We start from the raw sequence: 52,950 nt of genomic DNA, 5'->3' as shown, positions 1-52,950 counted from the left end.
CTTGAGCGATTAGATTGCTCCGCGCAGCTTATGGAGTGAACGCCGAAAGCAAAATCCTGGAGAATCAGCTTTCGATTCTTCTTCAGAACCCGACTCAACTACCCCGCTTACAGCTTAATATCCCGATTGCAATCCTTAGTATAGATATACGTAAAAGGAGTACGCCCAACACCATAGCAAGCTTGAGGAACATAAGGACCAAACCAAATGAAGTCTTCCTTCTTCACCGGAATCCACTGGTCATCGATAAGATAGACCCCTTCCCCTTCCAACAGGTAAAGTCCATGCTCCTGGACATGAGTCTCAATAAAGGGATGACATCCCCCCGGCAAAAAGCTTAAGACGTGGAAGTTGACATCAAAACCTAAATCGGTAGGGAGTAAATCCTTAATCCGTACATTCTCCATCCCGTCATAAGGTGCATAAGGCATATCGTTGAGACGTCCCACGACAATCCTCGCTGAATATCCTTCTACAGGACGGTAACGCTGTTTATAAAGAAGCAGTTTCCAGGATGCATCCGAATCATTGCGAAGTTCCATCCCCAGGGATGCCGGAGCGAAGACATAACCGCTTTCATCAATGCTATACTCTTTTCCTTCCACCAAGACCTTGCCTTGGCCGCTCAAGCAGTAGACAAAGGTCTCGATTCCCTCTTCCATAAAGGGCTTCACTGTGCCGCCGCCAGGCAACACCTCCACAGTATACATAGCGAACTGTGGGCCATAATGAGGAGAGGCAATAATACTTACATGACATTGCTCAAGATTGGGAAGCACATTTTTCACCCGCCCCTCAGGAGGGATCAAGGCATACCTTCCATGTTCGACTACAGCTCGTGTGGATAAGAGATCATTAGGATAACCCATTTTAAATTCTCCCTTCTATTTTAGCATAAGAAGTTTTCAAATTGATATTATATTCTTAATGTTCGCCATAAAGTTAAGTTCCCCTTTATCCTAAGATGATAAAGCGATTCCCTATATTACGAAGTTATCTTGCCCTCATTTCCTAAAAAAGATGAAAAACTTAAGAAATTCAGCTTCTTTCTTTATCTTAAAATGATAAAGGAAGATGAGAGCCCATCACGAATATTCAAAAAACAATGAGTCATTTGCTGAATAATGAACTCAATTACCCTGCAAAGGAGATGACCTGCCCATGAGCCGACTGCTTAAAGTTGAAACCTTGACCAAAGAAGCCTTTAGTCCCTTTGGTTATCTACTCTGTCCTAACCCCGGCATCCCCCCTTTCAAAAATACCCCTCCGGTCTTTACCGATCGGATGCCTTTTGAGGTGGATGAAGGCCAGTCTGAATTTGTCTATGCTTTGCTGGATCGCAAAGAATTTACGTTTTCCAATCTGGAGCGCCATCTTAAAATGACCCAAGGCTTCTTTATGATGACCGGGGGACCGGCCATTATTACTGTAGCGCCTGCTACGGATCCCCATGACCCCGAGTCTTTGCCCTCTTTGGACTCGGTACGTGCCTTCCTTTGGGAGCGGGATATGTGCTTTGTTCTCCATCGGGGAGTATGGCATGGTCGAATCCTTCCACTTGAGCCGAAATTTGCCTATATCCTGGCTACCCGCAAGGAGACTTCAGACGAATCCATCGCCCCTCTCTATGATGGTGATGTCCAAATCCGCGAATTAGGAGAAACTTTTGAATTGCAGCTTTAATTTCGCCTCTAAAGACAACTGTTCACTTTCGAACAGTTGTTTTTTTTTATAAAATGAGCATGAGACAATCCGCATCCGGATCATCTCACGCTCTACTTTATTTTATCCTTTTCCTAATCCCTAGACTTCAACCACGCACATGATTTCGACTGCAGCTCCCCCTGGGAGTTGGTTCGTGCCCAAAGCCATGCGGGTATGCCGTCCCTTTTCCCCAAAACAGGTGAGAAGCAGTTCGGAAGCCCCATTCATCACTAAAGGCTGCTGGGTAAAGTGTTCCGCACTGCGGACATACCCAATAACCTGAACAAATTGCTTAATAAGGCTCAAATCCCCCAGATACTCCTTCAATGCCGCCAGACAGTTGGTCATGGCAATCCGGGCTGCTTCCTGCCCCTGCTCAACTGAAAAATCCTCGCCGACTTTACCTAAGAAAACATACTCTCCTTGGCGTTTCGGGGTATGACCGCAGACATAAAGCAAATTCCCCGTGCGAATGACCCTGCTATAATAGCCATCCGGTTCGGAAGGAACAGGTAACTCCAAACCATACCTTAGCATTAAGATCTCTTCAATCTCAAGCATGAAGCTTTCACCCTTTCATGGTTTATACCTTTACTGCCGTATCCAACAGAATATGATACAGTACATTAACCCCATCGGCGCAGTCTTCCATGCTGCTCCATTCGGCAGGATTATGACTGATCCCATCCTTAGAACGAATGAAAATCATGCCGATAGGACAGATATTGACCATTTGCATGGCATCATGGCCGGCACCGCTGGGAAGGCAAAAATACTCCAAACCGATTTTTTTACAAGCTTCTTTAGCTGCCATTTGGAATTCCTTTGAACAAGGAGCCGGCGGAATCCGTTGCAGGATTTCTGTCTCCAACTGAACTCCTCTTTCCTGACAAATCCTGGCCAATTCCTTAAATAGTGCAGCCTCCACTTCATCACTGACCTCTTGTGAGGTATCCCGAAGATCCAGAGTAAATTCGACACGGCCAGGAATAATATTAATTCCTCCAGGAAAAACATTAAGCCGACCGACCGTAGCTACGGTACTTCCTGTTTTTTTGGCTTCTCTCTCAATAACCTGAATCATTTCCGCTGCAGCCACTAAAGCATCCTGGCGGAGATTCATGGGAGTAGCCCCCGCGTGACCCGCTTCCCCTTTAACGATAAGTTTCATCCATAACTCATTCACAATCCCCGTAACGATCCCCACGGAAAGATTATTGCATTCCAAAACCTTACCCTGCTCAATATGGAGCTCAATAAAAGCCTTAAGTTCTTCCGGATTGCGAATGGCGTCTTTTATTTTATTGGGGTCATAGCCCTGATTGCTCATAGCCTGCGCCACTGTCATTCCGTTTTTATCTTTCATTTCCAAATCTTTTTGGGTAAGGTCTCCAATCACGCCGCGGCTTCCGAACATACTGAAGCTAAACCGGGATCCCTCTTCATCATTGAAGGCGTAGACTTCAATGGGATGCTCCGTCCTAATTCCCTGCTCACTGAAAGACTGCAGTACTTCGATGGCTCCAATGATGCCAAGACCCCCATCAAAGATTCCTCCATCACAGACCGTATCAATATGAGAGCCTGTAAGAACCACCGGTGCACTGGGATTCCGGCCTTCCCAACGGCCAATCAGATTACCCACAGCATCTTCCCTTACAATCAATCCGGCTTCTTTCATATAGGTTGTGACTAAATCTTTAGCAGCTCGATCTTCGGGGGTAAAGGCATGCCGAGTCACTCCACCCGATTCTCTGCGACCTATTTTTCCTAATTCCTGTAAGCGATGATTAACCCGTTCACTACTAATCATAAAATGCCACCTCTTCACAGCTGATAAACATTGAATTGTCTTAATATTCTTATCCCTATTTTTTATTAATTCGGGCTTATTGTCTTTGGCAACTTTGGATAATTATCTCCTTGCAATTCTATCCTTTTACTATTCACCCTTGTTCAATTCAAGGCAGACACTTCCCAGGATCCTTATCACACCTAGTTAAAATTTCTCTCTCACAGCTTGGACGCCTTATCCAAACTCACTAAAAAATTTGAAGGCATTATCTTTTAGAAACTTATGCCATACTGAGTCTTGATGCTCTAAAGCCGTCAACCGCAAGGAATTTACGAAATCTAAGTACGTAAAAATACTTGTTTTAGTCTGATTGGATAAACTTCACCTTGATAGATTGTCTCGAAATGATAAAGCCAAATGAAAATATTCAGTATATTCTTAATGTAAATTGGCCAATTAAACAAACCCTATGGTACCTTGCACATAGTCAGATTAGTTAGGGGGCATGAATGTGTTTAATCTCGTCATTAAAAACGGAAAGATTGTGACCGCGGACAAAATTATTGAAGCCAGTTTAGGTATCAATAATGGAAAAATCGCCGCAATCATCACAGCAGGAACAGAGATCCCAGCCGAAAAAGTCATCGATGCCAAAGGTAACTATGTCTTTCCAGGAGCTATCGATACTCATGCACATTTAAATGATCCTGGTTATCTCTGGAGAGAAGATTACGCTCACGGTACAGCAGCTGCAGGAATCGGAGGATTTACCACCATTATTGACATGCCGTTGCAAAATGAACCGGCCATGACCGATGGAAAAATTCTCGATAAAAAGCTGGACATCGTTTCTCCTAATGCCTATGTAGATTTTTGTTTCTGGGGTGGTTTAGTCGATTATAACCTTAACCAGCTGAAAGAATTGGACGAAAAAGGCTGTGTCGCTTTTAAATCTTTCATCGGGCCTGTTTCTCCGGATTATGTGTCCCTCTCCATCGGTCAAGCCAAAGAGGCTATGGAGATTTGTAAAGAGTTCGATGGCCGGGCAGGTTTCCATTGCGAAGATTATTCCATTATTAAATGGGAAGAAGAACGGGCAAAACGCAAAGATCATAACGATTGGCAGGACTTTCTGGACTCCCGTCCCCTGATCGCGGAACTTATCGCCACTCAAAATATTATCGATGTCGCCAAAGAAGTGGGAGCTAAAGTGCATATCTGCCATGTCAGCCATCCCCGTGTGGCAGAAATGATCCGCCAAGCCCAAATCGAAGGCGTGGATGTTACCGCTGAGACCTGTGGGCACTACCTCACCTTTACGGATCAGGATGTGGTTAAAAACGGCAGTCTCTTCAAATGTGCTCCCCCTTTACGTGATGCCGCAGCCGTGGAAGGTATGTGGGAATACGTCAATAACGGAACTCTGTCCGCCATTGCTTCCGACCACTCCCCCTGTGAGCTCAGTGAAAAAAGTGAAGAAAAGCACGGTGTCTTTGGGGCCTGGGGCGGAATCAGCGGAATCCAAAACGTCATGCAGGTAGTCTTTAGTGAAGGGGTCGTTAAGAGAGGCTATTCCCCCACCCTGCTGGCCCGCTCCTTAAGCGAAGGTCCCGCTAAAGCTTTCGGAATCTTCGGCAAAAAAGGTGCCATTCAAGTAGGCTTTGACGCGGATCTCGTGATCCTCGATCCGGAAAAAGAATGGGAGATCACACCCGAATCCTTACACTATGTCAATCAAATATCAGCTTTTGTGGGCTTAAAAGGCAAGGGACTTCCTGTCTGCACTCTCGTTCGCGGTGAAGTCGTTGCCCAGGACGGACAATTAGTAGGACAAAAAGGCCATGGTATGTACGTGAGAAAAATCAAGTAAGGAAAGCACAAAAAGGAGGTCTAACCATGAGTCATTATAATTTAATCCTTCGCAACGGAAATGTGGTGTTTCCAGATGGTGTAAAAAAGGCCGATATAGCCGTCAGTGATGGCAAAATTGTGCTCATTGCTGAAGAAATTCTCGGAGGTGCTAAAGAAACCATCGATGCCGCCGGAAAGCATGTTTTTCCCGGTATCACCGATGGCCATGTACACTTTAATGATCCCGGCAGAACTCATTGGGAAACCATGTCCACAGGTTCCAGCGCCATAGCTGCCGGAGGCGGAGTTGCCTTCTTTGATATGCCCCTTAACTGTGACCCGTGCACCCTGGATGCGGTGAACTTTAACAATAAGCTGGCTGTTGCCCAAAAAGATTCTTTAGTGGATTACGGTTTCTGGGGTGGTTTAACCCCCAATAATTTAGACAAACTAGAGGAACTGGCCGAATGCGGCGTCATTGGCTTTAAGGCCTTCTCCTGCCATAGCGGTATCGATGAATTTCCACGCATGGATGACTATACTGCTTTAGTAGGTATGGAGAAGTTGGCCAAACTGAACCTTCCTCTCATGGTCCATTGTGAAAACGCTGAGATTACCAAGGAGCTTACCGAATTATCCCTGGCTCAACATCGTGCCGGAGTACGGGATTATTTCGCAGCCCGTCCGCCTATTACGGAGATCGAAAATGTTTCCCGGATGATTACCTTTGCAGAAGAAACAGGCTGTCAATTGATTATCGCTCACATCAGCACTGCCAAAGCCGTGGAACTTGTCGCTGAAGCCCGAAGCAGAGGGGTCGATGTCTGCTGTGAAACCATCGGTCATTATCTGTACCTCACCGGGGACGATGTGGAACGCTTGGGCACTGTAGCCAAATGCTCCCCTCCCATCCGGGATGGAGAAAACCAAATTCAAATGTGGGGACATCTCTTTAATGATAAGATCGCTTTCGTTTCTTCCGACCACTCCCCCTGTGATCCCAAGCTGAAAAACGGTGAATTTATGCGTGTCTGGGGCGGAATCTCAGCTTGCCAAACCACCTTGCAAGGTTTGCTCACCCATGCTTATCATGACCGGAAATTCCCCTTGGTCAAGATTGCTCAGTTAACCGCCCAAAACGTCAATGAAATCTTTAATATCAAGGGCAAGGGTAAAATCGAAGTGGGTTATGATGCTGATTTTGCCTTGGTCGATCTGAATCATGAATTTACCTTACAGGCAGAGGATCTCTTCTACAAACATCAGGTCAGTCCTTATGTGGGGGATCGTTTCCGCGGCACCGTCGCCCAGACCATTCTCAGAGGGACTACAATTTATAAGGACGGAAAAATTGTCTCCAAACCCGTGGGTAAGCATTTAAAGCCCAATCAATGATTAAAAGCAGAACCTGCCAAGGAAAAACCAAAAGAAGGAAGTGAAGGCTATGTCCTTAAACACTGACACTCATACCGATGTGCATATTGAACATGCCCCCGGTGTAGAAGAAACACTCTATCCTAAAAAAGCCAAAGACCGCACTATGGGACCTATCCCCTACATGTTTATGTGGATTGGGGATGGAGTTAACCTGGGTAATATGACCCTCGGAGGCAGCATGATTATTGCCGGAGTGGCTACCTTGAATATCTTCCAAACCTTTGCTGCAGCCATCATAGCCATTGGAATCATTTCCCTTGTTTTTACTTTAAATGACAGACTGGGTTATCGAACCGGTGTTCCTTATGTTATGCAGCTACGGATGTCTTTCGGGGAGAAAGGTTCTATTATATCCTCTCTCTTACGCGGTATACCGGCGATTGTCTGGTATGGATTCCAAAGCTGGGTTGGTGCTACTGCTTTAAATGAAATTCTCAAAGTCTTTACCAGCGGGTCCTTTGATAGCATTCCGATCTGCTTCGTCGTCCTTCAGTTGGTGCAGATTGTCCTTTCCATGTATGGCTTCCATGCCATCAAATGGGTAGAAACTCTTATCTCGGTAGTCCTCATGGCCGCCTTTGTATATGTATTTGGTCTTCTTATCGCGAATTATAGTGATGTTATTGCTCAAAAGTGGATCTATACTCAAGGCACTTGGGGCCTCGAATTCTGGGCTTTCATTATGGTCTTGATGGGTAATTACGCCGCCATATTCCTCAGCGCAGCCGATTACTCTCGTGAGCTTAAACCGGGATATGGCGATGTAAAACGTGGCTTTCTCTACTTCTCCCCCATCGTCATCGCCTATGGTGCAGTCATTGTCATTGGTGCTATGCTTGCTTCCGCTACCGGCAACTCCAACCCCGTCAAAGCCTTAGCTATTGTTTTTAATAATGACTTTATCACCGTCTTTGTCTCCGCCTTTATCGTCATGGGTGCCATCGCGGTTAACATGGTTGCCAACATTATTGCACCAACCTATGTCATTCAATTGCTCACTAAAATCAAATACAAGCCGGCCGTCGTTATCACAGGTCTCCTTGGCCTTTGCTCCTTCCCTTGGGTACTGGTTCAAGATTCCTCTTCCGCAGGTCTGGCCACGTTTATTCTTATCTACTCGGCTTTCTTAGGACCCATCGTTGCTATACTTTTAGTTGAATACTATATTCTAAGAAAACAAAAAGTGAATGTGGTAGACCTCTACAGAGCAGATGGTCCTTTCGCAGGATATAATCCGGCTGCCATTACAGCTATGCTCCTCGGTGCCGCGGCAGCCTTTATGCTGGTAGACCTGGCTTGGATTATTGGTCTCGTCGTTGGGGGCGTATCCTACTACCTCCTCACCAAATACGCTTTTAAAGACTCCAAGTTCAAAGAGGGCACTATCTTTGAAAAATAAATAAGTTCCGCCTCTTAATTTGAATGAAACTGCTTTCGGCAAGATTGCCGGAAGCAGTTTTTTTAATACTGTCAGAAAGTATAACTTCGTTGTATACTTTCCTCCAGCATAAGTGCAACCAACGACTTCGCCTTTCTGGATGCATGTTTAAAAAGCACGGCGAAGCCGGGTTTTCTTTATGTATTGTTTTACCCTGTAATAGTACAGCCTGTAAAAACTGCTGACGTTTTAAGTTCAACCAGTGACCCCTTTATTTCGACTATTGAAAGAAAAATCATAGACCCTAAAGGGCAGATAGGGCATAATTATATCAAACAATGAAACCGAGTTTCATATAATGGAACAAATTCATATCGCTCTTATGAATCCGCGGTTAGGCAAACCGCCTTTTCAATACCCATTCTGTGAAACGACGTTTTATAATACGAAACAAGGAGGATGCAACTATGGCACTATGGGGAAACGAAACCAATGACACAGCATCAACTGCACCTTTGGAGTCCGGTCGAGTAAGAATGACCGGGGCTCAATTCCTGGCTGCCTTTTTAGAAAAGAAGGGGATTGCACACATCTATGGGATTCCTGGTGCGGCTATTCTGCCTTTCTACGACGCCATTCGTGAGCGTAACATTCAATCCTATAACGTCCGCCATGAACAGACAGCTATCTTTATGGCCGACGGTTATGCCCGGGCCACAGGTCAGGTTGGAGTCTGTGCCGCTACCTCCGGCCCAGGAGCTACTAATTTTCTAACGGGCTTATACAGTGCTTACAGTGATTCTGTCCCTCTTCTGGCTTTGACCGGCCAGGTCCCCACTTCCCTGATTGGCAAAGACGCCTTCCAGGAGGCCCCTATCGTTGAAATGGCAGGACCGGTGACGAAGGCCGCTTATCTTGTAAAACATGCAGGGGATCTTCCCCAGATCCTCAAAGAAGGGTGGGAGTTAGCTACTACAGGAAAAAAAGGACCCATTTTACTAGATCTCCCCTTGGATGTTCAAAAGGGCCTTTTAGAAGTGGATTGGAATGAATTCAATTTTGTCCAACAGCCCTCAAACAAGCAGGAAATTTCGAAAGATGAATTGAATACTATATTTTCAATGTTCTGTGAAGCCAAGGCCCCTACTTTGCTGGTCGGCGGCGGAGTCGTTCACAGCAACGCAACCGAACTGTTGCGGGAGGCAGCTGAACTCCTTCACATTCCCGTAGTATCCACCTTGATGGGTAAGGACGCCTTTCCTAATGATCATCCCCTCTATGGGGGATTAATGGGCACTATGTGTCAAACCCCTCTTGGCAATAGAACCATCCTGGAGTCCGATCTTATTATCAATTTGGGCGGCCGGTTCGATGGCCGAGGGACAGGTGATATCCAACAGTTCAAATCGGGACGAAAAATCATCCATGTGAATCTGGATGAAAAAGAGCTTTCACGCCATGTTCCTACCGAGCTTGCTCTGGCGGCGGATATCAGAGAATTCCTGGAACACTTTATTTTGTTTCTACGGGATAAAGATTTCACCCCCTCCCCTCATGCTCAAACCCGGATTCACGCCTTGCAGGAGAATCGAATCCGCTTGGCTCGCCGCAAAAAGTTCGATACCAATCCCCTTAAACCTCAGCAAGCCATTGCTGAAGTGCGGGAGGCCCTTAAGCGGGATGCGATTCTAACCTTGGATTGCGGGATAAGCCAGATCTGGACTACCCAGCTTTTTGAAGCCTATGTTCCCCGTTCCTTCTTAATTACCGGGCGGGCGGGAACTATGGGGTGGGGATTGGGAGCGGCGCTTGGGGCCAAGCTTGCCTATCCCAATCGTCAAGTGGTTAATCTCTTAGGAGATGCCAGCCTGGGGATGTCTTTGCAGGAATTGGCTACTGCCGCCAAACACACTATTCCCGTAGTGGTGGTGGTCCTCAACAACTCCTTATTCGGACTGATCCGCCAGCAGCAAAATCTCCTCTTTGATCATCGTTGGATTTCCACAGACCTTGAATATGAAAACCACATACAAGGTCACTCCCGTGGCTTGGACTTTGTTGCCACGGCACGAGGAATGGGGGTGGAAGCAGAATTAATTGATGGACCGGATCAAATTCAGGGAGCCCTGGAGCGTGCTTTTAGCCAAAATCGCCCTTATTTAATTGAAGTTCTCGTCGATCCCCAAGCTCAATGCTCTGTTTCTCTCGATGGAACACTAACCGGTGTCCTGGAACTTGAATAATACGTTGGGAGGAATTTTAGATGGTTATAAAAAAGGACCGGCTTGTTGCCAATTTATCCTTTCTCTTTAGTGACCTGCCTATGATGGAGCGTTTTAACGCAGCCAGGAAAGCTGGACTTAATCGGGTCGAGTTTATGTTCCCTTACGATTTGGACCTTACCGAGTTGAAACAAGAGTTGGAGACCCATGGATTAGAGTTGGTTCTCTTTAACCTCCCTGCCGGAGATTGGGGAGCCGGTGAGCGAGGTATCGCCCTTGACCCCAGCCGACAGGAGGAATTTAAAGCAGGGGTGGCGAAAGCCGTTAAGATCGCCCAAGCCCTTCATGTTAAGCAAATCAATTGCCTTGTAGGAAAAATTCGTGAGGATCAGTCCCAAGAAGAACAGCGGGCTACTCTGATCTCCAATATCCGCTATGCTGCCGATCAACTGCAGCAGGTTGGGGTTAAGCTGCTCCTCGAGCCTCTGAATCATTTTGATGCTCCAGGATTCTATCTTAATACCACCGAAGATGTCCTGAAGGTCATTACCGAAGCAGGCAGTGAGAATATTTTCCTCCAATACGATACCTATCATGCCGCCCGGGAAGGAGAAGATCTCCTGAAGATCCTGCAGGAAAAACTCCCCCATATCGCCCACATACAAGTAGCCGATAACCCCGGACGTCATCAGCCAGGTACAGGTGAGATTGATTACCACGCTTTCTTTAAGACCTTAACAGAAGTCGGCTATCCCTATGCCGTTTCTATGGAATATGTCCCTCAGCCTGATACTGTTGCTTCATTAGAATGGATTAAGGCTTTTGAGTAGGACCTGAAAGCTAATTCTCCAGGATTTTGCTTTCGGCGTTCACTCTATAAGCTGCGCGGAGCAATCTAATCGCTTAAGACCTCCGCTGCGTCGGGTGCCCGGCTAAATCGGCTCCTCGAAAGCACTGCTTTCGCACTTGTTCTCATAGCCGGTTGGAAACGTCCTGTTTCCAACCCGACTCCGCTGCAGTCTTTTCGCGAAGATTGCTTCCCTGCTCGCTTAAATTCGTTCTCTGCCTTAAAGCAAAATCCTAGGCTGTTTTTCGGGGCTGAGCAGTGCGAATGTAGGATAAAGCCACACGTCCCGGACTACACTTTTCGTCTCTTCTGGTGCCGCCCCGCGGCATGACCGGCTACCCTGGAAAAGACCCAAAAGAGAGCCGAAAAAGACCTGCAAGCGTAGCTTTACGCACAGGAGCGAACGGCTTTAGCGGAGGGGTGGTCGGGTCTACAAAGCTTTCTTAACGTAGCGGAGCCGCCGGTTCACATCAGGTATTACCCGGAGGTTTGGCGTCGAAAGTGTCCGGTGGACAGTTTCGCTCAAGGCGGCACTCCCCAAAGGGTACTTATCCGCTGCAGATGCTGTTAAGAAAGCGAGTTGACCAGCCCTGGAGCTATGGAGTGAGTTTGTGCGTAAAGCTACACGACCCAGACAAGCTTTTTCATCCTCTGCTGATGCTATTGCTGCGGCGCGGCATGACCGTCTACCCTAAAAAGAATGACCCAAAAACTCTATACAGGAGGTATTCACATGAAAATTGGATTCATCGGACTCGGTATTATGGGGAAACCCATGAGCTTGAATCTGCTTAAGGCAGGTCATGAAGTGGTGGTTTATAATCGCAGTCAAAAATCCGTCCAGGAATGCGTTCAAGCCGGCGCTGAAGCCGGAGCATCTCCTAAAGATGTAGCCGAGCGCTGCTCACTGATCATCACCATGCTGCCCAACTCTCCTCAGGTGAAGGAAGTCGTCCTGGGACCTAACGGAGTTCTGGAAGGCGCTCAGCCTGGCGCTATGGTCATCGATATGAGTTCTATTGCTCCCGGTGCCAGTCAGGAAGTGGCCCAAAAGCTTGCCGAAAAAAAGGTCCGCTTCATGGATGCACCGGTGAGCGGTGGGGAGCCTAAAGCCATCGATGGAACCCTTTCCATTATGGTTGGGGGAAAATCCGAGGACTTTGAGGAATTTCTTCCTATATTAAAAGCCATGGGTTCTTCAGCCGTCCTCTGCGGGGGCGTGGGTGCCGGCAATGTTACGAAGTTGGCCAATCAGATTATCGTTGCCGTAAATATCGCTGCTGTGTCTGAGGCATTAACCATAGCTACCAAAGCCGGAGCTAATCCGGAGACGGTCTACAAAGCCATTCGGGGTGGATTGGCGGGAAGCACGGTGCTGGATGCCAAAGGACCCATGATGTTTGAGCGCCGCTTTGATCCAGGTTTCCGCATTAATCTCCACATCAAGGACCTTAACAATGTCATGGAGACCGGCCATGATATTGGCTCGCCCCTACCGCTGACGGCGACCGTCATGGAAATGATGCAGACTTTAAAAAGCTACGAACTGGATCACCAGGATCATAGCGCCTTAGTTCAATATTATGAAAAACTTGCTGGAATTGAAGTGAGAAACGCGGATTAAATTAGTATAAAGTATGCTTATCCGGAGGTATCGCAAAACTACTTTATTTAAAGCAGCCAGTGCTGCTCCCTCCATGCCCCCCAACAACTTATGCTTTCTGATTAGTGAAAAGGCCCCTTTATCCGAACAGTATACCATTCGGATAAAGGGGCTTTCATTTTGTTCTATCATATTACTAATTACATTTTTATTTTTAAGCCCTCAGCCAAAAAATTAACGTTCTTATCTTTATAGACTTTATATGTCCGGCTCTTGCTTGATTCAGCTCTCCCACTTTGGTTATCAGGTTGTCCCGTTCTTCCGCAGCCCGGTTCCGCTCTTGAACCGCCTTTTGCAATTCCCGGGTCGATAGACTTTCCGGATCCAGCTCTTCGATAAACTAAGCCCGTTCCTCCTCCGGGACGCCCAGTAGAATAATCCCTTGGGTGTAGCTCAGTTTGGCAAGCGCTTGCCAATCTGGTAAGGTGGGCTGTGGGGGCCCATACTCCTCAAACAGGCGGATCAGCCTCCAGCACAATGACCTCGGCATCCTCCCGCTTTTTCCGGCTTACAGGATCGGAGGCTTCCGGGGTTTCCCCCTGGCAGATGGGGTCCGGCAGATCTGGGAAAATAACGATATACCGGCCCGACAGGGTATTGCGCTCCATGATGGCCGGAAAAACATAGTTCATGATCATGATGACCCGTCCTTTTCGGTTGATTTACTCATAGGATATGGGGTCAAGGTCTAAAACGTTACCCATCCAACAAGGCATTTCCAAAAAATTCCCTTTTTAAATTATTTCGAATGTCTGCCCGAAGATTTTCACATACTATTATGGAAGGTAATTTCTATCCCTTTATCCTTTATCATCAATCAGGAGGTATACCATGAAACGATCGGGCGAGATTCAAAAACATACCGAAGGACGAAACAGTGCCAAATATGAATCCCTTAGCGCTAGTGACAAGCAAAAAGAGAAAAAGGAAAAAGATCCCACCGTCTTGGAGCAATCCTAAGTCCCTATAGAAAAACGCCAGCTTTGAAGTGACCCCATAAAGTTAGACAGGTTTATTATTAGGCAACCTGTTGGGCATGAGTTCGGTATTGTACCGGACTCATGCCTTTTAATTTTGACTTAATTCGTTTGTTGTTGTAGTAATCTATATAGTTAGCAAGTTCTTGCTTAAAGTGTTCAACACTTTTAAACTCTTTTAAATAAAGAAGTTCCGATTTCATAATACCAAAGAAATTTTCAATAATAGCGTTATCGTAGCAGTTGCCTTTACGAGACATACTCTGTGTAATACCACGTTCTTGAAGGGCATGGCTATATTGCTTCATTTGATAGTGCCACCCTTGATCAGAGTGAATCAAGAGCCCGTTCCTATCCGTTAACCGTTCAAATGCTTGATCTAGCATCGTAGAAACGAGGGTATAGACTGGCCTCGAACCGATTGTATAAGTAATAACTTCACCATTAAATAGATCCAGCATCGGGGACAAATATAATTTATCTCCAAATAATTTAAACTCCGTTATATCCGTAACCCATTTCTCATTTGGCCTTTCAGCATTAAAGTTGCGTTCTAAAATATTAGGTGCAATCTTACCCACTGTCCCTTTGTACGAGCGATATTTCTTCATACGAACAAGGCATTTTAAGCCTAATTCATTCATGATACGTTGAATTTTTTTATGATTGACCTTTTGTCCTTGGTTCTCTAATTCATCTTTAATTCGACGGTACCCATAACGGCCTTCATGATCGTCATAAATTGTTTGAATCAATACTTTCAGTTCTGCATCTGGATTAGAACGATCCAGATTTTTGACCCAATAATAATATGTGCTACGCGCAATATCCGCAAGCTGGAGAAGTGCTTTCACCGAAAATTCTTGCCTTAATTCATAGACTACTTGAACTTTGTCTTGTTTGGTGATTTTTTCTTGTTTTGAACTAAGGCATTCAACTTTTTTAGATAGGCGTTCTCCATACGTAAACGTTCATTTTCCAGCTGTAATGCCTTTATTGATCCTTCGGCCGGAGTCTCATTTTTTTCTATATTATTATTTCTTTTTTTCATGGGTGGACGCCCCTTTTTCTTTAGTTCAAGGGCGTCTAATCCCTGCGTTTCTAGTTGTCGCTTCCATTTTAATATCGTGGAAGGTGCAGGGATGTTAAAGATTGCAGCCGTTTGTTTGATAGACGTCCCTTGTTTGTTCATATAGTTAAGTACGTCTAGTTTATATTCTAAAGTATACGATGTATAGTTCTTTTCAAAAGCTTTTTCTCCATGAAATTGATACTGTTTAATCCATGTCTGAAGATTGGAATTATGCACCCCGATAGATGCTGAGATTTCTCGTTGACTTTCTTTACCATATAAATAGCGTTTTACAGCTTTTAATTTCTCTTCAACTGTAAATTTGGCCATAAAGAAAAGCACCTCCAACTGTTAGTGGATGTCTAACAATTGGGGTGCAGTTCAATTTGAATCTCTGGCGTTTTTCCTACTTAGCTATCATATTCTACTTTGCCATAGCCTTCATTGCTTTTTGAACAATGGTTTTTTCCCGGCGCTCCAATAATTTCATCAATAAGGTGAACATCAACGTTGACACCCCCAAGGCCAGCCACCCTGTTTCCATACTGATATAGGTCAAAGCTATCCCCATCCCCAGAGGGCCTAAGGTATATCCGGAATCCGCAATAATAGCCATGGTCGAAGTCATCCGCCCCCTGTGGGACGCAGGAGTGTTATCCGCAATAAAGGGAGCAACCGTAATGGCCAGAATGACCTCGCCGAGGGTAAATATAAAGGCCCACAGGAATAAAAATTCCAGAGAGTTCAGCGCTCCAATCATACCAAAGCCAACAGCATAGAGAATTCCACCTATTACTCCCCGGCGCAGATAGGATAGATGCCCGGCGAACCGAGTGACAATCGGGGTAAAGATGATGACTATCAAACCATTAAAGGCAGCTAGAAACCCAAAGTACTGTGAGCCTATGCCGGGGTAATTCTTCATGATCTGCATGGGCAGCATAAACGACCATTGGGAATAGGTGAAATTATAACCGAACATAATCAAGGCAAAGAAAATGAGCAAAGGCCGCAGCCTAATAACCTTGAAAATGGATCCTTCCACCCTGCGCTCCAGATAACGCTCTTCATCCTGAATCTCTTCATGAGCCTTATTCAGAGTCTCTTTAATAAAGGTAGCAATAAGGACCAGAGACATAAAAATCGCCATACTCTCTCCCCTAAAGACCCAGTGCAGGTGGTGCCGGTAAAGAAATCCTCCTAACACAGGCCCAATGGCGAAACCTATATTCCAGCCCATATAAGACAGGGCATAGGCTCCGCTCCGATTGGCGGGAGTCGTAAGGTCGGCAATCAATGAATCGTAAGCAGGTTTTGTGGTCGAGTTTAATGCACCTGCTAATATAATAAGATGAATCATATCCAAAGAAGGCTCCATGAACCCGATCCGAAAAAAAACCAAAACAGCCGAACCTGAAAATAGAAGAATGATTCTTTTTCTTCCGAAGCGATCCACAAGCTTCCCTCCGCAAAGAGCGGCCATTAGACTGACTCCCCCGGAGAGGCTGAGATAAAAACCAGCTTTACCCTCGGGTAAACCAATGCTTTGAGTCATGATAATAGTCATGAGCGGGCCTACAAAAGCCCCGATAGCATTGATAATCCGGGCAATAAAAATGACATAGATTTCTTTGGGCATTCCTCGATAAGGATTAAGCATCGTTCGTAATACTGACATCTTCCTTCTCTCTCTTCCATCAAATACGCAAAGCCACGGACTCCTCCTGATAGAGGATACCGTGGCTTTCTGAATACAGTAAAAGTAAAGTCACGGATCTAGCCCGTGACTCCATTAATCCGTTTTCAATTTTCATGAGAAACAATGATCAAATGGGTAGTCTCAGGCCGCAGGATGAAGTTACAGGATTTTTAACATAAGCATTCGCTGGGATGATTGATACAGTCATAGTCACGGCCTCCTTTCTGACAGTGCAAATAGTCAAGTTTTCCTATGTAGGCGAAACTGTATTCAGTATACAATTCGCAAAATCCGCTGTCAACCACAATTTCAACACTTATTTTCGACTTCCAGATTCATTGGATTACATCATTTCTTCTAAATCTCTTAGCCTGTTTATAATAATGCGTTTATTTCCTACGAGTTCCAGGATTCCTTCATCCTGCATACCGGATAGCTTACGACTCATGGTCTCTCGGGTCACTCCGATAAAATTAGCCATCTCCTCACGAGTCAAGACCATATTGAGTATTACTTTGCCGTCTTTGTGTTCGCCAAAATTCTTAGAGAAATTAAATAACAGGCCGGCGATTCTTGCCTCCACATCCTTGGTGCTTAAGGTCTGGACTAAGTTCTCAAGATCCACAAGGCGATCATGGACACTTTCTAAGATTCTTAAACAAATCTCTGGATTTTCTTTTAAGATTTTATCCAGATCATCTTTGGATAGAGTACAGACACCGACATCCTCCAGTGCCTCCGCATTATATTGAAATGCGCTCTTCTTCAGGAGGCTCAAGTCGCCAATAAAATCGCCTTCAGTAAGAATATAGAGGATTTGTTCCTTACCCTCCCTGGTATGCTTAAAGGTCTTAATTTTCCCGTGATTAATGATGTAGAACTTATCCGATACATCCCCTTCGAAAAAAAGGACCTGACCCTTTTTATAACGTCGCCGTGTGATCAAGCCGGTAATCACCGCAAGCTGTTCATCAGCAAGCATGGAAAATATAGGAACCTTTGAAGCGCAGAATCGCCCTTCTGAATGGCATCCACAACTATGGCAAGCAGTACAAGAATTCATGGACATACTCCTTAACTTCCTATTTAGATTCAAAGCTATACTTCCTCAGGTGATTTTAATTATTCGAGAAAGTCATTCGACTCTCCTTTGCTGTTGATTAAGCAACCTAAAAAAACTTAAAAAAGAAGCGCCGGTCCTTTTGGCCGGCGTCTCCTAACCCTTCTTCCTAATGCAAACCTAACCCTTTTCGTTTCGCCATAATATGAGCTTCAATACCCTGGGCTACTTCCACGGGATCGTCCCCTACAGCCACTTTTCCGCCGGTCAATCCTTCTACATCCTCGGTCAAGAGCTTAATTAATTGAGGAGCACCCGTTATAAATGGTGTGGGAGAAAGATGAGTATAGGCTCCATAAGCTACGGCAAAGACACCATCGATGGTAGCCTTTTGCTCCATCCACTCCGGAGCCGTGACAGCGATAGGAAGCTGGGGGATATCCACATCCAGGTGATCCGCCAGAGCGGTAACCAACATGCTGATTCGTCCTGTATCGGTACAAGTTCCAAAGCTTAGAACCGGAGGAATCTTTAAAGCAGTGCAAATCTCTTGCAGCCCAGGACCAGCTTCCTTAATAGAGTCCAAATTGCAAAGCCCGGCTACTTCCAAAGCGTGGTTTCCACATCCACCGGCTACTACAAGGATATCCTTCTTGATCAGCTGTTTCGTCAGGTTAACCGTATTCCAGTCTTGGGGACCATTCCTTAAGGTAGAGCAGTTGGCCAAAGCCACAACTCCTTTGATCTTACCGGCAGCGATAACTTCTACCAAGGGGTCCAGCTTGTTCCCCAAGGCACCGAGGACAGCTTCTGTGGAGAATCCGGCAATGGCTTTCGTCTTATACTGAGGAACCTTAGGGGTGACTTTACCTTTTCTTTTCTTGAAGTTATCGATAGCTAAATCGATCAAGGTTTCCACAATTTTATCCGTTTCGGACGGATCATAAGGAAGTTTATGCTGCAAGCCGGGAATATCGATGATGGTGCTGATGGAGACCAGGGTGGCCTGGTATTTCTCTGCATACATATCGATAGCCGGAGGGGAGCAGTTTTCTTCCATTGCTAAGACATCCACTGTTCCTGTGGCCAGCAGAGGCTCAATAGTCAACCAGTTGCCCATCAGGCCCACGAAAACATCATCCATCTCAAAGCGTTGCAGGAGCTCTTGTCCGGTTTCGATGGAGCCCACCACACGCAGGCCTTTAGCTCCCGCTGCCCTGGCCTTTTCCTGCACATCAGAGGAGCGGGCTCTTTCAATCATTGCCGCGCCAATCCAAGGTTGATGTCCGTTAAAGACAATATTAATATGTTCCGGACACATGATTCCTAGGTCCACATCCACTTCATGAGGTTGAGGAGTGCCAAAGAGAATGTCTTGAACCATCTCCAGCCCAATTTGTGAGTTATAAATAGTAGCCAGACCTAAGCGCAGTGCTTTTAAAGCAAGGGAGGCATAGTTTCCGTCCACATTGGTGAGACAGCTTGCCACACAGTTTTGCTCTTCATGAACGGTTCCCGCGGGGTAAATATTTAAATCCCGCCATACTTGTTTCCTTTTTTTCGGCGCAAAAGCTTCCACCATAAGGTTTTTTTCTTCTACTCCGATCTGTTGTTGATGTTCCAATAAATCAGCCAATTGAATGGCCATCTTATTAATATCTTGATTGGTATCAATCCCTAATTTTTCACACATCCATTTAAGCTTCTCCGGCTCTTTAATCTTAAAGGGTGTTTTTCCTTCCCCGGTAGCTTTCAAAGTACGAAAAGCTTCATAGGCATGATGACTGTATGTACCTGCTCCCATAATATTTTGCAAGAGCAGCTTCCGCATCGCCATGGCATCAGGACCAATCCCGCAAACCCCGCGATCTTGTTCCCCCTTTTCATTGATCCGGCAAGGACCTTGAGAGCATTGCTGGCAACTTAGACCCTGCAAACAAAATTTACAGCGGATTTTTTCCTGGGCTTCATAGCGGTCAAAGACATTGGACATTCCGTCTTCGCGAATTCTGACCAGCATCTCCTCTACCGAATCGTGATAACTCACTCGGCCTTCGATTTTCTCGAGAACCGCTTCACTCATTGGCTTCACTCCTTATCGATGGGATGATCCATTCTCCATCGGCATAATCCTTCAACAAAGAGTTTGCTCTATTTCCCCTTTTTCTATGTACTTGGTATGATTTGTGTTTGTAATGTTACTCAAATTTTGCTAAAATGTGATTATGTCACATTAAGGAGGGTCCAATGTGGAATACGTTGATCCCATTAAAGATGTGGAGAGCATTAACGCGATTAAGAAATTATTGAGCAATCACTCTCAACGGGATCTTTTACTTTTTGTCTTCGGTATTAATACCGGGTTGAGAATCAGTGACTTACTGACTCTTAAGCTCAATGACGTGTGGGAGGATGGCAGGATCAAAGAATTCCTACTCATTCATGATGAAAAAAGCAAAGAAGAAAGGGCCTACTACATTAATAACAGGATTCAAGAAGAGTTAATTAAATACTTAACCCTTGCCCGTTTGCGTGATAGCGATTATCTCTTTAAATCCAAAAAAGACAACCTTCCTATTACCCGCCAACAAGCCTACCGAATCATTAATGATGCTGCACGAAAGGTGGGCATTCCCGGGAAGATAGGCACCCATACTTTGAGAAAAACTTTCGGCTACCATGCTTTCAGAGCCGGTATAGCAATTTCTATTTTGATGAAAACCTTTCACCATCATTCTCCTTCGGAAACCTTAAAATATATCGGTATTGATAAAGAAGAAACTCGATTCATAAAAGTTAATGTCAATTTATAAAACAAAAGCTCCACTGTCTTCAGTGGAGCGTGTAGAAAGTCTCAGTCTTCATCATTCTCATTGGGTTCCATGTCCACATTGGTCAACTCCGTAACCCTATCTTCAATGACCTGGACCTGTAATGTTTCGCCATCCTTAATGAACTTAAAAATCCCGTTATTAAAGTCGGTACCATATTCTTTGAAAAAAATACCTTCATAAACGATTTCTTTTGAATGTTTAAAGACCAGCCGGAAGTTTTCCCCGTCCGTCATTAGATAAGCCCGGACACCTTTTTCATAATTGCTGTCCGGATCTCTAAGGTAACGGGCCACTGATATGATGTGAAGGTCCACGAAAGGGATTTCCCTTAAAAGTAAATTAACAATGGATTCCTTGGTAATCTGTTCCCAGCGGCTTTGGACCGTTTGACCTATGATAATCTGGGTAGCTCTTTTTTCCCGGGCTGTTTCAGCAATCACTTTGTAGACAGGACGCTGCTCATTATCCTTCAAAATAAACCCGTCTGCATCAAGCTCGTTAGCTAATTTTTTCCATTTGGTAATATAGATGGATTTTTCCGCATCCAACTCATCAAAAGGTTTGGAATCCACGGTCAATATATAGAGTGGGCAGCCAAACATTTTCGCAATCTTGCTGCCACGCCGTATGAGTCGCTCACCGTTAGGGCCATAATAAATACAAACAAGAAGCCCTTCGTCCATATGCTTTTTCTTTTTAAACATTTTGTCCCACCTCAGAATCTTGTACAGGTGTATTTTGCTTAAACACCGACTAACTTAAATATGACTATAGCTCATGAATCTTTATCAGTCAACTATTAAAGAATAGAACAGAAAAGGAGGAGGATAGATGGTTTGGCTCTATCTTGTTTTAGGGATACCTTTCCTATTTTCTCCCATAGTTCCCCTTTTACATAAGAAATTTACTCCTAAGATTCATACAGGCTGGTTCGTCCTCTGGATCCCTTTGTTGATCTTTTTCGTTTTTTTATCCACGATTCCCACCCTATCTTCAGGAGAAATCATTGCCCTAAGCCTTCCTTGGATTCCTTCCTATGATATTAATATCACCCTTCTTATAGATGGTTTATCCTTGATCTTCGGCCTGCTCATCAGCGGAGTAGGATTTCTGGTCATTCTCTATTCTATCTATTATCTTTCCAAGCACAAAGAAGCTTTACACAATTTTTATATCTATTTGCTCTTATTTATGGGAGCCATGCTGGGGGTTGTGCTTTCCGATAATATTTTTACCTTATATGTTTTTTGGGAAATGACCAGCATTTCTTCTTTTTTATTGATAGCCTACTGGTTTGAACGGGAGAAGTCCCGCTCCGGTGCCCGCAAATCCTTGCTGATTACGGTTTTTGGCGGGTTAGCTATGCTGGCAGGATTCATCCTCCTTGCCATGATGACCGATACCCATAGCATTCGTGAGATGATCCATAGTCTGGGGGAGATTCACTCTCATTCCTTATTCCTGCCGGCGATGGTATTGATCTTGATCGGCGCCTTCACCAAATCTGCTCAATTTCCCTTTAGTATATGGCTGCCTGATGCCATGGAGGCCCCAACCCCTGTGAGCGCCTATCTGCATTCGGCCACGATGGTGAAAGCAGGCATTTATTTAGTTGCCCGCCTTACTCCTGTCTTTGGCGGGGGAGAGGTCTGGTTCTGGCTGGTTTCAGGTATTGGCCTTGTTACCCTGCTTTACGGTTCTTTCAACGCTATAAGGCAGACGGATTTAAAAGCTTTATTAGCTTACTCTACCATTAGCCAGTTGGGGCTTATCATGAGCTTATTAGGGCTGGGCTCTGCTGCGTTGGCACTTGACGCTGGAAATGCCAAAACTGCCTATGCTCTCGCTATCTTTACAGCACTCTTTCATTTAGTCAATCATTCCACCTTTAAGGGCTGCCTCTTTATGGTGGTGGGGATCATCGACCATGAAACTGGCACCCGGGATATCAGGAAACTGGGCGGATTAATGCATATCATGCCTATTTCTTTTACCCTGGCTCTCATCGGAAGTTTATCTATGGCGGGGCTGCCTCCTTTTAACGGGTTTTTAAGCAAAGAGCTCTTCTTTACCGCCGTATTAAACGCTTCGGAAATATCACTTCTCATTCCTGTCCTTGCCTGGATCGCCAGCATCTTAACCTTTGTCTACTGCATGATCATGGTCTTCAGGACCTTTACAGGTCAACCGAAACACAAGCTGGGGAAACAAGCCCACGAAGCGCCTCTGGGAATGTTGATCCCCCCTATAGTGTTGGCGGCTTTAGTGGTGATCCTATTTTTCTTCCCCAATGTCCTGGTCCAGTATGTATTGGCCCCTGCCTGGGCCGCGGTCCTGCCCCCTCTTGCTCAGGAAGGACTTTTAACAGTTCATGTCAGTCCATGGCATGGGGTTACTCCCGAACTTCTGATGACCCTTGGAGTGATCGTCTTTGGGCTTATTCTGTACAAGACCTTGAAAAAGTGGCAGAAGCTCTACCGCACTTACCCTCAGGCTTTAACCTTGAACCATATCTATGAGACCTCTCTGGAAAGGATGGAGTCCCTTTCCCTGTCTCTAACTAAACGGTATATGACAGGCTCCCTTCGGGATTATCTTATCTATATCTTAACCTTTATTATTGTGGCTGTAGGAGGGGCAATGGTCTTTTCAAAAGGGATCGTTTTTGACCCTTCTCTGGATGCTTCCTTCAGCATCTATGAGCTTGCTTTGCTGGCAGCCATGGTCATTTCCGCCGTCACCGTTCTCCTGGCCCAAACACGCCTGACCTCCGTTGTTGCGGTAGGATCCTTAGGCTTTCTTGTGGTCTTCTTCTTTGTTCTCTTCCGCGCTCCGGATTTAGCCCTCACCCAACTCGTGGTAGAGACCATCACCACAGTATTATTTTTACTTTGCTTTTACCATTTACCCAAGTTAAAAAAAGAGAACACTCCCCTTCCCACTAAAGTGGTCAATGGCTTGGTCTCCCTGGCCATTGGTATCGTTATGACTATGGTTGCTCTGTCTGCAAACGGGAATCCCCTCCCTGAGTCTATTTCCGGTTATTACGAAAATGCCTATGAGCTTGCCGGCGCGAAAAATATCGTCAACGCCATTCTGGTGGATTTTCGGGGATTTGATACTATGTTGGAAATTCTGGTCCTGTCTATGGCGGGGTTAGGAGTATATACATTGATAAAGCTGCGTATGGCAGGAGGGAAAGAGAATGAAAGATCCTAATGATGTCATACTGCGGACAGTAACTAAAGTGGCCGTTGTCATTATCCTGACCTTCGCCGTCAATCTTTTTGTTTCCGGTCATCACAACCCAGGGGGCGGATTTATCGGCGGACTGGCATTTGTCGCGGCCATCGTCCTTCTCTTTTTAGTCTATGGGATTGAAAAAGTCCGCAAAAATTTCCCTGTGGATTTTAAAGCCCTTGCCGGGGCCGGGGTGCTGATTTCTGTCTTTACAGGGGCACGGGGAATGCTTATAGGAGAGCCTTTTTTAACTCAAGCCTTCGGTTATGTTCATCTTCCGCTGTTCGGAAGGACGGAGATGGCCACCGCCGTATTGTTCGATGTAGGGGTTGCCTTAGCTGTTATTGGAACGTCTTTAACCATTATTATGAGTATAGGTGATGATCGATAAATGGAAACATTGATGGCAATAGTGATCGGAATTTTATTTACCATAGGCACATACTTGATCCTCTCTAAAACTTTGCTCCGGGTTATTTTAGGAACCTCCATTATCGGGCACGGGGTCAATCTGCTGATCCTAACCATGGGAGGATTAAAAAAGGGCGGACCACCTCTTCTGGGCCTAAAGGAGAGCTTTTTCACGGATCCCCTTCCCCAGGCTCTTTTACTTACGGCTATTGTTATTAACTTCGCCACCACGGCCCTCTTCTTAGTATTGAGCTATCGAACCTATAACGTCCTGGGGACTGACGATTTGGAAGAATTAAGGGGGTATCATGATGAATAATTTAGTGATACTCCCGATCATCCTCCCGATTATTGCCGGAATGATCATGGTTATTTTGCGCAATCATATCCGTCTCCATCGGCTCCTAAGCCTCCTCACCACCACCCTGGTGGGAATCGCGGCTCTTTTTATCATGAGGGAAATCCAAGAAACAGGAATTCAAACCCTTCAACTGGGAGGGTGGGAAGCTCCCTTCGGCATAAGTTTAGTAGCTGATATGCTTTCGATTTTGCTGGTCTTAGTCACTGCAGTCGTCACTTTTTGTTGCGTGTATTATGCTTTCTCCTCCATCGGTATAGAGCGAGAGCGGCATTATTTTTATCCCTTAACCTTATTCTTAATCGCAGGTGTAAACGGTTCCTTCCTTACCGGGGATATTTTTAACCTATTCGTGTGCTTTGAGGTCATGTTGGTTGCCTCCTATGTGCTGATCACTTTAGGGGGAACCAAGATACAGCTAAAGGAATCCATTCACTATATTCTGATTAATATGGTGTCATCTTTCCTCTTCCTGATTGCCCTGGCCTTTCTTTATCGAATGACCGGAACGTTGAACTTAGCCCATTTATCTGTTCGGGTGGCGGAGATCGGACAGGATGGACTGATGACTGCGGTAGCCTTTTTGTTCTTAATCGTATTTAGTCTGAAAGCCGGCCTGTTTCTCTTCTTCTGGCTTCCAGGTTCTTATAGTACCCCCCCTACAGCTATAGCCGCTCTGTTTGCGGCCTTGCTAACCAAGGTTGGGATCTACTCCATTATTCGTTTGTTTTCTCTTGTTTTTTACCATGAACCGGAAGTCACCCATCTTCTCATCGGTGTTCTCGCTGCCGTGACCATGCTTTTAGGAGCCATGGGAGCAGTTGCTTTCGGGGATATCAAGAGTATCCTGACCTATAATGTGGTAGTTGGGGTCGGCTTTATTTTGGCAGGCTTTGCCTCCTTCACTGAAACAGGCCTGCGGGGATCCATCTATTATCTGGTCCATGACATGATTGTCAAAGCTCTCCTTTTCCTTTTAGGAGGAACAATCCTTCATTTGACAGGTACAGGCAAACTTAAGGAAATGAGCGGACTGATTCGCTTACATCCTCAATTAGGCTGGATGTTCTTTATTGCGGCCTTATCCCTATCCGGCATCCCTCCCTTGAGTGGTTTCGTCGGCAAAATCTTTGTCACTGAAGGGACCTTTCGCGCCGATTACTTTTGGCTCGGCGGCATCGGTCTGTTCACCAGCCTGATGGTCTTGTATTCTATGTTAAAGCTGTTCATGAATGTGTTCTGGGGATACACAAACTTTACGGAAGAAACGGAAAAAGGAACCACAAAAGGACTGCTGCTCCCCATCGCCCTACTTACAGCCTGTACTGTCGCCTTGGGCATAGGGGCAGAAGGACTCCATGGAGTCATAGATTTAGCGGTGGCGGGATTGCTGGAGCCCCAGATCTATATTGATGCCGTTCTCCAGGAGAGATTCCAGTAAGTGCACATGAGGGAAAGAGGTGATTCGATGCCAATGCAGGTGTTAATCAATTTATTTATCGGAGTTTTATGGATGTTTTTTCAGGATGATTGGAGCATCTTAACCTTTTCAAGCGGATATCTGTTTGGCATCCTGGTTCTCTTCATTTTACGGCGTTTTCTGAACAGCAAATTCTACCTTTTCACTTTACAAGCTGTTGCGGAGCTCTTTTTTCTCTTTATTTATGAACTTTTTACATCCAGCATCATGGTGATTCGGGAAATCATCAAGCCGAAGATTGATATTAAGCCGGGGATTTTTTCCTTGGAAACCAGTTTGGAATCCGATGTGGAAGTGACTCTTCTGGCACTTCTCATTACTTTGACCCCAGGATCCGTAGTGATGGAGATCTCTCCGGACAAGAGGATGTTCTATATCCACGCTATGGATATTCCCGAACTGAGCGATTCAGTCATCCGCTCTAAAGAAAAGTTTGAAGATGCTATTAAGAAGGTGACAAGGCTATGATAGAGGGAATCTTATTTTGGGTCATATTTTTATCCTTATGCTTTTCAACTCTTTCCATCTTGGCAACGATTTACCGTTGTGTCAAAGGGCCCACGGCCTCTGAACGTGTTCAAGCCCTGGATGCCCTCGGCATTAATATTATTGCCGCGGTAGCCATCTTTTCCGTATTTCTCAGAACTACAGCTTTTTTTGAAGTGATTCTATTGATTGGGATTCTCTCCTTTATCGGAACCATCGCTTTTGCACGATTTATCGAGAGGGGGATTGTCATTGAACGCGAACACGCTGATTGAGTTAGGTATAGGGATCATTATCTTAATCGGAACTATATTGGGTTTCCTCAGTGCCATTGGCTTTATTCGGCTCCCGGATGTCTATAATCGCGCCCATGCTCTTTCCAAAAGCTCTACATTAGGAGTATTATTTGTCCTGCTGGGGACCTTCCTCTTTTTCCTGTTTGTGGAGGATTATTTCAGTATCAAGTTATTCCTTGGCATTTTCTTTGTGTTTCTTACCTCTCCTGTTTCATCCCATGTTATCTGTCGTTCTGCCTATCGCGCACAAGTCCCCTTGGCTAAGGAAAGCGTACGTGACGATTTAAAAGAAGTATTGGAGAAGGCTTAAGCTTTTTCACATCTGAAAAACAACCTCGGACCAGATAATTTTAATGGTCTGAGGTTGCTTTTTCTTTTTCAAGCAGTTTAATGCAAGCAATTAATGAAATGAAAGAATATTAAAAAATAATGTATACTTATTCATTTCCCACTTATAAATCTATAGGTCTTATGATATTATTATGTGTACTATAATAGATACTTTTATATATAAAAACTTCAAAAAAGAAGGAGAGTGATGTTTGAGTGGTTGCTTTTTCGGTCATCTTCTACATGGTCATGATGCTGGCCATCGGGTATTATTCTTACAAGAGAACCACGAATCTATCCGATTACATGATTGGGGGACGAACTCTGGGCCCTGCGGTCACAGCTTTGAGCGCCGGTGCCTCGGATATGAGCGGCTGGCTCATGATGGGACTGCCAGGAGCCATGTTCGCTTCAGGAATCAGCTCTGGGTGGATTGTGGTCGGACTTACCATTGGTGCCTATTTTAACTGGCTCTATGTAGCTCCCCGCCTGCGTTCTTACACGGAAATTGCCAGTAATTCCATTACCATTCCCTCTTTCCTTGGACATCGTTTTCATGATACTTCCCATGTCATTCGTTTAGTTTCCGCACTCGTCATTATTATTTTCTTTACTTTCTATGTCTCTTCCGGTTTGGTTTCCGGCGCTGTTCTCTTCAATACAACCTTTGGTATCGGCTACCATACAGGGCTTTGGTTAATTCTTCTGGTTATTGTAGGGTATACCCTGATTGGAGGATTCTTAGCCGTTAGCTTTACGGACTTTGTCCAGGGATTAATCATGGTTACCGCATTAATCATGGTACCGATTGTTACACTTTGGTATAGCGGGGGCCTTGGATCTTCCTTCGCCACCATTCAAGCCATTGATCCAGCACTCTTAAATATCTTCACCGGAACCAGTGTTATTGGTATCATCTCCCTCTTGGCCTGGGGCTTAGGCTATTTCGGCCAACCCCATATCATTGTGCGTTTTATGGCCATCTCTTCAGTGAACGAGATCAAAAAGTCCCGCCGCATTGGTATGAGCTGGATGGTCTTCTCTGAAGTGGGAGCTATGTTTACCGGCCTCATAGGTATCGCTTACTTTGCCACTCATGGCCCTGCTCTGGCTGACCCTGAGACGGTATTTATCGAGCTGGGTAAAATTCTCTTCCATCCCATTGTCACCGGCTTCCTGATTTCCGCTATTCTTGCGGCTATTATGAGCACTATTTCCTCTCAGCTTCTGGTAACCTCCAGCTCCCTGACTGAGGATATTTATCGGATTCTCTTCCGTCGTGAGGCTAAAGATAAGGAGCTGGTTTTCGTCAGCCGTCTCTGTGTTCTGCTCGTTGCTCTTTTGGCCACCTATCTGGCCTGGACTCAGAATGATACCATTCTCAACCTGGTAGGCTATGCCTGGGCCGGTTTTGGTTCCGCCTTTGGTCCTGTTATTCTTTTAAGCCTCTACTGGAAACGGATGAACAAATGGGGAGCCCTGGCCGGCATGATTATGGGCTCAGCCACCGTTATCCTCTGGGAACAGTTCCCTGCCTTCGACGCAGTCTACGAAATGATACCCGGCTTTATCGTGGGCTTGCTTTCCATCCTTATCGTCAGCCTGCTGACCACTGAACCCTCAAAAGAGATTAAGGATGAGTTCGAAAAAACCGAAGCAGCGACTAAAAATGTCTGATTTACTAAAATAATATATGTTCGGAGAAAGGGCAGCCTTAAGAATACAGGCTGCCCCGAAAAAAAGATTCGGTCGCTCCCAAGTGCCAATCCACTCGGGGCGACCGAATCTTTTTTATATATTGATTACTTTTTTTCCTCAATGATATTTCGCGCGATCTTCACTCCGCAGGCCTCCGCCTGAGCCAGGCCCCGCGTCACTCCCGCTCCGTCTCCTCCAGCATAGAGTCCTTCAATCTCAGTCTCAAAGTTATTTTTGAGCTTAGGACGAGAAGAATAGAACTTGGCTTCCACTCCATAAAGCAGGGTGTGCTCGGAGGCTATACCGGGCGTTACTTTATCCAAGGCCTCAATCATCTCGATGATGCTCTTCATGGTGGAGTAAGGAAGCACCAGCCCCAGGTTACCGGGAACAGCCTCTTTTAAAGTCGGTTCCACAAAGCTTTCCTTGACACGCTTCTCTGTGGAGCGGCGGCCTTTCATAATATCCCCGAAGGTCTGCAGCAATACACTGCCGTTGGATAAATCATTGGCCAGCCGGGAAATGTTCTTGGCATACTCTGTAGGCTTGTTGAAGGGATAGGAGAAATTATGGGATACCAGCAAAGCAAAGTTGGTATTATTGCTGCCCAGATTCTTATCCCGATAAGCATGTCCATTGGCCAGCATGACCCCGGTATGATTCTCAATGACCACATGACCGGAAGGATTGCTGCAAAAGCTTCTCACGGTGGTACCTACGGAAGTCCGGTAGAGGAATTTTCCTTCGTACAAATTCTCGTTGATATCTTCCATAATGGTATCCAGGGTTTCGACACGAACTCCTACATCCACTTGGTTGCTGCTCATTTCCAGATTGTACTTCTTTAAGACATCTTTAAACCACTCTGAACCATCCCGTCCAGGAACCACTACCACCTTAGGAGCATAGTACTCTTCTCCCTTATTGGTACGGATTCCTTTAACCCGCAGGTGTCCTTCTCCTTCATCGGTCATAATATCAGCGACTTCCGTTTCGAACACCATATCGATTTTTCCTTTAAGGTACTCATAAATATCCTTGAGAATTTCCAGGTTTAATTCTGTTCCCAGATGCCGGACTTGAGCCCGAAGGAGCTTCAGGCCGGCTCCTAAGGCCTTCCTCTCAATCTCCTTTACCGCAGGAGTACTGGGATCCGTCAGTAAACTGGTGGCTCCATGGTTTAAGTTAATCTGATCCACATAGTGAATGAGACTCAAAACCTCAGAAGGAGGCAGATATTCGGTAAGCCATCCCCCAAACTCTGTGGTAATATTGAATTTTCCATCAGAATAGGCTCCAGCGCCCCCAAAACCGTTGGTAATAGAGCATGCAGGAGTACAGCTGGCAAATTCCCTTTGCTTATTGGGCGGCGGACATTTAGAAAGGGTTTTTTTCAAAATAGGGCAACTGCGTTTATAGATATCCCGTCCCTTTTCAATCAAAAGAACAGCAGCTTCAGGTGCTTTTGTGGCCAATTCATAACTAGCAAAAATTCCGGCGGGACCTGCCCCAACGATGATCACATCATACTTTTTCAAGGCTTATTCCTCCTCGGTTAAACTTAACTATAGCCAAACCTAGTAAACTATACCTTATGTTCTTTAATAATTCAAGCCTAAATCCGAACATTTTATTAAAATATCCACTTTTCGTTTGGATTCTTTAATTCTTTATTCAAACCACCTTAAACTTGGAAAACAAGGCATATTTTAACAATTATAGAATATTTGTTTCTATTGATGCAGAACATATATTCGCATATAATATATGAAGCAGATCATACAATCCTGTTTTATTTTAAAAACAATGTGTTGTAAAAAGGTTTCTCTACATAGGTGGTGATTAGATTTTGGGTAAACCTATCATTTTTCATATTGATGTTAACTCAGCCTATCTCTCTTGGGAGGCGACCTACCGCCTTCAGCAAGGAGATCCCCTGGATTTAAGAACCGTCCCTTCTGTAGTCGGCGGGGATCCCTTGACCCGGCACGGGATCGTCCTGGCCAAATCGATCTTAGCTAAAGAATACGGTATCAAAACCGGGGAAACCCTATATTCCGCCCTCTCCAAATGTCCGGACTTGATCATTGCCAAGCCTAATTATCTCCTCTTTCGTCAGTGCAGCAAAGCTCTAGGCGATATCTTAAGGGAGTATTCTCCTTTAATCCAACAATTTTCCGTGGATGAATATTTTCTGGACTTCACTTCCATGGATCTTCTTTTTGGGGACCCCCTGGCTATCGCTTATCAAATTAAAGATCGGGTTAAAAAGGAGCTGGGCTTTACTGTAAATATCGGCATCTCTACCAATAAGCTGTTAGCAAAGATGGCTTCGGAACTCCAAAAGCCCGACAAAGTCCACACCTTATTTCCTGAAGAGATTCCTGAAAAAATGTGGCCCTTGCCCATCGGAGAACTTTTCATGGTGGGAAGAGCAACTACCCGGAAACTTCTCTCCCGCAATATCAAAACCATTGGAGAGTTGGCACACACTGACCCCCGCCTCTTAAAAGCAATCTTGAAAAGCTATGGCCTTCTAATTTGGAATTATGCTCACGGAATCGAAAACTCTCCCGTCCGTCCCGGCGGAAGGGTAGAGGTCAAAGGCATGGGCAATTCCACTACCCTATCCTTCGATGTTGATAATCGCAAGGAGGCTCACCTGGTTCTGCTCTCCCTTGTTGAAACCGTCAGCGCCAGGTTAAGGCATAGTCAGTACTTCACCCGGCTGGTGTCCATCTCTTTTCGGACCAACGAATTTCTCTCCTATTCTCATCAACGAAAACTCTCCCAGGCCACAGACTGTACCAATGAAATCTGGGAGATTGCCTGTCGGCTCTTTGACGAATTATGGAAGGGCCAGCCCCTGAGACACCTGGGGGTTCGAGTCTCCGAGCTTTGTCAGAATGATTTCCTGCAGCTTTCCCTCTTCGCCAAGGATTATGAAAAGGAGCGAAAGGTGGATCAAGCTATTGATGGGATTCGCGAGCGCTTTGGCTCTCAGGCTATTATGCGCTCCTCTTATCTTCACTCCGGCCTTAAATCCATGACTGGGGGAGTCATCGCCGAAGAGGAGTATCCGACGATGACCAGCCTGCTTTAGCTCTAAAAAAAGGAGTGTTTTTAGTGAAGGTTATCATGCAACCCATTGAAATGATGGCCCATTTCAATGAATACGGCTTTCCCCGGCCGGTTAAATTCAAGGCTCGCTTCGAAGATATTCCTATTGTCATTGTCATTGACAAAATCATCTTAAAATCCGAGGAAAAAATAGCCGGCAATCCCATAATTATTTTTCGCTGTCAAAGTATTATCAACGGATTTCTTAAGATGTATGAACTCAAGTATGAACTCCATACCTGCGAATGGTTTTTATATAAGATATGACAAGTACGCTGCTGCAAAAGGAGGACCGTGAGCCGCCTTAGCTGCTCCCGGTCCCCCTTGCCTTATATTCAGGATTCACTTGCCAGATTTCTGCTTCCTTTTTCTATCCATAGATCAAACTATTGAGGATGCACTATACTCCGTCCGACGCTTTGTGCTATGGGTCGGAGCTCTGCAGAGAGCCGGGCAAACTGCTCCGGAGTGAGAGATTGGATACCGTCGCTTTGGGCTTCCCCAGGATTAGGATGGACTTCAATAAGCAGCCCATCGGCTCCTACCGCTATGGCAGCCTTGGCTAAGGAAGGAATGATATCCACCCTCCCAGCCGCATGGCTGGGGTCCACAATGACAGGCAGATGAGAAAGCACTTTCACTAAGCTCACCGCACCGAGATCCAAGGTATTACGAGTGCTGGGCTCAAAAGTACGAATCCCCCGCTCACAGAGAATCACTTGAGAATTCCCACCGGTTAGGATATATTCTGCAGCCGAGAGCCATTCCTCCACCGTGGCCGCCAGGCCCCTTTTAAGAATTACAGGAGTATTGGTCTTTCCCAAGAGCTTAAGAAGATGGAAATTTTGCATATTGCGAGAACCTACCTGCAGAATATCCACCTTATCCACCAGGGCTTCCAGGCTACGTTCATCCATAACCTCCGTCACGGTAAGGAGTCCATATTCTGCTGCAGCCTCCGCCAGATAGTCTATTCCTTCTTCCCCTAAACCCTGGAAGCTATAGGGGGAAGTACGGGGCTTATAGACTCCCCCTCTTAAAATCTTTCCTCCGGCCCCTTTGACCCCTTGGGCAGCGGCCCGCATCTGTTCGCTGGACTCTACAGCACAGGGACCGGCCATCAGTACGATCTCCTGGGCTCCAATGGTCGTATCCCCTACCCTGATCATACTTCGCTCATCCTTTAATCCCACTAAAGGCAAATTCATAACCCCAACCCCCTGATATAATAGTCCACGGCGCCCTCTTCCCGGGATGAAAGCCGTGGACTTTCTGTCTTACCGCTCACTTCGCAGAAAAATTTCTTTATATTATATCCCATAAACCATTCCCAATACAAGATCTCCCCAAGATATCTCCTTTTAATAAGAAAGTCGTTTCATTCCAAAAGGATCTACCTCCAGGTCAAAGGTTTCTCTTTGACCGTTCCATTTTATACTGAAACTATATCTGCCTTCGGCCTTATTCACCAAACCGCTCCCTCTGCCCAAACTGGCAAAACCATCGGGACGCAGGGTATGCTGTGTTCCACCGAAGCTGCCACTCGTACCTTCAAGGATATAGTTAAACGATTCTACTTGAGAAGGGTTCCCCTTATATTTGGCTCTAGCACTCTGTTCACTCCAGCCGTCATAACCCAGCACACCACGGTCATCTTTATAAAATTGGTTAAAGTAGTTAAGCACTACCTCAACCTGCCAATAGTGACCCTCCCCTCGGAAAATCAGGGTCTTCCCACCATTTAAGTCCCTCAACACCAATTCGGCAATTGCTTTTGACCGTTGTACATAGGAAGTATAGGCCGGCCCCATAGCCTTAAAGCCTTCTTCATCCAGCAAAGGGCAGTAAACGATGAACATATTCTTAGCCATCAGAATCTGAAAAAGCTGGCTGTAAGGTAAAAACATATCCATCATTTCGGAGTCAAGCCTCCAGTAATGCCCGGCCAGCTTTTTCCGTTCCCCATGGGAGGAAAAGGGGTATATCAATACTAAATCCTCAGAGTTGTGGATGCGGAATACTTCAGGTTCAATGCCGAACAGTGCCGTATTCTCAAATCCTTCTCTTCCCACAGATTCAAGCTTAAACCCTTTTTGACTAAAAAGCTTCGTGACCTCACTCAAGGTCAACGGGCGATACTCCAGCTCTTCCTTGGTCATTCCTGAAGATAATCCTATAGAACCGGCTATAACCACAAAAATTAACAGGATGACCACTAAGGATTGCGCTAGTTTCGCCTTATGCATCATATTCCTCCCCTTTCTTCTTGCTTACAAAAAATAAAGGAATTAACACTATTAACCAGTGTTAATTCCTTTTTCTATACCAGAACGAGAAAACCCTTTTTAATTTGATTCATTATTCGTGCTTACTTTCCGCTGGTTTCTCTCCTCCAGCCAACTCTTAACATAGGCATAAACCGCCGGCATAGCCGATATGCCAATAATGGCAAAAATCACCAGGGTGAAATTGTCCCGTACGAAAGGTAGACCGCCAAAGAAATAACCGGCGCAAAGAGCTATCGTAACCCACAGTAAGGCCCCTACGAAATTATAGGCAAGGAACCTCAGGTATTTCATTGTGCCGACACCTGCTACGAAGGGGGCAAAGGTTCGAATAATAGGAATGAAGCGGGCAATGATAATGGTCTTGCCCCCATGCTTCTCATAAAACCTTTGTGTCTTCATAAGGTTCTCATGATTAAGAAAACGCATCTCTTTGGAAAATACTTTTGGCCCTAAGAAGCGGCCGACCTCATAATTGACCGTATCCCCTAAAACCGCAGCCCCCAGCAGCAAGAAAAATAAAATCCGCACATCTAAAGCACCGGCGGCTGCGAAAGTACCTACTACAAAAATCAAAGAATCTCCTGGCAGAAAAGGGGTTACAACCAACCCTGTTTCAGCAAAGATAATCAAAAAGAGAATGAGATAAGTCCAAACCCCATAAGCAGCTATGATTTCACCAATATGACTGTCCAAGTGAATAAAAAAGTCCACCACGGTCTGTATAACTTCCAAAGTTTAACCCCCTAGATTGTATCATCAAAAACACTTCGTCCGCTAATTCTCTTCCGAATCATCATAGCTTTTTATCGAAAAAAAATCAAATAAAGTGAGGAGATTTAAGAAAAGATTAATAAAAAAAGAAAAAACCGCCTTAAAGAGACGGTTGAGCTTTTGACAAGAGTTTCCTCTTGTCTATTTAAAAGGTAGGAGAAGAATGTCGTTACCTGTATAGTATCACAACACCTTAAACTGCAGGTGAAGAAACTGTAAATAAAATGTTAATATTGTGTGAAAGAATTGACTAACTTCAATGATCCTCTTAGCCTTCTTGGAATAAGACGGTAGAGAGATATCTCTCTCCGGTATCCGGAAGCAGGACGACGATATTCTTCCCTTTATTCTCCGGTCTCTTGGCGATTTGGGTAGCCGCATAAGCTGCCGCACCTGAGGAGATTCCTACAAGCAGGCCTTCCGTCTTAGAGAGTTTACGGGAGGTTTCAAAAGCTTCGTCATTCTTGACCTGAAAGATCTCATCGATGACTTCTGAGTTATAGACACCAGGAACAAATCCGGCGCCAATTCCCTGAATCTTATGGGCTCCGGGGTTTCCTCCTGATAGCACCGGAGAATCTGCAGGCTCTACAGCGATGATCTTTACCCCTGGCTTCTTCTTCTTCAGGACTTCACCCACACCGGTTACCGTTCCGCCGGTCCCTACTCCGGCAACGAAGATGTCCACTTCCCCATCCGTATCTCTCCAGATTTCTTCAGCGGTGGTTTTTTTATGCATCTCTGGGTTAGCCGGATTGTTGAACTGTTGCGGAATAAAGGAATTCTTATATTCGGCAGCTAATTCCTCCGCTTTTTGAATAGCTCCTTTCATGCCGGCAGGTCCCGGAGTGAGTACCAACTCTGCACCCAGAGCTTTGAGCAGGTTCCTTCTTTCCACACTCATGGTTTCAGGCATGGTTAAAATCAAGCGGTATCCACGGGCAGCAGCTACAAAAGCCAGGGCAACTCCTGTATTACCGCTGGTGGGTTCAATAATGACCGTATCCTTGTTAATCAGGCCCTTCTCTTCAGCGTCTTTAATCATAGCATAACCAATTCTGTCTTTGACACTGGAAAGAGGGTTAAAGTACTCAAGCTTCGCTATGACCTTGGCCTCTAATTCATTGGCTTTATTATAATTGGACAGTTCTAATAATGGGGTATTTCCAATGAGGTCAGTTAAACTCTTGGCAATTTTCGACATGGTAGCAACCTCCTTAATGATAACGTTAAGCCTTCTTCAGCTTAAGGTTCAATAAAATATGCAGCGATTTATTCCTAGTATTCATATCTGTTTTGTTGAGTTTATTGTAATACCTTACTTGTTCTGCTGTCAATACCAAATTAATCAAATTCCAAAAAAACTCCTCTATTCTAAACACTATGCTCATGAGTATCCTGGCTGTAATGACTTAATTCCATCAGAAATACCTCTGAAGCCTTAGTAAAATAGGTTTCCTGGCCTCTCGCAATGATAAATTCCCGGGACAGTCGGGGCAAGTTTTGCTCAAGGGGTATGATCGCTAATTCCCCTGCCTTGATCTCTTTTTGGATAATAAGCTTTGACACTAAAGCAATTCCCAGGCCGTTTAGAACCGCTGCCTTAACCCCTGTGTTGCTGCTGAACACATAAGAATGTTTCACGGGAATCTTCAAGGTTTCTATAAAGCAATCACTCGATTCACGGGTTCCAGAACCTCCCTCCCGTAAAATCCATACTTGATCTTCAAGATCCTGAGCGCCCACACTCTTCATTTTAGCCAGGGGATGACTTGGCAAAGCAATCAAAACCATTTCATCCACCATGAAAGGCTCCAGAATAAACTCCTTGCCGGTAATTCTTCCTTCGACTAAGGCCACATCCAAACGGTTATGCCTTAACCCTTGAGCAATCTCTTCCGTGTTCCCAATGGTGACATTAATATTAAGATTAGGGTACCTTGTAGCCGTTTGACTGACCAATTCCGGAAGAATATATTCCCCTATGGTAAAGCTCGCTCCAATGCGAAGATTACCGGAAACAACACTTTGAATTTGATTGATCTTTTCTTTGGCCTCCTGATACTGATTGATGATTTTACAGGACTGTTCATAAAGAATTTCTCCGGCCGGGGTTAAATTCACATGTTTTGATGAACGATAAATGAGCTTTGTTCCAAACTCGTTCTCCAAGTTGCGAATATGTGAGCTCACTGCCGGTTGAGAAAGAAAGAGATCCTCGGCAGCTTTAGAAAAGCTTTTTTCTTCCGCTACTTTCTTGAAAATTTCCAAGGTGTCTGTAATCAATGGACTACCTCCTACTTTATAAGCATTCGCTATGTATAGTATAACAAATCCGGATTGCGTTTAGTTCCTTACCAAGGGTAAAGTAGAGATACGTTTTAATTCATTTTAATCTTTACCTTAGGAGGATACCATGGCAATCATAAATAATCTAACCCAAAAAAGAGAAAAACAGTTTCCTTTAGTTAAATTCCAGGTTGCACCCTTCATTCCAGGTGTACTCTTCACCACGGGAATTGCTGCAGTCGCTACAGGGATAGCTAACCTACCCGGTATCAATAAAATTGGCGCAATGCTTTGTGCGATTCTTATCGCTGTTCTTTATCGCAATACCCTGGGCTATCCGGAAAAATGCCGCACCGGAGTCCAGTTTACCGCCCAGAAAATCCTGCGCTTTGCTATTATTCTTTATGGCTTTCGCCTGAATATCCATTTGGTCTTTCAAGAAGGCCCCTCCCTTTTGTTTCAGGGACTATTCACCATTATCATCGCCGTCTTTACGACCCTTCTGGTGTCTAAATGGATTAAGGGGGACATGCAATTGTCCCTTCTGCTGGGAGTTGGTACCGGTATCTGCGGGGCTGCCGCCATTGCTGCAGTTGCTCCTATTCTAAAAGCCAAGGACGAGGATACTGCTGTCAGTGTGGGGATCATTGCTTTGATCGGTACATTTTTCACCCTTGCCTATACCCTGCTTTATCCCTATTTAGGCCTAACCGCCCTCCAATACGGAACCTGGAGCGGAATCACCTTACACGAAATCGCTCATGCAGCGGCGGCGGCTAATTCTGTGGGGGCCGATGCCCTGGCTGCATCCTTACTGGCTAAATTAGCAAGAGTCTTTCTCCTCATTCCCGTAAGCTTCATCCTTCTCTGGTGGGTACGCCGTCGGGACAAGGACACAGAGAAATCAACCCAAGGGCCCTCCTTTCCCTGGTTTCTATTAGGTTTCATCTTGACTTGCCTCATCGGAACCTATCTCCCTATTTCAAAAGAAGTCTTGAATGCTATTGCCTTTCTCTCATCCTTTTTAATGGCTGCGGCAATGGTGGGACTGGGACTCAATGTTCACTTAGCCAGCCTACGCTCGAGAGCCCTGCGCCCTCTCCTCGCTATGCTCGTCGCTTCTGTCTTCGTTTCCGCCTTCTCTTATTTCACCCTCATCCTTTAATCGTATAAGGCCATTCATAAGGAACGCCCCTGTGTCTTTCCGAAAGGGTAATATCTCCCTTTACGGACTTGCACAGGGGCAATTCTCTATTATTATTCAAAACATCATTTCCGCAAGAGCACCTTTGGAAAATACACTTCCCATTCTCAGCCGACGGCTTTCTTAAGGGCTTGATCAAGATCGTCGATGAGATCATCTGCATCTTCTATACCAATAGAAAGTCTGACCATATCCGGGGTAACTCCTGCCGCAATGAGGCCCTCTTCCGACAATTGAGCGTGAGTGGTACTGGCCGGGTGAATGACCAGGGACTTAGCATCGGCTACGTTAGCCAGCAAGGAGAAGATCTCCAGGCTATCGATGAATTTCTTGCCGGCTTCTACTCCGCCTTTAATACCAAAGGTAAAGATGGATCCCGCACCCTTCGGAAGATATTTTTGAGCAAGTTCATAGTATTGATTGTCTTTAAGGCTGGGGTAATTGACCCAAGCTACATGGGGATGACTGCTTAAGAAATCGACGATTTTTTTCGTATTGGCCACATGCTTTTCCACACGAAGAGAAAGGGTCTCCAGTCCCTGAAGGAACAAGAAGGCATTAAATGGGCTCAGTGCAGCTCCCGTATCCCGTAAAAGCTGTACTCTGGCTTTGGTGATATAGGCAACAGGGCCCAGGGCCTCCGCATAGTTCAGTCCATGATAGCTTTCATCCGGCTCAGTTAAACCCGGAAATCTCCCACTGCCGGCCCAGTCAAATTTTCCTGAATCCACAATGACACCGCCAATGGATGTTCCATGTCCTCCGATGAATTTGGTGGCTGAATGGACGACAATATCCGCCCCAAATTCAATAGGGCGAATCAGATAAGGTGTGCCGAAGGTATTGTCAACGATTAAGGGCACCCCGTTTTCATGAGCGATCTGAGCTACAGCCTCAATATCTATCAGATTGATGCCCGGATTCCCTATGGTTTCAATATAAAGGGCCTTCGTCTTTTCTGTAATCGCTTTTCTAAAATTCTCCGGATCATCGGGATTGACGAATACGGCTTTGAGCCCGAACTTGGGGAAGGTCGCCGAGAAAAGATTATAGGTTCCTCCATAAAGGGTACTGGCTGTGACAATCTCATCCCCTACCCCGGCAATATTCAAAATAGCATAGGTAATAGCAGCCGAACCAGAAGCGACGGCCAATGCCCCGACCCCACCCTCCAACGCGGCGATCCGCTGCTCGAAAACATCGGTGGTGGGATTCATGATCCGCGTATAAATATTGCCGCTTTCTTTTAAGCCAAATAAATTCGCCGCATGCTCCGCATTATCAAAGACATAGGATGTGGTCTGATAAATGGGTACAGCCCTTGAACCTGTGGTCGGATCAGCCGTTTGCCCTGCATGGACCTGTAGAGTATCAAATTTCAACTTTCTTCCGCTCATCATATCGCTCCTTTACCCTCAATCTAATTTTCCTGCTCATGAAGCATAACTTGGATAACAACTGGCAGTTCATAGTAATTTAATATGTTTACTATACTTTGAATAAAGTTTAAGTTCATTCCACCTTTTTGTCAATAGAAACAGCTCATGTATTATATATTTCTTCAACTCAATTTCCATCTATAGTCTAACAGATTTAAAAAAGCTAAACAATCTCCAGTATAAAGCAGCCCTCTGAAAAAAATCAGAAGGCTGTTTCACTTTAGATATAGTACATTATACCGCCATGCCCGCTCATGACATTATATTCCTGAACAAGATCCTCCAAGGTTATGGAATCCACGAACTCGTTAATCCGATCAGTCATCTGATCCCATACCTTAATTTGAATGCACTCCTGGATGCTCACACCGCCTTCACGGTCCAATTCCTCATTAGCAACGGATAAATCCCCTTCCAGGACTCTGAGAATTGTTCCGACTTTAATCTCAGCCGCTTTGTCCGCCAAGACATAACCACCTTGAGCACCTTTTACACTGTTGATAATCCCCGCCTTGCGTAATGCGGAAAAAACCTGCTCCAGATAGTTCTCAGAGATATTTTGGCGATCAGCAATATTGGAAAGAGGAACATGTTCTCCACGGGAATGAACGGCCAAATCCAGTAATGCCCGCAGTCCGTATCTTCCTTTTGTTGATATTTTCATTCCTTTAACACTCCAAGCTTAAGAAGTCATATTGGTTTAGTTTTAATGGTAATATGGATTCCATACTTTGTCAAACCCATGACCATTACGGTTCCAGAGGGATGTATCCAGTTTTCTCTATAAGGCTCTGCCCCTCTTCCGATAGGACCCACTGAATAAACCGCCCCACATTTTCTTGAGTATTGGACTTTAGGGTCACTGCGTAAACCGGAACGGTAAAGGGATAGGCTGCGTTGCGAACGGTTTCCGGGGTCGGTAGAACTCCATCCACTGCAAGATACTTGATCTGATTGTTTTTCACCATTTCCGAAGAATAATATAGGAAAGAATAACCTAAGGAATTCTTGGCATTTTTATAGTCCGCCACCCGACTGATGATCTCTCCCATTCCTCCCGCATAGGATTCCCGTGTGGGTTCAACCATAGTTTGACCTTGCATCACCCGATTTTGCATCACAGTCTGACTGCCAGAGTTCTCCGGCCGTTGAAAGGCTAGAATCTTCCGATTGGCTCCCCCCACTTCCTTCCAGTTCTTGATTTCCCCTGCATAAATCCCTTGAATCTGCTGGAGGGTAAGGCTTTCTACAGGATTTTCGGCATTGGTAAAGAAGACGAAGGCTTCACTGGCTATAGGGGTTAGCACAAACTCATCCCCCTGTGCCTTGATCTGCTCCTGGTGGGCTTGTGATGGCTCCGCCACAAAGATAATGTCCGTTTCTCCAGCCATAAGCCGTTCATAGGCCCGGTTCGTCTTAGAGCATTGTACAATATTAAGAGGGAATTCCTCACTTTGAACAAAAGCCAGCTCGAAGTCCTTCTCCCATTTTAGGTCGTTCTCACGGGCACTTTCACGATAATATTCACCAAGACCTTGATATACTGCCTCAACAAAAGCTCCATAGACAGGATAGACAGCAGTGGCGCCATCCAGACGTGGCATGGTCTCCAATTCTGTAAACTGGAGGCTGGTTGCTTGATCCAGGTGTGCCAGGCCGTTATTCTCTTTAAACGGGGCGATGCTTATGAGGTCAAATTCCGTAAGCTCGCTTCCCAGGGTGGATTCCCCATAGCGAATCTCTATCCAGCCATTGGCCAGAACATCCTTTGCCAAACCTCCGGAAATCAAAACCCCGCTTAAGCACAGCACAGCCAGTCCGATGTTGATTCCTTTTCGTTGCGGGACCGCTTCTGCCTTCCGGGACTTTTTAGAGAAGATCTCCTCTAAAAGAAACCCTGCCGCAAAGCCTATATATCCCATCAAATCGCCGACGATGAAGGCAGCCTGATTCCCCCACATAAATAGAACAAAGCCTAAAGGGAAATACAAAGGATTCTTCACAACCGTCCAAGACCACCATGAGGAGTGGATATTCCCTTGGGTAATCATTAAGAGCATCATTATAAATATAAGGGTATATAGGATAGGAAAGACTGCAGAGAAGTACCTTGCTTTCGGCGATTCGGGCTTGTTTTGAGCGAATCGGGAGTGAAGGAAACCGACGATTCCCCCGATGAGAAACGAACCGATAAAAGCAAGCAGTACATAGATGAGGTATACCGTATCATCCCCCCGACCCTCTGAAATAAAATTCAAACCGGAAAAGAATAATAACAGATAAAATGTTGTAAACAGAATAGGCACCGTCATCATCTGATTGAGTAATGTTTTAAAGATATAACGTTTACTCGATGCCATATTAACCTCTTTCCGGCTCTCTCAAGCGCTCAAACCCCAAATACCGGGTCCCTTGGAATGTAAGCTTTCCCAAATCCCCTTCAGCCAACATTCCATACTCCTTACCATTTACTGAAAATTCCATTCGATCCCCGCTTTCCACTTCAAAGGTTATATAATAGCTGGTGCTGCGATGGTTATGGTGTCCCGTTGCCATGATTATGATGGTGCGTGGTGACATGGTCTCTTTTGGCCACAATAAGGGAAGGCACGGTTAAAACAGGTTGGGAATTATTATAGTTCCATGTCCGTATCCCTTTGATGATACTGACTAAAATCAATCCAAAAACCACCACAAAACCTATGCTTATAATGACCGGGACAATCGTAAACATAATATCCGATGAAAAAAACAAACTGCGCCCCCTCCTTTTCAAGTCCTCAGCCTTCAAAATATATCCTCACAAAGTTTCTTAATAGAGGTTCTCTTTTTTTAAGGAAAGTCCTGCTATTTCAACTAAAAGAGCTTTCACCCAAAGCTTGATGCTTTAGATGAAAGCCCTTGTCGATACCGTATATGGCAGTTACTGCCTTAATCCATAAGTCTGAGTCACATCGAGAACAAAAATGATCCCGTTCCCCGGTTCATTAATATGAAGTTCATTGCGTATAGCAGTGACAATAGCTTCTGTGGTTTGACTCTCTGCTAAGATCATCACAATTTCCTTTTCCGGTTCGATAGCCATGGAGAACAAGGTGTGGGTCTCGTGAATTCCTGAGCCACGGGCATTGATGATGGTTCCTCCTCTTGAGCCGGCCTTCGTCGCTGCTTCCATGACCTCTTCAGCCTTACCCCTGTCCACTACAGTATAAATGGCATGATACATAGCAGTTTCTACACCTCGACTTTCTTGTTCACTGCGAAAGGAAAAATGACGGCCTACAAAACCTCTCACAGGACTTGTAAAGGCAATTCCGTGATTAGCCTTATGCAGCGCCAATTTTTCATCGATTACTTCTAAAGCATGCTCAGCTACCCTTTTTTCTCCGAGCATCAGCACAATTTCCTTGCGGATATCCGTCAAATCCAAAAACTTTAGAATAGGATTATTAACCGTACCTCGTCCTAAGAAAATCGTTCCCCCGGATATTCCACACTGTTTGGCAAGTTTGATTACTTTGCTTCCTACGCCAAAATTAACGACGAAACAAATTAATTCAAATTCCTTTCCATCAGAGCTAAGCTTCATTTTCCTTTAATCCTTCCTTCACCGATTTTATCTTAAAAATAAAACCTAAAGTCTGTAAAGCAATAATTGGAGTCATAGCCACCATGGCAATTATTCCGAAACCATCCACCATGACATTAGCCCCTTCGACAGCTTCAGCGGCACCCTGAGCAAAAGCCAGGATAAATGTTGCCGTCATGGGTCCGGAGGCGACCCCCCCTGCATCAAAGGCCATTCCCACAAATAATTTCGGAACGAAATACATCATGAGAATGGAGACTACATAACCCGGTAAAAGGAAATGCCACAACTGAAGTCCTGGGATCAAGATTCGAATCATCGATAATGAAACTGCAAATGCAACTCCAATGGAAAGAGCTATCAAAACAACAGGTCTCTTTACATATCCACTTGTAACATCTTCTATTTGATGTGTCAAGACATAAACTGCAGGCTCCGCCAAAATGACCACCAGGCCGAGAATGAAGCCGATGGAGATAATAATAAATTTATTATCCATAACTGCTACATTATAGCCAATCTTGCTGCCGACCTCCATAAAGCCTGCATTAACTCCTGTCAGAAACAGAACTAAGCCAATAAAGGTATACACCAACCCTTTTAACACTTTACGAAAAGCCTTTGGCGATATTTTGAAAGATACTTTTTGAAAAACAAAAAACATCAGGATAACGGGCAGCAAGGCTATGAAGATTTCAAAAGCTATGGTGGGAAGCTTGTCGATAAAAGGCGCCAAAAAGGAGGCCGAGACCTGAGTGGACTCTTGAAGACTCCCTGTGATCTTATCCTGTTCAGATAAGATACTCATCATCATGACCGCAATGATTGCACCAGTTGAAGTAACGGCTACGAGACCGAAACTGTCCTTTTCTGAAGCCTTGCCATCCTTCTTTAAGGATGAAACCCCCAAGGCCAAAGCCAGCATGAAGGGTACAGTCAACGCGCCGGTAGTTGCCCCGGAAGCATCGAAGGAAATGGCAAGAAACTCCGAGGACGTAAAAAAGCTCAGACCAAGGATGATTAAATAGAGAACCGTGAGCAATTTATAGAGAGGAATATTATATATTATTCGGACTAAGCCGCTTGTGAGCATGACAGCAATACCTATGGAAACCACGACAACAATACTTAACTTTGATATGACACCTGAAGTAACCATACCCACTTGTCCTGCAAGAATATGAAGGTCAGGTTCAGCAATGGATATGAAAAACCCTAATAACAAACCAGCCACTACAATGATCCATAATCTGTTACTCTTTGCTAAGGCTCCACCCATCAGGGTGCCTATTTTGCTAATCCCTATATCCACCCCAAAAAGGAAGATGGATAACCCCAAAACAATAAATAACGCTCCTAAAAGAAACCGGAAGACCAATAAAGGTTCCATGGGAACAATTGTGAAATTTAGAGCCAATACAAGGATGACGATAGGTCCAACGGAGATTAATACTTCTTTTAATTTCTCTAAAAGTACACTCAAATAAACTTCACTACCCTTCTATACTATGTCTTGCTGCGCCTTGGTACGCTTATAACGCAGGTATTCAATAAACCTCTCCACCTCCTCAATTTCATCTTTCGAAAGATCCCCACAATCGATATGCTGTGAAAACTCAGCATTGGGTGAGCTATCCTCTAAGTACCCTGCTACTTTCATTAGTTCGTTGTAGCTTAAATCCAGGGCGAGAGCAATAGCTTTTAGTACGCAAGGCGAGGGATGCTTTCGTTCTCCATTTTCTAAGCGATAAATTTCTGTATGGCTCAGCCGTGCAAGCTCTGCAAGTTTGCGCATAGAGATTTTGCGCGCAATACGTTGAGCCGAAATATAATGGCCAATATCGACCAATTCAAGCACCTTCTTTTGGGTAAATAAGGTAAATATTTTTTTATAATAACTAAACAATTATATCACTTTAGTATCCTATTGTCACCAAAACACACAAAAATGGTGACAATAGGATACTAAACAAATCTCATTGTTCATATATTGAAACTATTCCATACAATTGTTGACTACCTGGCAAAGATTAGGTATAATGGAGAAAACTCGTTAGTTCTTGTGGATGAAAACCTTCTCGATTGCCTGTGGCTTTGGGGAGCAGGACTCTTCCCATACAACGGGTGGAATTTAAATCTGGAGGTTTTTTTTAGATGTTTGCAGACAAAGTTTTATCCTGTAAAGACTGTGGTGCAGAATTTGTATTCTCTGCTTCAGAGCAAGAATTCTACGCAGAAAAAGGTTTTACAAACGAGCCTGGTCGTTGCCCTTCCTGTCGCGCTGCCAGAAAAGCTCAAAACCGCAACGGCGGATACTCTTCCCGCCCACAGCGGGAAATGTTCCCCGCTGTTTGTTCATCCTGCGGAAAAGAAACTACAGTTCCTTTCCAACCCACAGGTGACAAACCTGTATATTGCCGTGATTGCTACACCCCTCGTAAAAGCAACTGGTAATCTATAGCGCTCTATCGCCAGTGAAGAACTTTGAGTCATGACTCAGAGTTCTTTTTATATGTCATCTCTTTACCTCTCCTTCAGTAGTCATTTTTTATCCTATCTTGTTCTTTAATTCGCAAAGAATATTTATTCTAATTATAATAATTAATATATTATTTTTAGGTATATTAAATATTATTATTTACTATATTTAAAAAATAAATGTTAACTTTCTATGAATTTATTCACTAATTACTTGCTTATGCAACAAAAAATAGGTATGATAGAGCCAAAAGGAACAATATTGTGAGGTCTTATTATGCCAACATTTCAAGAATATACCGCAAAATCGTTCGGATTTCATCTGAATAAGGCGGCACGTCTTATTTCAGGTCGACTGAGTCATAACTTCAAGTCAAATAATTTCGACGTAACAATAGAACAATGGAGATTACTCCTCTATTTATGGCGCGAAGACGGTCAGACCCAAAACAGTTTGGCTCTGAGTAGCAATAAAGATGAACCCAGCGTTTCCAGGATCATCAACACCATGGAAAAGCATAATCTTGTGGTCAGAACACGACACCCTCATGATCGTCGAACAAATCTCATCTATCTTACTGAAACCGGAAGAAACCTTAAAGATGGTCTCATGGCTATGGGCGACAAAACAAACAAAGAAACTACCCAAGGGGTTGATCCCGAGGATTTGGTCATTTGTATTAAGGTCTTACAGAAGGTCATCGATAATCTTTCTGCTCCCAATTAAGTGAAATTAATCATTTTTCCAAAAGAAGGTTGACGAAAGGGTTGACGAAAGGATTGTCAATCCTTTTGTCAACCCTCTTTTTTTGTGTCTCTAATGTTCAAGACATCCCTTCACAGCACTTTATCTTATCAATATAACGATAGACCTCTAAGACGGCCTGGGGAGAAAGGCCCGCATCAAGGATTCCGGCACTGCTGCCAAAAATATAGCGTCCAGGCATAGCCGTCTTGAATAATTCATCCACCTTAGAAGTTCCTCCGGTCTCAAACCAGCCCAGCTCATACCCGCCCATAAGGCACATATCTCCGCCTACAGCTTCTCTTACCTGAGCAAGATCCATGACAGACTCCAAGGAGTGAATTCCGTTAAAGCCTATTTCCTTTAAATCCTGGAGAATGAGCCGGATATCCCCATCCGAATGAAAGAATATCGGTATCTCTCTCCCTGTGACTTCCCGGGCTGTACGACTTAAGCCCTGAAGGAGTTCCTTAAGATACGGAAAAAACATCTCCCTCATAATCCGGGGAGAAATATACAGTCCATGGTTATAGGCGATATCGTCGGCTATGAAAAGGCCATGGGCACCGGAAGTGATCGCAGCTCTCCCCAGGTTCAGGCTCCTTTGGACCGATTCCTTGACAAGCTCCTCGATTTTTTCTTTATCCCTCATGGTATCCATTAAGAAATCTGTAAAGTCAGGATAAGTATATCCCACTCCCTGAAAGGGACCGTCAAGCAAAGAAAAGAGGAAAAAGTCACTTTCCTCTTGCCATTGCTGCAGTTCTGCCCATGGTCTACCCGGCTTTTTTTGATCGGCCATAAAAACAAGGGTATCAAGACCTAATAATTCACAGGCCTTCATCCTGGCCTCAAGGTCAACCGATTGTGGGCTTGGGGATGGAGACAACTGAAGAAGCCTGGAGACCAGGGCATCCTCAATAAAAAACTCCCCTTTGGGAAGCTTATCCACCGCCTCCCCACGTATCATTGCTAAGACCCTTTCAATCTTCGTCATATTCCCTCCGAACAACTAACAATCCGTATTATCTTACGTAATTTGCGGGATTTACGGTATCTCCATTGACGATGATTTCAAAATGAAGGTGAGATCCTGTGGAACGACCTGTGGAACCGACCAAGCCAATGGTTTCACCTTGAGAAACAGATTGTCCGACATTAACCAGTAATTTGGAAGCATGAGCATAACGGGTTTGAATCCCATTGCCATGGTCAACCAAAATGCTGTTTCCATAGTTCCCTTGCCTTCCTGCGAAAATGACCGTCCCGGCAGCTGCCGCCACAAAGGGGTCACCGGTGGATCCCGCATAATCTATTCCAGTATGAAATTCGCTGCCACGATATCCATAATAGGAACTGACATATCCTCCGTAGGGTCTTACTAAGCCCGGCACTAAACCGCTACCCCGGGAAGCGCTGGCCACCTGCACTCGCTGGGGTCCCTTAGTCACCACTTGATTCACCGCTTCTTTAGTCACCTTCTCGTCCACAACGGCCTTGGTGACCACTTTATCGTTTTTCTGCACATACGAATATGTAACAACCTTTTCCCCGTCGGAGCCGGCTTTCGTAACTTTTGATGTACCACTGGCTAATTTACTGTCAATCTTAGTCTCTACATCGAAAGGTATGGTTTCTGTGACAATACTGGTTCCCTCAAAAACAACAGTAAGATAAGGGCTAACCTTCTCAATATTGATCTTTTCTCCGGGTTTAATAATAGTATCGAGGGTCGCTCCCGGGTTAGCAGCAAGAACCTCCACTGTTTTCAGGTCATTCTTACGGGCAATCAGCCACCAGGAATCGTTCTCTTCCACCACATATTCTTCTTTTTGCACATTACCCTGTTTCAGTACTTCCAAGGCCTTTTCCACAGTGGTGATCTCCTCGGGCAAGGCTTCTACATCTTGAGTTTTGATCTCTTCCTCAAAAGCCACCGAACTCAGTTTATTGTTCTCATCTTCTTTGACGTACATTTCCTGGTAGGCTTTTAAAAGCTCATCTGCTTCCTTTTGGTTTGCTAAGGTAAACATGGAATGGCCTGCGATTTGCAATTCCACCGCTTCAATAAAGAAGGACAGCTTACCTTTAAGCTCTTCTTTGGTTAAAGGAGTGTACCCATTATCAATTCGTGCCGTGTTAAATTCGATGTGATCATGAATCTGGGCGGCTTCTCCGAAAGCCTCTCCTTCTTCTTCAAGGATCTGTTCCAGCAGCTCTTCCCCGCTGCCGACGCTTTCCACAATACCTACCGTTTCACCATTTACGACCACATAGGCCGCAGGAGCTGTGGTATTAAGATAATACCCACCGCCTCCCAGCACCAGCAGTGCCGCTAAGGCTCCCCCAATCATTTTGGGAGACTTCCATGGTAATTTATTTAAGGCTTTAACCCAAGATTTTGGATCTACGTTGATTTTCACAGGCTGCATTATTTACCCCCCACCACTAACAACTCACAACCATTATACAGGATGGTTGTGAAGATTTTGTGAAAATCTTTAAATTTTTTTCTATTTAACTTTCAAAACCGTTCTATTCCCACAATTCTCGACTTAATTCTTCAATTCTTTTTCTCCGCTTCACCGTTTCAGAACGGTCAATCTGATACTCCCCATTGACCAGAACAAGAGCGTCTCCTTCTTTCGCTTCTCTAGGGAGAGCATGACGCGGAATAGTGATTGTCACCCGATCTTCTTGTTCAATCACTGCAAACTCACCTTCAAAACGATCAATAATTCCTTTCATTTTCAAGCAGCTCCTTTCTTAGATTTAAGAGGATTCTTCAGTTAATCTTCTCTTAGCTTAATCGACCTCATGGATTTGTTAAGGCAAATGTAAGTGTCGAGCCATCGGATGTTACCGTTATGGTCCCCGCTTGGTCCGTTCTGTAAATCACAGCTCCCTTCTCCCTTAACCGCTTAAGAACCTTTTCTGTCGGGTGGCCGTAGCTATTATCCTTCCCCACAGAGATAATAGCATGCTTGGGATCTACAGCAGTGAGAAAATCTTTCGTAGTCGATGAGCTACTTCCGTGATGGCCAACTTTTAAGACATCAGCCTTAAGGTTTACACCCGAGGCCAGCATTTCTTTTTCCGAGACATCTTCCGCATCTCCTGTAAAAAGAAAGGCATTGGCTCCATAGACTAAGCGCAGGACGATACTGTAGTTATTCAGATCCTCATATTTACCGGACATGGGGGCCAGGATTTCAGCTGATACGGGAGGCAGGCCTTCCACAGGCAGCCCTAAATCCAACTGGACTCCGGCCTTCCCTTCCTTGATCTTCAAGCCTTTCTCTTGGACAGCCAACAGAACGTCCTCAAAGGTCCTGGTATTATGGGTCACCTTGGGCATAATCACCTGCCCGATCTTAAAATTCTCGATAACCTTGTCCATACCGCCAATGTGATCTTCATGAGGATGGGTTCCAATAAGTATATGGATTTCCTTGATGCCCTGATCCTCAAGATACTTGATTAAGAACTCCCCATCGTTATTTTTTCCGGCATCGATCACTATGTTTTTGCCGTTAGGAATCTGAATCAGGGCCGCATCAGCCTGACCGACATCAATAAAACTTACCTTCAAAGGACTTCCTATATTCTGCTCTTCTTTAAGGTTATTTTTTTTATCCTGGGAATCCTGAGGGTTGGGATTCGTGAGGCCTGCGCAGCCTACCAGCGCTATCGCCAGCAGAATAACCAAAAGAAAGCTCCCTATTTTATAGCCTTTCACGGCATCTCTCTCCTTCCCAAAGGAAGATCCTGAATGCTCTACAGCATCCAGGATCTCTTATTAGACTTTTGGTCCTGCTTGGCGAATTTCTGCAGCGGCCTGAGCAAATTGCTCGAAGTTTTTTCTAAAGCGCTGAGCCAGCTCCTTAGCATTAACGTCATAAGCTTCTTTATTCTGCCAAGTCATTCTTGGATTTAAGACTTCACGGGGTACTCCTTCCACCTGATCAGGAACCAATACTCCAAAATTCGGATCGGCGGTGAATTCAGCCTGTTCTAAGGTACCGTTGAGGGCGGCTGTAATCATCGCCCGGGTGTAGCGTAAATTGATACGTTTACCCACCCCGTAAGTACCGCCGGACCAACCGGTATTGACCAGATAGACCCGGGTACCATAGGTATCAATTCTCTCTCCCAGCATTTCCGCATACACTTGAGGGGCCAAAGGCAGGAAGGGCGCACCAAAGCAAGTGGAAAACGTTGCCTGAGGCTCTGTAATCCCCCGCTCAGTTCCAGCCAGCTTGGAGGTATATCCCGACAAGAAATGATACATGGCTTGTTCCTTTGTGAGTTTGGAGATGGGAGGGAGTACCCCAAAGGCATCCGCTGTGAGGAAAACAATAACCTTAGGCTGTCCCCCTACACCTGGGATTACCGCTCCTTCGATATAATCAATGGGATAGGCAGCCCGTGTATTTTCCGTCAATGTGGAATCATCATAATCGGCAACCTGAGTATCCGGACTAAGAACGACATTCTCCAGGACCGTTCCGAAGCGAATAGCATTCCAAATCTGAGGCTCCTTTTCTTCGGAAAGGCTGATGCATTTTGCATAGCAGCCCCCTTCAAAATTAAAGATACCGTTCTTCGACCAACCATGCTCATCATCGCCGATTAAGCAGCGCTCCGGATCAGCGGAAAGAGTGGTCTTTCCCGTTCCGGACAAACCAAAGAACAGGGCGACATCCCCATCCTTACCGACATTGGCTGAGCAATGCATGGGCATGACTTCTCTTAATGGCAAATAGTAATTCATGACACTAAAGATGGACTTCTTCATCTCACCGGCGTAATGAGTTCCCCCAATCAATACCACTCTTTTTTCAAAGGAACACATGATAAAGGCCTCGGAATGAGTTCCATGGATTTCCGGATTGGCTTTAAAGCTGGGGACTGCGATAATGGTAAACTGGGCCTGATGGTTTGCCAGTTCCTCTTGAGTGGGACGAATAAAGAGTTGATGTACAAAGAGATTTTGCCAGGCGAACTCATTGATGACCCGGATGGGAAGGCGGTATTCTTCATCTGCTCCGGCAAATCCATCGAAAACAAACAATTCTTTTTTAGTTTCTGTATAGGTTTTAACCTCATCATAAAGCTTTTCAAAGTATTCCTGGGAAATGGGGCGATTCACAGAGCCCCAGTCAATCCGATCATGAACTGAGGGCTCGTCGACGATAAATTTATCGAGAGGGGAACGTCCCGTATATTTCCCCGTACTTACACGAAATGCTCCACTGGAAGCAAGAGTACCTTCTCCACGCTTAAGGGCCATATCAACTAATTCTGATACCTCTAAGTTATGATGAATAATTTGATCCATGATAACGCTACTCCTTTTTCCGTGATTAAAATATACAAAATACATTGGACATACAACACACATTCACCATTATAGCAGTAGAGAGCTGGATTTGGCACCCATTTTTTCATTTTTTCCACGATAAAGGACTTATTATTGTTATTTCAGAGTAGACCCCCATGCAGCAAGTGGAACCAGCGAAGGAGGAAACGTATTGTTCGGGTCGTGTAGCTTTACGCACAACGAACCTTCGGGCGTGAGCTCCTGAAACCCTCCACCGGAGGCTTTCTTCATCGGAGCTCACGTACTCCATAGCTCCAGGGTTGGTCAACTCGCTTTCTTAACAGCTCCGCCAAACCCCGCTGCTTTCTGCATGTAAACCGTGGCTGCGCTACGTTAAGAAAGCCTCGTTGACCTGACCGCCCCTCCGCTAAATACGTTCGCTTTTGTGCGTAAAGCTACGCTTGCGGGTCTCCTTTCAGCATTGCTTTAGGGTACTTATCGTATTTTTGAGGGTCATTCGGAGCCCTTCCCGGAGTAGTCGACCATGCCGCTCAAGCGGCGTCGGTAAAGACGGAAAAAGCGGCTTGGGTTAGGGGCACTTACCCCGCATTTTCCACAACGCCCCCGCTCGCACAGGCCCCGAAAAGCAGCCCAAGGATTTTGCTTTACAAAAGAGAGCGAATTTAAGCGAGTGGAAACAAAACTTCGCGAAAAGCACGCAGCGGAGAAAGGTTGGAAACAGGACGTTTCCAACCCGCCACTGAGCAGGAGCGATTTGGCGGGGCACCTTTCGGAGCGGAGGGCTTGAGCGTTAGTTTTGTCCGCGCAGCTTATTGAGCGAACGGTGTAAAGCAAAATCCTGGAGA

47 protein-coding genes and 3 pseudogenes are annotated in these 52,950 nt (G+C 45.1%); 22 read left to right on the top strand and 28 right to left on the bottom strand.

The annotated features are described in order from the left end of the window. Positions 1-107: 107 nt before the first annotated feature. Positions 108-869 (bottom strand): (S)-ureidoglycine aminohydrolase, encoded by a 762-nt coding sequence (gene allE, locus DESPCE1_RS0105240; RefSeq protein WP_014793070.1) that lies wholly within the window; start codon positions 867-869, stop codon positions 108-110. A gap of 292 nt (positions 870-1,161) precedes the next feature. Here allE and DESPCE1_RS0105235 point away from each other — a divergent pair, with 292 nt between their 5' ends. Further along, complete coding sequence (locus DESPCE1_RS0105235; RefSeq protein ID WP_014793069.1) at positions 1,162-1,683, top strand: ureidoglycolate lyase; 522 nt, start codon at positions 1,162-1,164, stop codon at positions 1,681-1,683. Positions 1,684-1,803: 120 nt separating this feature from the next. On the opposite strand, the gene DESPCE1_RS0105230 is transcribed toward DESPCE1_RS0105235, so the two are convergent. Together DESPCE1_RS0105230 and DESPCE1_RS0105225 are read right to left on the bottom strand one after the other, a co-directional pair. Next, positions 1,804-2,265, bottom strand: a complete 462-nt coding sequence (locus DESPCE1_RS0105230; protein WP_019849724.1) for a RidA family protein — start codon at positions 2,263-2,265, stop codon at positions 1,804-1,806. Positions 2,266-2,287: 22 nt separating this feature from the next. After that, positions 2,288-3,517 (bottom strand): Zn-dependent hydrolase, encoded by a 1,230-nt coding sequence (locus DESPCE1_RS0105225; protein WP_019849723.1) that lies wholly within the window; start codon positions 3,515-3,517, stop codon positions 2,288-2,290. A 493-nt stretch (positions 3,518-4,010) separates the two neighbouring features. Here DESPCE1_RS0105225 and allB (DESPCE1_RS0105220) point away from each other — a divergent pair, with 493 nt between their 5' ends. From allB (DESPCE1_RS0105220) to garR, 6 genes are all read left to right on the top strand, one after another. Beyond that, positions 4,011-5,369: an allantoinase AllB gene (gene allB, locus DESPCE1_RS0105220; protein WP_014793066.1), complete on the top strand. Its 1,359-nt coding sequence runs from the start codon at positions 4,011-4,013 to the stop codon at positions 5,367-5,369. Positions 5,370-5,395: 26 nt separating this feature from the next. Beyond that, positions 5,396-6,745, top strand: a complete 1,350-nt coding sequence (allB, locus tag DESPCE1_RS0105215; protein WP_019849722.1) for an allantoinase AllB — start codon at positions 5,396-5,398, stop codon at positions 6,743-6,745. Between the two features lie 49 nt (positions 6,746-6,794). Next, positions 6,795-8,186 (top strand): NCS1 family transporter, encoded by a 1,392-nt coding sequence (locus tag DESPCE1_RS0105210; RefSeq protein ID WP_014793064.1) that lies wholly within the window; start codon positions 6,795-6,797, stop codon positions 8,184-8,186. 446 nt (positions 8,187-8,632) lie between these two features. Then, positions 8,633-10,408 carry a thiamine pyrophosphate-binding protein gene (locus DESPCE1_RS0105200; protein ID WP_014793063.1) on the top strand — a complete coding sequence of 592 codons (1,776 nt, stop codon included), beginning with the start codon at positions 8,633-8,635 and terminating at the stop codon, positions 10,406-10,408. A gap of 20 nt (positions 10,409-10,428) precedes the next feature. Next, on the top strand, positions 10,429-11,217 hold the full coding sequence (gene hyi, locus DESPCE1_RS0105195; protein WP_019849721.1) for a hydroxypyruvate isomerase: 789 nt from the start codon (positions 10,429-10,431) through the stop codon (positions 11,215-11,217). Positions 11,218-11,967: 750 nt separating this feature from the next. Further along, positions 11,968-12,858 carry a 2-hydroxy-3-oxopropionate reductase gene (gene garR, locus DESPCE1_RS0105190; RefSeq protein WP_019849720.1) on the top strand — a complete coding sequence of 297 codons (891 nt, stop codon included), beginning with the start codon at positions 11,968-11,970 and terminating at the stop codon, positions 12,856-12,858. A gap of 247 nt (positions 12,859-13,105) precedes the next feature. Here the strand turns inward: garR and DESPCE1_RS23620 are convergent. Both DESPCE1_RS23620 and DESPCE1_RS21065 read right to left on the bottom strand, forming a co-directional pair. Next, positions 13,106-13,363, bottom strand: a pseudogene (locus DESPCE1_RS23620) (DUF3102 domain-containing protein); the annotation flags it as partial. Beyond that, positions 13,359-13,535: pseudogene (locus DESPCE1_RS21065) on the bottom strand (type II toxin-antitoxin system HicB family antitoxin); the annotation flags it as partial. The pseudogenes DESPCE1_RS21065 and DESPCE1_RS23620, both read right to left, overlap by 5 nt. A 193-nt stretch (positions 13,536-13,728) precedes the next feature. Here DESPCE1_RS21065 and DESPCE1_RS23960 point away from each other — a divergent pair. Next, complete coding sequence (locus DESPCE1_RS23960) at positions 13,729-13,857, top strand: hypothetical protein (RefSeq protein WP_019849717.1); 129 nt, start codon at positions 13,729-13,731, stop codon at positions 13,855-13,857. Positions 13,858-13,915: 58 nt separating this feature from the next. On the opposite strand, the gene DESPCE1_RS22325 is transcribed toward DESPCE1_RS23960, so the two are convergent. The 4 genes from DESPCE1_RS22325 to cooS all read right to left on the bottom strand — a co-directional run bounded on the left by DESPCE1_RS22325 (position 13,916) and on the right by cooS (position 19,788). Further along, positions 13,916-15,276, bottom strand: a protein-coding gene (locus DESPCE1_RS22325; protein ID WP_085938402.1) for an IS3 family transposase whose coding sequence is annotated in 2 segments (ribosomal slippage) — positions 13,916-14,820 and positions 14,820-15,276 — 1,362 coding nt in all. Because the reading frame shifts where the segments join, the coding sequence is not laid out codon by codon here. Positions 15,277-15,370: 94 nt separating this feature from the next. After that, positions 15,371-16,606: an MFS transporter gene (locus DESPCE1_RS0105160; protein WP_019849716.1), complete on the bottom strand. Its 1,236-nt coding sequence runs from the start codon at positions 16,604-16,606 to the stop codon at positions 15,371-15,373. 382 nt (positions 16,607-16,988) lie between these two features. Next, a complete protein-coding gene (locus DESPCE1_RS0105155) occupies positions 16,989-17,708 on the bottom strand; it encodes a Crp/Fnr family transcriptional regulator (RefSeq protein ID WP_014793058.1) in 720 nt (239 codons plus the stop codon). Between the two features lie 166 nt (positions 17,709-17,874). Beyond that, positions 17,875-19,788, bottom strand: coding sequence for an anaerobic carbon-monoxide dehydrogenase catalytic subunit (gene cooS / locus DESPCE1_RS0105150; RefSeq protein ID WP_019849714.1), 1,914 nt, complete (start codon positions 19,786-19,788; stop codon positions 17,875-17,877). 166 nt (positions 19,789-19,954) lie between these two features. On the opposite strand from cooS, the gene DESPCE1_RS0105145 reads away from it, so the two are divergent. Then, positions 19,955-20,518, top strand: a complete 564-nt coding sequence (locus DESPCE1_RS0105145; RefSeq protein ID WP_014793056.1) for a tyrosine-type recombinase/integrase — start codon at positions 19,955-19,957, stop codon at positions 20,516-20,518. A gap of 41 nt (positions 20,519-20,559) precedes the next feature. Here the strand turns inward: DESPCE1_RS0105145 and DESPCE1_RS0105140 are convergent, their stop codons facing one another. Beyond that, positions 20,560-21,243, bottom strand: a complete 684-nt coding sequence (locus DESPCE1_RS0105140) for a universal stress family protein (protein WP_014793055.1) — start codon at positions 21,241-21,243, stop codon at positions 20,560-20,562. A 127-nt stretch (positions 21,244-21,370) separates the two neighbouring features. Here DESPCE1_RS0105140 and DESPCE1_RS0105135 point away from each other — a divergent pair, with 127 nt between their 5' ends. The 8 genes from DESPCE1_RS0105135 to putP all read left to right on the top strand — a co-directional run bounded on the left by DESPCE1_RS0105135 (position 21,371) and on the right by putP (position 28,817). Then, complete coding sequence (locus DESPCE1_RS0105135) at positions 21,371-23,758, top strand: Na+/H+ antiporter subunit A (protein WP_019849713.1); 2,388 nt, start codon at positions 21,371-21,373, stop codon at positions 23,756-23,758. Continuing rightward, complete coding sequence (locus DESPCE1_RS0105130) at positions 23,745-24,170, top strand: Na(+)/H(+) antiporter subunit B (RefSeq protein ID WP_014793053.1); 426 nt, start codon at positions 23,745-23,747, stop codon at positions 24,168-24,170. Before DESPCE1_RS0105135 ends, DESPCE1_RS0105130 begins: the two co-directional genes overlap by 14 nt. Then, positions 24,171-24,509, top strand: a complete 339-nt coding sequence (locus DESPCE1_RS0105125) for a Na(+)/H(+) antiporter subunit C (protein WP_019849712.1) — start codon at positions 24,171-24,173, stop codon at positions 24,507-24,509. Next, entirely contained in the window at positions 24,502-25,989 is a 1,488-nt protein-coding gene (locus DESPCE1_RS0105120) for a Na+/H+ antiporter subunit D (RefSeq protein ID WP_014793051.1), read from the top strand. The genes DESPCE1_RS0105125 and DESPCE1_RS0105120 overlap by 8 nt, the downstream gene beginning before the upstream one ends. A gap of 33 nt (positions 25,990-26,022) precedes the next feature. Continuing rightward, positions 26,023-26,496, top strand: a complete 474-nt coding sequence (locus tag DESPCE1_RS0105115; RefSeq protein WP_172637644.1) for a Na+/H+ antiporter subunit E — start codon at positions 26,023-26,025, stop codon at positions 26,494-26,496. After that, positions 26,493-26,789 (top strand): Na(+)/H(+) antiporter subunit F1, encoded by a 297-nt coding sequence (locus DESPCE1_RS0105110; protein ID WP_014793049.1) that lies wholly within the window; start codon positions 26,493-26,495, stop codon positions 26,787-26,789. Before DESPCE1_RS0105115 ends, DESPCE1_RS0105110 begins: the two co-directional genes overlap by 4 nt. After that, positions 26,761-27,120, top strand: coding sequence for a monovalent cation/H(+) antiporter subunit G (gene mnhG / locus DESPCE1_RS0105105; RefSeq protein WP_172637584.1), 360 nt, complete (start codon positions 26,761-26,763; stop codon positions 27,118-27,120). The genes DESPCE1_RS0105110 and mnhG overlap by 29 nt, the downstream gene beginning before the upstream one ends. A gap of 236 nt (positions 27,121-27,356) precedes the next feature. After that, positions 27,357-28,817: a sodium/proline symporter PutP gene (putP, locus tag DESPCE1_RS0105100; RefSeq protein ID WP_014793047.1), complete on the top strand. Its 1,461-nt coding sequence runs from the start codon at positions 27,357-27,359 to the stop codon at positions 28,815-28,817. A gap of 125 nt (positions 28,818-28,942) precedes the next feature. On the opposite strand, the gene DESPCE1_RS0105095 is transcribed toward putP, so the two are convergent. Then, entirely contained in the window at positions 28,943-30,376 is a 1,434-nt protein-coding gene (locus DESPCE1_RS0105095; RefSeq protein ID WP_019849711.1) for an NAD(P)/FAD-dependent oxidoreductase, read from the bottom strand. A gap of 311 nt (positions 30,377-30,687) precedes the next feature. Between DESPCE1_RS0105095 and DESPCE1_RS0105090 the strand changes: the two genes are divergently transcribed. Continuing rightward, positions 30,688-31,941, top strand: a complete 1,254-nt coding sequence (locus tag DESPCE1_RS0105090; protein WP_014793045.1) for a DNA polymerase IV — start codon at positions 30,688-30,690, stop codon at positions 31,939-31,941. A gap of 23 nt (positions 31,942-31,964) precedes the next feature. Next, positions 31,965-32,225, top strand: coding sequence for a hypothetical protein (locus DESPCE1_RS0105085; RefSeq protein ID WP_019849710.1), 261 nt, complete (start codon positions 31,965-31,967; stop codon positions 32,223-32,225). 119 nt (positions 32,226-32,344) lie between these two features. Here DESPCE1_RS0105085 and aroF read toward each other — a convergent pair whose 3' ends face one another. The 5 genes from aroF to DESPCE1_RS0105055 form a co-directional block, all read right to left on the bottom strand. After that, the gene (gene aroF / locus DESPCE1_RS0105080) at positions 32,345-33,166 is read right to left on the bottom strand and encodes a 3-deoxy-7-phosphoheptulonate synthase (RefSeq protein WP_019849709.1); all 822 of its coding nucleotides are present in this window, start codon (positions 33,164-33,166) and stop codon (positions 32,345-32,347) included. A gap of 153 nt (positions 33,167-33,319) precedes the next feature. Further along, positions 33,320-34,207: a hypothetical protein gene (locus tag DESPCE1_RS0105070; protein WP_242835364.1), complete on the bottom strand. Its 888-nt coding sequence runs from the start codon at positions 34,205-34,207 to the stop codon at positions 33,320-33,322. A gap of 96 nt (positions 34,208-34,303) precedes the next feature. After that, on the bottom strand, positions 34,304-34,978 hold the full coding sequence (locus DESPCE1_RS0105065) for a DedA family protein (RefSeq protein WP_014793042.1): 675 nt from the start codon (positions 34,976-34,978) through the stop codon (positions 34,304-34,306). A 307-nt stretch (positions 34,979-35,285) separates the two neighbouring features. Beyond that, positions 35,286-36,221: a cysteine synthase A gene (gene cysK, locus DESPCE1_RS0105060; protein ID WP_019849706.1), complete on the bottom strand. Its 936-nt coding sequence runs from the start codon at positions 36,219-36,221 to the stop codon at positions 35,286-35,288. A gap of 170 nt (positions 36,222-36,391) precedes the next feature. Next, the gene (locus tag DESPCE1_RS0105055) at positions 36,392-37,303 is read right to left on the bottom strand and encodes a LysR family transcriptional regulator (RefSeq protein ID WP_014792960.1); all 912 of its coding nucleotides are present in this window, start codon (positions 37,301-37,303) and stop codon (positions 36,392-36,394) included. 130 nt (positions 37,304-37,433) lie between these two features. Between DESPCE1_RS0105055 and DESPCE1_RS0105050 the strand changes: the two genes are divergently transcribed. Next, positions 37,434-38,471: a YeiH family protein gene (locus DESPCE1_RS0105050; protein ID WP_019849705.1), complete on the top strand. Its 1,038-nt coding sequence runs from the start codon at positions 37,434-37,436 to the stop codon at positions 38,469-38,471. A 146-nt stretch (positions 38,472-38,617) separates the two neighbouring features. Here DESPCE1_RS0105050 and DESPCE1_RS0105045 read toward each other — a convergent pair whose 3' ends face one another. From DESPCE1_RS0105045 to DESPCE1_RS0105015, 7 genes and pseudogenes are all read right to left on the bottom strand, one after another. Next, positions 38,618-39,907, bottom strand: a complete 1,290-nt coding sequence (locus tag DESPCE1_RS0105045; RefSeq protein ID WP_019849704.1) for a homocysteine synthase — start codon at positions 39,905-39,907, stop codon at positions 38,618-38,620. 262 nt (positions 39,908-40,169) lie between these two features. Continuing rightward, complete coding sequence (locus tag DESPCE1_RS0105040; RefSeq protein WP_014792957.1) at positions 40,170-40,613, bottom strand: Rrf2 family transcriptional regulator; 444 nt, start codon at positions 40,611-40,613, stop codon at positions 40,170-40,172. Between the two features lie 85 nt (positions 40,614-40,698). Then, a complete protein-coding gene (locus tag DESPCE1_RS0105035) occupies positions 40,699-42,309 on the bottom strand; it encodes a PstS family phosphate ABC transporter substrate-binding protein (protein WP_019849703.1) in 1,611 nt (536 codons plus the stop codon). A gap of 1 nt (position 42,310) precedes the next feature. After that, positions 42,311-42,683, bottom strand: a pseudogene (locus DESPCE1_RS21760) (DUF2500 domain-containing protein). Positions 42,684-42,872: 189 nt separating this feature from the next. Beyond that, positions 42,873-43,538 carry a P-II family nitrogen regulator gene (locus tag DESPCE1_RS0105025; protein WP_019849702.1) on the bottom strand — a complete coding sequence of 222 codons (666 nt, stop codon included), beginning with the start codon at positions 43,536-43,538 and terminating at the stop codon, positions 42,873-42,875. Beyond that, the gene (locus tag DESPCE1_RS0105020; protein WP_014792953.1) at positions 43,528-45,021 is read right to left on the bottom strand and encodes a DUF1538 domain-containing protein; all 1,494 of its coding nucleotides are present in this window, start codon (positions 45,019-45,021) and stop codon (positions 43,528-43,530) included. Before DESPCE1_RS0105020 ends, DESPCE1_RS0105025 begins: the two co-directional genes overlap by 11 nt. 18 nt (positions 45,022-45,039) lie before the next feature. Next, positions 45,040-45,387 (bottom strand): helix-turn-helix domain-containing protein, encoded by a 348-nt coding sequence (locus tag DESPCE1_RS0105015; protein WP_014792952.1) that lies wholly within the window; start codon positions 45,385-45,387, stop codon positions 45,040-45,042. A gap of 305 nt (positions 45,388-45,692) precedes the next feature. On the opposite strand from DESPCE1_RS0105015, the gene DESPCE1_RS22320 reads away from it, so the two are divergent. Both DESPCE1_RS22320 and DESPCE1_RS0105005 read left to right on the top strand, forming a co-directional pair. Further along, complete coding sequence (locus DESPCE1_RS22320; protein ID WP_014792951.1) at positions 45,693-45,992, top strand: zinc-ribbon domain containing protein; 300 nt, start codon at positions 45,693-45,695, stop codon at positions 45,990-45,992. Between the two features lie 301 nt (positions 45,993-46,293). Next, positions 46,294-46,743: a MarR family winged helix-turn-helix transcriptional regulator gene (locus DESPCE1_RS0105005; RefSeq protein WP_014792950.1), complete on the top strand. Its 450-nt coding sequence runs from the start codon at positions 46,294-46,296 to the stop codon at positions 46,741-46,743. A gap of 97 nt (positions 46,744-46,840) precedes the next feature. Here DESPCE1_RS0105005 and DESPCE1_RS0105000 read toward each other — a convergent pair whose 3' ends face one another. The 5 genes from DESPCE1_RS0105000 to pckA form a co-directional block, all read right to left on the bottom strand. Continuing rightward, a complete protein-coding gene (locus DESPCE1_RS0105000; protein ID WP_019849699.1) occupies positions 46,841-47,758 on the bottom strand; it encodes a uroporphyrinogen decarboxylase family protein in 918 nt (305 codons plus the stop codon). Positions 47,759-47,786: 28 nt separating this feature from the next. Continuing rightward, positions 47,787-49,193: a M23 family metallopeptidase gene (locus DESPCE1_RS0104995; protein WP_019849698.1), complete on the bottom strand. Its 1,407-nt coding sequence runs from the start codon at positions 49,191-49,193 to the stop codon at positions 47,787-47,789. A gap of 103 nt (positions 49,194-49,296) precedes the next feature. After that, positions 49,297-49,509, bottom strand: coding sequence for a DUF3006 domain-containing protein (locus tag DESPCE1_RS0104990; RefSeq protein WP_014792947.1), 213 nt, complete (start codon positions 49,507-49,509; stop codon positions 49,297-49,299). A gap of 67 nt (positions 49,510-49,576) precedes the next feature. Beyond that, a complete protein-coding gene (locus DESPCE1_RS0104985) occupies positions 49,577-50,500 on the bottom strand; it encodes a ComEC/Rec2 family competence protein (protein WP_019849696.1) in 924 nt (307 codons plus the stop codon). 60 nt (positions 50,501-50,560) lie between these two features. Next, the gene (gene pckA / locus DESPCE1_RS0104980) at positions 50,561-52,102 is read right to left on the bottom strand and encodes a phosphoenolpyruvate carboxykinase (ATP) (protein WP_019849695.1); all 1,542 of its coding nucleotides are present in this window, start codon (positions 52,100-52,102) and stop codon (positions 50,561-50,563) included. Positions 52,103-52,950: the final 848 nt, after the last annotated feature.

This window comes from Desulfitobacterium sp. PCE1, from assembly GCF_000384015.1.
Taxonomy (GTDB): domain Bacteria; phylum Bacillota; class Desulfitobacteriia; order Desulfitobacteriales; family Desulfitobacteriaceae; genus Desulfitobacterium; species Desulfitobacterium dehalogenans.
This window is presented reverse-complemented; position numbering and strand designations above follow the sequence as displayed.

Excerpts from the sequence above, each read along its gene's own strand:
- DESPCE1_RS0105110 (WP_014793049.1), top strand. The coding sequence starts at position 26,493 with ATGATAGAGGGAATCTTATTTTGGGTCATATTTTTATCCTTATGCTTT.
- DESPCE1_RS0105200 (WP_014793063.1), top strand. The coding sequence starts at position 8,633 with ATGGCACTATGGGGAAACGAAACCAATGACACAGCATCAACTGCACCT.
- DESPCE1_RS0105130 (WP_014793053.1), top strand. The coding sequence starts at position 23,745 with ATGAAAGATCCTAATGATGTCATACTGCGGACAGTAACTAAAGTGGCC.
- DESPCE1_RS0105005 (WP_014792950.1), top strand. The coding sequence starts at position 46,294 with ATGCCAACATTTCAAGAATATACCGCAAAATCGTTCGGATTTCATCTG.
- DESPCE1_RS0105035 (WP_019849703.1), bottom strand. The coding sequence starts at position 42,309 with ATGGCATCGAGTAAACGTTATATCTTTAAAACATTACTCAATCAGATG.
- DESPCE1_RS0105155 (WP_014793058.1), bottom strand. The coding sequence starts at position 17,708 with ATGAATTCTTGTACTGCTTGCCATAGTTGTGGATGCCATTCAGAAGGG.
- DESPCE1_RS22320 (WP_014792951.1), top strand. The coding sequence starts at position 45,693 with ATGTTTGCAGACAAAGTTTTATCCTGTAAAGACTGTGGTGCAGAATTT.
- DESPCE1_RS0105025 (WP_019849702.1), bottom strand. The coding sequence starts at position 43,538 with ATGAAGCTTAGCTCTGATGGAAAGGAATTTGAATTAATTTGTTTCGTC.
- DESPCE1_RS0105050 (WP_019849705.1), top strand. The coding sequence starts at position 37,434 with ATGGCAATCATAAATAATCTAACCCAAAAAAGAGAAAAACAGTTTCCT.
- pckA (WP_019849695.1), bottom strand. The coding sequence starts at position 52,102 with ATGGATCAAATTATTCATCATAACTTAGAGGTATCAGAATTAGTTGAT.
- DESPCE1_RS0105000 (WP_019849699.1), bottom strand. The coding sequence starts at position 47,758 with ATGACGAAGATTGAAAGGGTCTTAGCAATGATACGTGGGGAGGCGGTG.
- aroF (WP_019849709.1), bottom strand. The coding sequence starts at position 33,166 with ATGAATTTGCCTTTAGTGGGATTAAAGGATGAGCGAAGTATGATCAGG.
- hyi (WP_019849721.1), top strand. The coding sequence starts at position 10,429 with ATGGTTATAAAAAAGGACCGGCTTGTTGCCAATTTATCCTTTCTCTTT.
- garR (WP_019849720.1), top strand. The coding sequence starts at position 11,968 with ATGAAAATTGGATTCATCGGACTCGGTATTATGGGGAAACCCATGAGC.
- DESPCE1_RS23960 (WP_019849717.1), top strand. The coding sequence starts at position 13,729 with ATGAAACGATCGGGCGAGATTCAAAAACATACCGAAGGACGAAACAGT.
- DESPCE1_RS0105115 (WP_172637644.1), top strand. The coding sequence starts at position 26,023 with ATGCAGGTGTTAATCAATTTATTTATCGGAGTTTTATGGATGTTTTTT.
- DESPCE1_RS0105040 (WP_014792957.1), bottom strand. The coding sequence starts at position 40,613 with ATGAAAATATCAACAAAAGGAAGATACGGACTGCGGGCATTACTGGAT.
- DESPCE1_RS0105135 (WP_019849713.1), top strand. The coding sequence starts at position 21,371 with ATGGTTTGGCTCTATCTTGTTTTAGGGATACCTTTCCTATTTTCTCCC.
- DESPCE1_RS0105230 (WP_019849724.1), bottom strand. The coding sequence starts at position 2,265 with ATGCTTGAGATTGAAGAGATCTTAATGCTAAGGTATGGTTTGGAGTTA.
- DESPCE1_RS0104995 (WP_019849698.1), bottom strand. The coding sequence starts at position 49,193 with ATGCAGCCTGTGAAAATCAACGTAGATCCAAAATCTTGGGTTAAAGCC.
- DESPCE1_RS0105225 (WP_019849723.1), bottom strand. The coding sequence starts at position 3,517 with ATGATTAGTAGTGAACGGGTTAATCATCGCTTACAGGAATTAGGAAAA.
- allB (WP_019849722.1), top strand. The coding sequence starts at position 5,396 with ATGAGTCATTATAATTTAATCCTTCGCAACGGAAATGTGGTGTTTCCA.
- cooS (WP_019849714.1), bottom strand. The coding sequence starts at position 19,788 with ATGAGTGAAGCGGTTCTCGAGAAAATCGAAGGCCGAGTGAGTTATCAC.
- DESPCE1_RS0105140 (WP_014793055.1), bottom strand. The coding sequence starts at position 21,243 with ATGTTTAAAAAGAAAAAGCATATGGACGAAGGGCTTCTTGTTTGTATT.
- DESPCE1_RS0104990 (WP_014792947.1), bottom strand. The coding sequence starts at position 49,509 with ATGAAAGGAATTATTGATCGTTTTGAAGGTGAGTTTGCAGTGATTGAA.
- DESPCE1_RS0105045 (WP_019849704.1), bottom strand. The coding sequence starts at position 39,907 with ATGAGCGGAAGAAAGTTGAAATTTGATACTCTACAGGTCCATGCAGGG.
- DESPCE1_RS0105160 (WP_019849716.1), bottom strand. The coding sequence starts at position 16,606 with ATGCTTAATCCTTATCGAGGAATGCCCAAAGAAATCTATGTCATTTTT.
- DESPCE1_RS0105235 (WP_014793069.1), top strand. The coding sequence starts at position 1,162 with ATGAGCCGACTGCTTAAAGTTGAAACCTTGACCAAAGAAGCCTTTAGT.
- DESPCE1_RS0105210 (WP_014793064.1), top strand. The coding sequence starts at position 6,795 with ATGTCCTTAAACACTGACACTCATACCGATGTGCATATTGAACATGCC.
- DESPCE1_RS0105120 (WP_014793051.1), top strand. The coding sequence starts at position 24,502 with ATGAATAATTTAGTGATACTCCCGATCATCCTCCCGATTATTGCCGGA.
- allE (WP_014793070.1), bottom strand. The coding sequence starts at position 869 with ATGGGTTATCCTAATGATCTCTTATCCACACGAGCTGTAGTCGAACAT.
- cysK (WP_019849706.1), bottom strand. The coding sequence starts at position 36,221 with ATGTCGAAAATTGCCAAGAGTTTAACTGACCTCATTGGAAATACCCCA.
- DESPCE1_RS0105070 (WP_242835364.1), bottom strand. The coding sequence starts at position 34,207 with ATGATGCATAAGGCGAAACTAGCGCAATCCTTAGTGGTCATCCTGTTA.
- DESPCE1_RS0105125 (WP_019849712.1), top strand. The coding sequence starts at position 24,171 with ATGGAAACATTGATGGCAATAGTGATCGGAATTTTATTTACCATAGGC.